This window comes from Sphingopyxis sp. H115, assembly GCF_001468465.1.
Classification (GTDB): domain Bacteria; phylum Pseudomonadota; class Alphaproteobacteria; order Sphingomonadales; family Sphingomonadaceae; genus Sphingopyxis.
In genome coordinates, this window is record NZ_LNSA01000008.1 from 115,343 (window position 1) to 157,023 (window position 41,681).

50 protein-coding genes are annotated in these 41,681 nt (G+C 64.4%); 25 read left to right on the top strand and 25 right to left on the bottom strand.

Features of this window, described 5'->3' with window-relative positions; all coding sequences use genetic code 11:
* Positions 1–57: 57 nt before the first annotated feature.
* The 8 genes from secE (at position 58) to ATE71_RS08010 (ending at position 5,736) form a co-directional block, all read left to right on the top strand.
* A complete protein-coding gene (secE, locus tag ATE71_RS07980) occupies positions 58–255 on the top strand; it encodes a preprotein translocase subunit SecE (protein ID WP_058802934.1) in 198 nt (65 codons plus the stop codon).
* A gap of 34 nt (positions 256–289) precedes the next feature.
* Positions 290–826 carry a transcription termination/antitermination protein NusG gene (nusG, locus tag ATE71_RS07985; protein ID WP_058802935.1) on the top strand — a complete coding sequence of 179 codons (537 nt, stop codon included), beginning with the start codon at positions 290–292 and terminating at the stop codon, positions 824–826.
* 48 nt (positions 827–874) lie between these two features.
* Positions 875–1,813 carry an acyl-CoA thioesterase gene (locus ATE71_RS07990; RefSeq protein ID WP_082665140.1) on the top strand — a complete coding sequence of 313 codons (939 nt, stop codon included), beginning with the start codon at positions 875–877 and terminating at the stop codon, positions 1,811–1,813.
* 153 nt (positions 1,814–1,966) lie between these two features.
* A complete protein-coding gene (gene rplK, locus ATE71_RS07995; RefSeq protein ID WP_058802936.1) occupies positions 1,967–2,398 on the top strand; it encodes a 50S ribosomal protein L11 in 432 nt (143 codons plus the stop codon).
* A 4-nt stretch (positions 2,399–2,402) separates the two neighbouring features.
* Positions 2,403–3,101: a 50S ribosomal protein L1 gene (gene rplA, locus ATE71_RS08000; RefSeq protein WP_058802937.1), complete on the top strand. Its 699-nt coding sequence runs from the start codon at positions 2,403–2,405 to the stop codon at positions 3,099–3,101.
* A 137-nt stretch (positions 3,102–3,238) separates the two neighbouring features.
* The gene (locus tag ATE71_RS23035; RefSeq protein WP_268801415.1) at positions 3,239–3,361 is read left to right on the top strand and encodes a hypothetical protein; all 123 of its coding nucleotides are present in this window, start codon (positions 3,239–3,241) and stop codon (positions 3,359–3,361) included.
* A gap of 147 nt (positions 3,362–3,508) precedes the next feature.
* Entirely contained in the window at positions 3,509–4,432 is a 924-nt protein-coding gene (locus ATE71_RS08005; RefSeq protein ID WP_152998689.1) for a hypothetical protein, read from the top strand.
* A gap of 383 nt (positions 4,433–4,815) precedes the next feature.
* A complete protein-coding gene (locus tag ATE71_RS08010) occupies positions 4,816–5,736 on the top strand; it encodes a DMT family transporter (protein ID WP_058802939.1) in 921 nt (306 codons plus the stop codon).
* Here the strand turns inward: ATE71_RS08010 and ATE71_RS08015 are convergent.
* Together ATE71_RS08015 and ATE71_RS08020 are read right to left on the bottom strand one after the other, a co-directional pair.
* Positions 5,733–6,335, bottom strand: a complete 603-nt coding sequence (locus ATE71_RS08015; RefSeq protein WP_058802940.1) for a 2-hydroxychromene-2-carboxylate isomerase — start codon at positions 6,333–6,335, stop codon at positions 5,733–5,735. The genes ATE71_RS08010 and ATE71_RS08015 overlap by 4 nt on opposite strands.
* The gene (locus ATE71_RS08020; RefSeq protein ID WP_058802941.1) at positions 6,329–7,060 is read right to left on the bottom strand and encodes an SDR family oxidoreductase; all 732 of its coding nucleotides are present in this window, start codon (positions 7,058–7,060) and stop codon (positions 6,329–6,331) included. Before ATE71_RS08020 ends, ATE71_RS08015 begins: the two co-directional genes overlap by 7 nt.
* An 87-nt stretch (positions 7,061–7,147) precedes the next feature.
* On the opposite strand from ATE71_RS08020, the gene ATE71_RS08025 reads away from it, so the two are divergent.
* Entirely contained in the window at positions 7,148–7,639 is a 492-nt protein-coding gene (locus ATE71_RS08025; RefSeq protein WP_058802942.1) for a winged helix-turn-helix transcriptional regulator, read from the top strand.
* Position 7,640: 1 nt separating this feature from the next.
* Here the strand turns inward: ATE71_RS08025 and clpS are convergent, their stop codons facing one another.
* From clpS to ATE71_RS08040, 3 genes are all read right to left on the bottom strand, one after another.
* Positions 7,641–7,967, bottom strand: a complete 327-nt coding sequence (gene clpS, locus ATE71_RS08030) for an ATP-dependent Clp protease adapter ClpS (RefSeq protein WP_152998696.1) — start codon at positions 7,965–7,967, stop codon at positions 7,641–7,643.
* Positions 7,968–8,233: 266 nt separating this feature from the next.
* Positions 8,234–8,974: a phasin family protein gene (locus tag ATE71_RS08035; RefSeq protein WP_058802944.1), complete on the bottom strand. Its 741-nt coding sequence runs from the start codon at positions 8,972–8,974 to the stop codon at positions 8,234–8,236.
* A 122-nt stretch (positions 8,975–9,096) separates the two neighbouring features.
* Positions 9,097–10,872 carry a PHA/PHB synthase family protein gene (locus ATE71_RS08040; protein WP_058802945.1) on the bottom strand — a complete coding sequence of 592 codons (1,776 nt, stop codon included), beginning with the start codon at positions 10,870–10,872 and terminating at the stop codon, positions 9,097–9,099.
* Positions 10,873–11,002: 130 nt separating this feature from the next.
* On the opposite strand from ATE71_RS08040, the gene ATE71_RS08045 reads away from it, so the two are divergent.
* The 3 genes from ATE71_RS08045 to ATE71_RS08055 all read left to right on the top strand — a co-directional run bounded on the left by ATE71_RS08045 (position 11,003) and on the right by ATE71_RS08055 (position 14,152).
* Complete coding sequence (locus ATE71_RS08045; RefSeq protein WP_058802946.1) at positions 11,003–12,223, top strand: LL-diaminopimelate aminotransferase; 1,221 nt, start codon at positions 11,003–11,005, stop codon at positions 12,221–12,223.
* Complete coding sequence (locus ATE71_RS08050; RefSeq protein WP_058802947.1) at positions 12,224–12,700, top strand: DUF2721 domain-containing protein; 477 nt, start codon at positions 12,224–12,226, stop codon at positions 12,698–12,700.
* 138 nt (positions 12,701–12,838) lie between these two features.
* Positions 12,839–14,152: a spinster family MFS transporter gene (locus ATE71_RS08055; protein WP_082665141.1), complete on the top strand. Its 1,314-nt coding sequence runs from the start codon at positions 12,839–12,841 to the stop codon at positions 14,150–14,152.
* Here ATE71_RS08055 and ATE71_RS08060 read toward each other — a convergent pair.
* Positions 14,149–14,739, bottom strand: coding sequence for an NADPH-dependent FMN reductase (locus ATE71_RS08060; RefSeq protein ID WP_058802948.1), 591 nt, complete (start codon positions 14,737–14,739; stop codon positions 14,149–14,151). The genes ATE71_RS08055 and ATE71_RS08060 overlap by 4 nt on opposite strands.
* A gap of 70 nt (positions 14,740–14,809) precedes the next feature.
* Between ATE71_RS08060 and ATE71_RS08065 the strand changes: the two genes are divergently transcribed.
* Positions 14,810–15,706 carry a haloalkane dehalogenase gene (locus tag ATE71_RS08065; RefSeq protein WP_058802949.1) on the top strand — a complete coding sequence of 299 codons (897 nt, stop codon included), beginning with the start codon at positions 14,810–14,812 and terminating at the stop codon, positions 15,704–15,706.
* On the opposite strand, the gene ATE71_RS08070 is transcribed toward ATE71_RS08065, so the two are convergent.
* Positions 15,696–16,985, bottom strand: coding sequence for an adenylosuccinate synthase (locus tag ATE71_RS08070; RefSeq protein WP_058802950.1), 1,290 nt, complete (start codon positions 16,983–16,985; stop codon positions 15,696–15,698). The genes ATE71_RS08065 and ATE71_RS08070 overlap by 11 nt on opposite strands.
* Before the next feature lie 135 nt (positions 16,986–17,120).
* Between ATE71_RS08070 and ATE71_RS08075 the strand changes: the two genes are divergently transcribed.
* Together ATE71_RS08075 and ATE71_RS08080 are read left to right on the top strand one after the other, a co-directional pair.
* Entirely contained in the window at positions 17,121–18,065 is a 945-nt protein-coding gene (locus ATE71_RS08075) for an alpha/beta hydrolase (RefSeq protein ID WP_058802951.1), read from the top strand.
* A 21-nt stretch (positions 18,066–18,086) separates the two neighbouring features.
* Entirely contained in the window at positions 18,087–18,464 is a 378-nt protein-coding gene (locus ATE71_RS08080) for a DOPA 4,5-dioxygenase family protein (protein WP_058802952.1), read from the top strand.
* On the opposite strand, the gene ATE71_RS08085 is transcribed toward ATE71_RS08080, so the two are convergent.
* From ATE71_RS08085 to ATE71_RS08095, 3 genes are all read right to left on the bottom strand, one after another.
* Entirely contained in the window at positions 18,461–19,573 is a 1,113-nt protein-coding gene (locus ATE71_RS08085) for an ATP phosphoribosyltransferase regulatory subunit (RefSeq protein ID WP_058802953.1), read from the bottom strand. The genes ATE71_RS08080 and ATE71_RS08085 overlap by 4 nt on opposite strands.
* Before the next feature lie 70 nt (positions 19,574–19,643).
* A complete protein-coding gene (serA, locus tag ATE71_RS08090; protein ID WP_058802954.1) occupies positions 19,644–21,230 on the bottom strand; it encodes a phosphoglycerate dehydrogenase in 1,587 nt (528 codons plus the stop codon).
* Positions 21,231–21,334: 104 nt separating this feature from the next.
* On the bottom strand, positions 21,335–22,465 hold the full coding sequence (locus ATE71_RS08095; protein ID WP_414892653.1) for a phosphoserine transaminase: 1,131 nt from the start codon (positions 22,463–22,465) through the stop codon (positions 21,335–21,337).
* A 181-nt stretch (positions 22,466–22,646) separates the two neighbouring features.
* Here ATE71_RS08095 and ATE71_RS08100 point away from each other — a divergent pair, with 181 nt between their 5' ends.
* Entirely contained in the window at positions 22,647–23,336 is a 690-nt protein-coding gene (locus ATE71_RS08100) for an extensin family protein (RefSeq protein WP_235587959.1), read from the top strand.
* A 38-nt stretch (positions 23,337–23,374) separates the two neighbouring features.
* Complete coding sequence (locus ATE71_RS08105; RefSeq protein WP_058802956.1) at positions 23,375–24,247, top strand: LOG family protein; 873 nt, start codon at positions 23,375–23,377, stop codon at positions 24,245–24,247.
* A gap of 198 nt (positions 24,248–24,445) precedes the next feature.
* On the opposite strand, the gene ATE71_RS08110 is transcribed toward ATE71_RS08105, so the two are convergent.
* Both ATE71_RS08110 and ATE71_RS08115 read right to left on the bottom strand, forming a co-directional pair.
* Positions 24,446–24,877 (bottom strand): c-type cytochrome, encoded by a 432-nt coding sequence (locus ATE71_RS08110; RefSeq protein ID WP_058802957.1) that lies wholly within the window; start codon positions 24,875–24,877, stop codon positions 24,446–24,448.
* Positions 24,877–25,530: a c-type cytochrome gene (locus ATE71_RS08115; RefSeq protein ID WP_058802958.1), complete on the bottom strand. Its 654-nt coding sequence runs from the start codon at positions 25,528–25,530 to the stop codon at positions 24,877–24,879. Before ATE71_RS08115 ends, ATE71_RS08110 begins: the two co-directional genes overlap by 1 nt.
* 185 nt (positions 25,531–25,715) lie before the next feature.
* On the opposite strand from ATE71_RS08115, the gene ATE71_RS08120 reads away from it, so the two are divergent.
* Entirely contained in the window at positions 25,716–26,609 is an 894-nt protein-coding gene (locus ATE71_RS08120; protein WP_058802959.1) for a prephenate dehydratase, read from the top strand.
* A 40-nt stretch (positions 26,610–26,649) separates the two neighbouring features.
* On the opposite strand, the gene ATE71_RS08125 is transcribed toward ATE71_RS08120, so the two are convergent.
* The 4 genes from ATE71_RS08125 to ATE71_RS08140 all read right to left on the bottom strand — a co-directional run bounded on the left by ATE71_RS08125 (position 26,650) and on the right by ATE71_RS08140 (position 31,471).
* Positions 26,650–27,324: a CDP-alcohol phosphatidyltransferase family protein gene (locus tag ATE71_RS08125; RefSeq protein ID WP_058802960.1), complete on the bottom strand. Its 675-nt coding sequence runs from the start codon at positions 27,322–27,324 to the stop codon at positions 26,650–26,652.
* A gap of 119 nt (positions 27,325–27,443) precedes the next feature.
* The gene (locus ATE71_RS08130) at positions 27,444–27,950 is read right to left on the bottom strand and encodes a hypothetical protein (protein WP_058802961.1); all 507 of its coding nucleotides are present in this window, start codon (positions 27,948–27,950) and stop codon (positions 27,444–27,446) included.
* The gene (gene polA, locus ATE71_RS08135) at positions 27,947–30,757 is read right to left on the bottom strand and encodes a DNA polymerase I (RefSeq protein WP_058802962.1); all 2,811 of its coding nucleotides are present in this window, start codon (positions 30,755–30,757) and stop codon (positions 27,947–27,949) included. Before polA ends, ATE71_RS08130 begins: the two co-directional genes overlap by 4 nt.
* 33 nt (positions 30,758–30,790) lie before the next feature.
* The gene (locus ATE71_RS08140) at positions 30,791–31,471 is read right to left on the bottom strand and encodes a TVP38/TMEM64 family protein (RefSeq protein WP_058802963.1); all 681 of its coding nucleotides are present in this window, start codon (positions 31,469–31,471) and stop codon (positions 30,791–30,793) included.
* A 140-nt stretch (positions 31,472–31,611) separates the two neighbouring features.
* Here ATE71_RS08140 and ATE71_RS22080 point away from each other — a divergent pair, with 140 nt between their 5' ends.
* A complete protein-coding gene (locus tag ATE71_RS22080) occupies positions 31,612–31,983 on the top strand; it encodes a hypothetical protein (RefSeq protein ID WP_152998690.1) in 372 nt (123 codons plus the stop codon).
* Between the two features lie 231 nt (positions 31,984–32,214).
* Here the strand turns inward: ATE71_RS22080 and ATE71_RS08145 are convergent, their stop codons facing one another.
* From ATE71_RS08145 to ATE71_RS08160, 4 genes are read right to left on the bottom strand one after another with little or no spacing between them, the layout of a single operon-like run.
* Positions 32,215–32,616, bottom strand: a complete 402-nt coding sequence (locus tag ATE71_RS08145; protein ID WP_058802964.1) for a VOC family protein — start codon at positions 32,614–32,616, stop codon at positions 32,215–32,217.
* A complete protein-coding gene (locus ATE71_RS08150) occupies positions 32,613–33,260 on the bottom strand; it encodes a heme exporter protein CcmB (RefSeq protein ID WP_058802965.1) in 648 nt (215 codons plus the stop codon). The genes ATE71_RS08145 and ATE71_RS08150 overlap by 4 nt, the downstream gene beginning before the upstream one ends.
* Positions 33,257–33,841 (bottom strand): heme ABC exporter ATP-binding protein CcmA, encoded by a 585-nt coding sequence (gene ccmA, locus ATE71_RS08155; RefSeq protein WP_058802966.1) that lies wholly within the window; start codon positions 33,839–33,841, stop codon positions 33,257–33,259. The genes ATE71_RS08150 and ccmA overlap by 4 nt, the downstream gene beginning before the upstream one ends.
* Complete coding sequence (locus ATE71_RS08160) at positions 33,838–34,257, bottom strand: metallopeptidase family protein (protein WP_058802988.1); 420 nt, start codon at positions 34,255–34,257, stop codon at positions 33,838–33,840. The genes ccmA and ATE71_RS08160 overlap by 4 nt, the downstream gene beginning before the upstream one ends.
* A gap of 51 nt (positions 34,258–34,308) precedes the next feature.
* On the opposite strand from ATE71_RS08160, the gene ATE71_RS08165 reads away from it, so the two are divergent.
* The 3 genes from ATE71_RS08165 (at position 34,309) to ATE71_RS08175 (ending at position 36,711) form a co-directional block, all read left to right on the top strand.
* Entirely contained in the window at positions 34,309–34,596 is a 288-nt protein-coding gene (locus tag ATE71_RS08165; protein WP_058802967.1) for a 4a-hydroxytetrahydrobiopterin dehydratase, read from the top strand.
* A gap of 4 nt (positions 34,597–34,600) precedes the next feature.
* The gene (locus ATE71_RS08170) at positions 34,601–35,242 is read left to right on the top strand and encodes a YoaK family protein (protein WP_058802968.1); all 642 of its coding nucleotides are present in this window, start codon (positions 34,601–34,603) and stop codon (positions 35,240–35,242) included.
* A gap of 68 nt (positions 35,243–35,310) precedes the next feature.
* On the top strand, positions 35,311–36,711 hold the full coding sequence (locus tag ATE71_RS08175) for an amino acid permease (RefSeq protein WP_058802969.1): 1,401 nt from the start codon (positions 35,311–35,313) through the stop codon (positions 36,709–36,711).
* A 44-nt stretch (positions 36,712–36,755) separates the two neighbouring features.
* On the opposite strand, the gene ATE71_RS08180 is transcribed toward ATE71_RS08175, so the two are convergent.
* The 4 genes from ATE71_RS08180 to ATE71_RS08195 form a co-directional block, all read right to left on the bottom strand.
* Positions 36,756–37,001 (bottom strand): zf-TFIIB domain-containing protein, encoded by a 246-nt coding sequence (locus tag ATE71_RS08180; protein WP_058802970.1) that lies wholly within the window; start codon positions 36,999–37,001, stop codon positions 36,756–36,758.
* A gap of 114 nt (positions 37,002–37,115) precedes the next feature.
* Positions 37,116–37,442 carry a DUF2218 domain-containing protein gene (locus tag ATE71_RS08185; protein ID WP_058802971.1) on the bottom strand — a complete coding sequence of 109 codons (327 nt, stop codon included), beginning with the start codon at positions 37,440–37,442 and terminating at the stop codon, positions 37,116–37,118.
* Positions 37,443–37,453: 11 nt separating this feature from the next.
* A complete protein-coding gene (locus tag ATE71_RS08190) occupies positions 37,454–38,041 on the bottom strand; it encodes a PadR family transcriptional regulator (RefSeq protein WP_235587960.1) in 588 nt (195 codons plus the stop codon).
* 135 nt (positions 38,042–38,176) lie between these two features.
* A complete protein-coding gene (locus ATE71_RS08195) occupies positions 38,177–38,602 on the bottom strand; it encodes a helix-turn-helix domain-containing protein (RefSeq protein ID WP_058802972.1) in 426 nt (141 codons plus the stop codon).
* 69 nt (positions 38,603–38,671) lie between these two features.
* Between ATE71_RS08195 and ATE71_RS08200 the strand changes: the two genes are divergently transcribed.
* The 3 genes from ATE71_RS08200 (at position 38,672) to rplL (ending at position 40,780) form a co-directional block, all read left to right on the top strand.
* Positions 38,672–39,514, top strand: a complete 843-nt coding sequence (locus ATE71_RS08200; RefSeq protein ID WP_058802990.1) for a class I SAM-dependent methyltransferase — start codon at positions 38,672–38,674, stop codon at positions 39,512–39,514.
* Positions 39,515–39,833: 319 nt separating this feature from the next.
* Positions 39,834–40,349: a 50S ribosomal protein L10 gene (rplJ, locus tag ATE71_RS08205; protein WP_058802973.1), complete on the top strand. Its 516-nt coding sequence runs from the start codon at positions 39,834–39,836 to the stop codon at positions 40,347–40,349.
* Between the two features lie 56 nt (positions 40,350–40,405).
* On the top strand, positions 40,406–40,780 hold the full coding sequence (rplL, locus tag ATE71_RS08210) for a 50S ribosomal protein L7/L12 (RefSeq protein ID WP_058802991.1): 375 nt from the start codon (positions 40,406–40,408) through the stop codon (positions 40,778–40,780).
* A 105-nt stretch (positions 40,781–40,885) separates the two neighbouring features.
* On the opposite strand, the gene ATE71_RS22470 is transcribed toward rplL, so the two are convergent.
* Positions 40,886–41,681: hypothetical protein (locus ATE71_RS22470; protein WP_160328025.1), on the bottom strand; the 796-nt coding region annotated here is incomplete at its 5' end.

Consider the following 41,681-nt stretch of genomic DNA (forward strand, 5'->3'; position numbering starts at 1 on the left):
GGGGACGGCAACCCATCTGGCCTGGATTATAGACGCTATAAGGACAGGACGATCGATATGGCGAAGACCAGCCCCGGGCAGTTCATCAATCAGGTGAAGGACGAAGCCCGCAAGATCGTGTGGCCCACCAGCCGCGAAACGGTGCAGACGACGATCATGGTGCTGATCATGACGACGATCCTTTCGCTGTTCTTCTTTGGCGTCGACACGGTTTTCAACGCGATCGTCAGCTGGCTGACGTCGCTCGCGCGCTAACGCCCGCGGCTCTACGAACAGGATACGGACACATATGGCGCGCTGGTACATCATTCACGCCTATTCGGGTTTCGAGAACAAGGTCCGCGATTCGGTACTTGCCGAAGCCGAACGCATGGGCTTGACCGACTTTGTCGAAGCCGTCGAAGTGCCGGTCGAGACCGTCACCGAGGTGAAGCGCGGCAAGAAGGTCCAGGCCGAACGCAAATTTTTCCCCGGCTATGTCCTCGCCAAGCTGACGATGACCGACGACGTCTATCACCTTGTCAAGAACACGCCGAAGGTAACGGGTTTCCTCGGCTCGATGGGCAAGCCGCAGGCGATCAGCGAAGCCGAAGCCGCGCGCATCCTGAACAGCAAGGAAGAGGCTGCGGCGCGTCCGAAGACCGAAATCCGCGTCGATTACGAAATCGGCGACCAGGTCAAGGTGCTCGACGGTCCCTTCGCCAGCTTCAACGGGCTGGTCGAGGAACTCGATTTCGAAAAGGCGCGCGTCAAGGTGTCGGTGTCGATCTTCGGTCGCGCTACCCCGGTCGAACTCGACTTCGAACAGGTCGAACGCTTCAAATAACATCGCGACGCGCCTTTGCGGGCGCGTCCCAGCCGGCGGATCGAACCTATGAGCCTCACTCCCGAAGAGATGCAGGCCCGTCTCGACCGTGTGCGCGAAATCCAGGCGAGCTTTTCACCCGAAAAGGTCGTGCGTGGGGTGACCCGGCTGTTCGAACTCGACCCGGTGCCGGGGCTCGAAGACGAATTCACTTTCCCGGCGTTCGACAAGCCCACCCGCCAGCGTATCTTCGGTGGACAGGTGATCGCGCAGGCGCTTGCCGCCGCCGCGCGTACCGTCGATGCGGGCAAGCCGGCGCACTCGCTCCACGCCTATTTCCTGCGCGGCGGAGACGAAGCGAAGCCGCTCCATTTCCGCGTTCATCGCGACTTTGACGGGCGCAGCTTCGCCAACCGCCGCGTCGTCGTGCGCCAGGACGGCAAGGTGATCTTCAACCTCACTGCATCCTTCCACGCGCCTGAGCCCGGCGCCGCGCATCAGGCGCCGATGCCCGACGTGCTGCCGCCCGAGGAATGCGCCGAACTCGTCGAAAATCTGGCGGCCGACCCGAATGTCAGCGATGCGCAGCTTGAACGGATGGCGCGGCTGCGGCCGTTCGAGACGCGCAATTTTCGTCCGTCGTCGACCGAACGCGGCACGACCCATTATCAATGGTACCGGCTTGCGGCGCCGATCGGCGACGATCCGCTGCTCCACCGCGCCTTCCTTGCCTATGTGTCGGACATGGGACTCCTGTCCTCGTCGCTGCTGCCGCATGGCTTTACCTGGTCGACGCCGGGGCTGTTTTCGACCAGTCTCGACCATGCGATGTGGTTTCACGGCGACATCCGCGTCGACGACTGGTTCGTCTATGTGATGGACAGCGACTGGACGGGCGGCAGCCGCGGGATCAACCGCGGGCTGATCTATCGCCGCGACGGGACGCTGATCGCCTCGGCGATGCAGGAAGGGCTGCTGCGCATCACGCCGCCCGCGCCCGGCGCATAAAGCTTGTTTTTGGCGGCGTTTGCGCTTATGCGCGCCGCTTCGCGTCAGACAAGGGCGTGATTCCGCGCGGGAGGAAGGGGTGATGCCCTTCTGTTGGACCGCTTATTTTGAGCCCCGGATACGTCCGGGGCGACAGAAAGAAAGGAGGCCATCATGGCCAAGAAGATCAGCGGCTACATCAAGCTGCAGGTGCCCGCTGGCACCGCCAACCCGTCGCCGCCGCTCGGGCCGGCGCTCGGTCAGCGCGGCGTCAACATCATGGAATTCTGCAAGGCGTTCAACGCCGCCACCGACGGCCTAGAAAAAGGCACGCCGACCCCGACCATCATCACGGTGTTCGCCGACAAGAGCTTTTCGTTCGTCACGAAAACGCCGCCGGCGACCTACCTGATCAAGAAGGCCGCGAACCTGAAGTCGGGTTCGAAGGAGCCGGGCAAGATCAGCGGCGGCAAGATCGCACGTTCGAAGCTGACCGAAATCGCCGAGATCAAGATGAAGGATCTCAACGCGAACGACCTCGAACAGGCAACCAAGATCATCGAAGGCAGCGCCCGCTCGATGGGCCTCGAAGTGACGGAGGGCTGACGCCATGGCAAAGCTGACCAAGAAGCAGAAGGCCCTCGAGGGCAAGGTTGATGCGCTGAAGCTGCACACCGTCGACGAAGCGCTGAAGACCGTTCGCGAACTGGCCTCGGCCAAGTTCGACGAAACGCTCGAAATCGCGATGAACCTGGGCGTCGATCCGCGCCACGCCGACCAGATGGTCCGCGGCGTCGTGACGCTCCCCGCCGGCACCGGCAAGGACGTCAAGGTTGCTGTGTTCGCGCGCGGCGACAATGCCGAAAAGGCGCTGGCCGCCGGCGCCGACAAGGTCGGTGCCGAAGACCTGATGGAAGACATGCTCGCGGGCAACCTCGACTATGGCCGCGTCATCGCGACGCCGGACATGATGGGCATCGTCGGCCGCCTCGGCAAGACGCTGGGCCCCAAGGGCCTGATGCCGAACCCGAAGCTGGGCACCGTGACCCCGAACGTCGCCGAAGCCGTGAAGGCCGCCAAGGGCGGTCAGATCGAGTTCCGCGTCGAAAAGGTCGGCATTATCCATGCCGGCCTCGGCAAGCTGTCGTTCGGCGAGGAAAAGCTCCGCCAGAACTTCGACGCCTTCGTCGATGCGATCGTCAAGGCCAAGCCGGCCGGTGCGAAGGGCAAATATGTCCGCAAGATCGCGCTGTCGTCGTCGATGGGTCCGGGCGTGAAGGTCGACACCGCCGACGTCGCCGGCGCCTGATCCAAACGCTGATGATTCAGGGAAGGGCCGGAGGAAACTCCGGCCCTTTTCTTATGCGTCGTTCGGAGCGGCGAACCGCATGGCTTTCTTCCATCGTCCCGAGGTCGAACCTGAATTCGAGGCGGCGAGATGGTCGTGTGATTGTCCCAAAGTTCAGCAAGGTCAGCGCCGCGCACCAGTCGGGAAGACGCGACCATGGCCGGTTGATCTGGCAATTCTTCATGCTCGAAAAATCGCTGGCAAAACTGTTCGGCATTTGAACTTCCGCGGCTGCTTAGGGGTGGTTTCCCGACGGTCAGCTCTGCCGCGTACCGTTTGGAAAACGGCCGTTTTTGATCATCCTTCCTTGAGCCTTTCGTAACCGTCATGAGATACTGACTTCCTTCAATCTCAGCGAAGGTGGCGGTGTGGTCTGGAGCAAATCTCAAGGGCGTATTATTCGCAAGATTGTCGTAGATCAGGCCCGCTGGGAATCGGATGAACTCTGGGAGGCTGTAGACTCTTTGTCGCAGTTCACTACGCTTGCTCATCAACAAGGCGGCTTGCGTCCTGATGAAATTCCGCCTGAAGTCCTTTGGAACAGCCAAGTTACATACTATTATGGGCAAGTCCGTCAGAACGGGCATTATCTCTATGTGAGCAACTCTGGATGGAAGGCCCCCAACATAGAGGCCTGTCGTGCTGGATTGGAGGCGTGCGGCGCATCAGAAATATTGCAAATCTACGATGAGCTTGAAGCACTCATTCCCCAAGTTGGATATGATATTTCGCAGTGGCGGTCACAATATGACGCTTTTCGCAAATCATCGCCGCTTCGCAAGGATTTCGACGCGCTCAACAATCGGCTGTATGCGATAGATCATGAGGATTTCCTCCGTCGTCGAATTGCATGGATCAGGTCGCTCCCTCATTTAGAGATTGTCCCGACCAGCGCCATGCAAGGTCGCCTAGATCAGTTGTTTTCGGCCAACCCGATGCGCGAAGCAAGGCGCGCGATCCTGCTGGAGGAGGAGCGGCAGCAAGCGGAGATTGTCAAACGCCAACAAAGCCAGCGTCTGGCAACCGTCGAGGCGAGGCTACGCGCAAACAAAGTCCTCACCAGCCTGCGCAGATTGTTTAAAAATGATCCTCACGAAGTGGGACACATTTACGAGATCATGGGCGACAATCAGATTGCATGGCCGATCGACGGCGATGCTTATGCTGGCTGGTATCTGGCTCTCGATACCGAAAAGGGCTGCGCTCTCATTTACGGGAATGATAAAGTTATAAGCGGGCCGAAGCCCTTGAGCGAGCCCATGCGAGCGTATTTTGCTGACTTAGCATCGTAAACCATCGCTTCCATCGAACATATGGCGCGTCCAAAAAACGCTGGTTTCCTCGACACATGCTACGAACAGGCCGTAAAACGGAGCGCTGCCCCACTCCAAGTCTCAAAACTCACCCCAAAATCTTGTCTGAAAATGGGGTATCCGTCCTGCAGATCCAATGGCGTCAATCGGTCGCTAGCCGACGAACCTCTTTCCGAGCGGAGTCGAGGCACCTGTCGACGGGACGCTTGGCCCGATGGGCATCTCGACTTCGCTCGATGCGAACGGGTTAGAATGGGCCCGAATGGCCGCCTTCGGCCGCCAGCCGTTACCCGCCCCGATTGCATCTTTCGTTCGAACCGTGGAAGACGCGAGCGCGTTTGGGTAAGGGGGATCGGCACAGCATGGCGAACAAAGGAGGCCTTGCAGCGGCGATCTGGTCGCGCGCCTATCCGCTGCTCACGGTGACGGCGCTGTTCTGGGCGGGCAATTCGATCGTTGGCCGTGCGGCGCGCGACTTCGTGCCGCCGGCGGCGCTGTCCTTCTGGCGCTGGACGTTTGCCCTCATGCTGCTTTTGCCGCTCGCATGGCCGCATCTGAAGCGCGACTGGCCCGCGATCCGCGCAAACTGGAGGATCGTCGCACTGCTCGGCGCGCTGGCGATCGGGTCGTTCAACATCCTGCTCTATACGGGCTTGCAGAACACGACCGCGCTAAATTCGATGCTGATCCAGTCGGCGCTGCCCGCGCTCGTGCTGATTGTCGGCGCAGTCGTGATGGGTGATCGCACCAGCCCGCGCCAGATCGCGGGCGTGGCCGTCTCGCTCACCGGCGTGGTCGCGATCATCGCGCGCGGTGATCCGGCGACATTGCTGGGGCTCCGGCTCAACATCGGCGATGCGACCATCGGCTGCGCGGTGCTGATCTGGGCGCTCTATTCGGTGCTGCTCCGCCGCCGCCCGGCGGTGCATCCGTTGAGCTTTCTCGCGGCGTCGATGGTGGTCGGTATCGCGTTGATCGCACCATTTTACCTGCACGAGCTCTGGTCGGGGCGGCTGATCGTTCCGGCGGCGGGGAGCGCGCTTGCCATCGCCTATGTGTCGGTCTTCCCGTCCTTCCTTGCCTATCTCTTCTTCAATCGCGGGGTCGAACTGATCGGATCGGCGGCGACGGGCCAATATATGAACGTGATGCCGCTGATGGGGGCGGGACTCGCCATGCTGTTTCTCGGCGAGACGCTGCACCTGTTCCATGTCGCCGGGCTGGCGCTGATCGTCGCCGGCATCCTGGTTGCGGGTCGTCCGCCGGCTGCGGGGCAAGCCTAGGCGAGCGCTTCCTCGACCTGCGCAAGCCGATCCTTACCGAAGAACATCTCGCCGCCGACGAAGAAGGTCGGGATGCCGAACACGCCGCGCGCCACTGCGGCCTCGGTGTTGGCGACCAGCTTCGCCTTGATCTCGGGCTCCTGCGTGCGGGCGAGGAGCGTGGCGCCGTCGAAGCCGTTGGCCGACAGGAAGGCCGCGATCACCTCCGGGTCGTCCATCTTGAGCCCTTCTTCCCACATCGCCCGGTTCACTGCGCCTACATAGTGGTCGAGATTGCCTTCGGCATCGGCGACGATCGCGCCGCGCATGATCGTCAGCGTGTTGACGGGGAAATGCGGGTTGAGCCGAAATTTGGACAGGTCATGCCGTTCGATGAAACGGCGCATCTCAAGATTTTCATAGGCGAGTTTGGCGGGCGCGTCGGCATATTGGATCATCGGCGCCTTGTTGCCCGTCGCCTTGAAGATGCCGCCCAGAAGGCACGGCGTGATGACGAGGTCGGCGCCCGTCCGGTCGAGCAGTTCGGGCAGTATTTTCATGCACAAGTAGGCGTTGGGACTGCCGAAGTCGAAGATCAGCTCGAGCGTTTTGCTCACCATTTTTCTCCCCAGGGGCGAAGGTCGAGTTCGTGCGTCCAAGCGCTTTTGGGCTGCTTGTGGAGCATGACATAATTGGCGGCGATGGCATCGGGGTTGAGGATGAGGTCGCGCGCCTTTGCATTGTCGAAATCGGGATGGCGGCCCTTGATGAATTCGGTGTCGATCGCGCCGTCGATGATCGTGTGCGCGACATGGATGCCCTGCGGCCCAAGCTCGCGCGCCATCGATTGCGCGAGCATGCGCAGCGCCCCCTTGGCGCCCGAAAAGGCGGCAAAGCCCGACCCGCCGCGCAGCGACGCGGTGGCGCCCGTGAAGATGATCGTGCCGCGGCCGCGCGGTGCCATATGCTTCGCCGCCTCGCGGCCCATCAGGAATCCGCCGAGGCATGCCATTTCCCAGACCTTGGTGTAGACCCGCACGGTCGTTTCGGTGATCGGGAAATTGACGTTGGCGCCGATGTTGAACACCGCGACCTCGACCGGGCCGACCTCGGCCTCGACCTGGTCGAACAGCGCGACCATGTCGGTTTCGTCGCGCGCGTCGCCGGGGAAGGCGCGGGCCTGGTCGCCGGCATCGCGGATCGACTGCGCGAGCGCCTCCAGCTGGTCGAGGTTGCGCGGGCGGCGGTTGACGCAGGCGGTGAGGCCCTCGGCGGCGAAGGCGCGGGCGATCGCGCCGCCGGTGGCGTCGCCGGCTCCGATAATGACGGCGGCGGGATTGGGCATCGCGACTCTCCTCTTGCGCCCGATAGTAACTATGATAATCATAGTGACAAGAGCTAAATGTGACCAAGAAGGGGAAGTTCTGGAAAAATGCCCAAGCGCGCGGATCTTTCGGACACTTTCTGCCCCGTCGGGCGCTCGGCCGAACTGCTCGGCGACCGCGCGGTGCTGCTGATCCTGCGCGATCTGTTTTTCGGGCGCCGGCGTTTCGAGGCGATTGCGGCGAATACGGGGCTGGGACCGCAGCTCGTGTCGGCGCGGCTCAAATTGCTCGAGAAGGAGGGCGTGGTCGAGCGCCACGCCTATCAGGCGAAGCCGCTACGCCACGAATATCGGCTGACCGACAAGGGCAAGGATCTGTTCGACGTACTCTATGCGATGCGCGGCTGGGCCGAACGCTGGGCGTATCGGGATGGCGAGACCGGGGGTGGGCCGGCGATGCGCTATCTCCATCGCGCGTGCGGGACCGACGTCGGGACGGCGACGATCTGCCCGGGATGCGGCGCGCTGCTTGGCTATGGCGATTTGAAGGGCGAGCCGTCGCCGGCACTGAAGGCTGAGCAGGCGGCGCGAGCGGGCTAGCTCAGGCCTTTTCCAGTGTGCACTGCAGCGGATGCTGGTTCTGGCGCGCGGCGTCCATCACCTGGTTCACCTTGGTCTCGGCGACTTCATAGCTGAACACGCCGCACACGCCGACGCCCTGCTGGTGGACGTGCAGCATCACCTGCGTCGCCTGTTCGATGTCCATGTTGAAGAAACGCTGGAGCACCATCACGACGAATTCCATCGGCGTATAATCGTCGTTGAGCAGCAGCACCTTGTACATCGACGGCTTCTTCGCCTTGGCGCGGGTGCGTGTCGCAATGCCGACGCCGGGGGTGCCCGGCGAGCCTTCGTCCTTGTCCGCCATGGCGCAGACATTCTTTGACTCCGCCATGGAGCGGGCCGGCTGGATGGTCGAAACTGGAAACATCATGCGTAGGAATATCGCAAGCGGCGGGCGAAGCGCAAGGGGCGCGCGCGCCGATTTTAACCTCTTGTTCGCCAGCCGGGCAGGCGTGCGCCCCAAAAAAAGAAGAACCGCCCGCTTCCGAAGAAGCGAGCGGCCTTGGGGGTGTCGGCGCAGGCGGGGAGGGAGGGGGAAGTGCCGCGCCAACTTTGGAAGGTGAAAGCGCCTTAGGCGGCCTTCATCTTCGAAGTGATGACCGAAACGCGGTTCGAGATCGGCGCGAAGCTGTCGTTCGTCAGCTTGACGACGAGTTCGCTGGTCTTCGAGGTCTGCGCCACGGCGGCGTCGAACGCCTTCTTACTGTTTTCGGCATAGAGCTTGAAGAAGTCGGCCGGCGTCTTGACGGCGGTGTAGCCCTTCAGCGCGGCGGTCGTGTCTTCGAAGCTCTTGCGAGCGAAGGTCACGCCTTCCTGGCCGAGCGTTTCGATGCCCTTGGCAGCGATCTTGCCCGATTCAACGAGCGCTTCGATGTTCGCCTTGTTGAATTCGACGGCTTCTTCGGCGAGCTTGCTGGTCTTCGCCATGGCTTCTTTCGCCTTTTCGTTGAAGTCGGCGGTCAGGGTTTCGGCGCGGGTCTTCGCTTCGTCGGCGAACTTCTTGACGGTGTCGTTCATGGTCTTGAATCCTTTGGTGGCGAGGGCGGCCGGCTTCGGCGCGACCTTGGTCTTGGGGGCAATGGTCTTTGCAGCCGCCTTCTTGGGGGCGACCTTCTTTGCTGCCGGCTTTGCGGCTTTCTTTTGGACCGGCTTGGCCTTCGCCGCGACGGTCTTGGTCTTTGCGGGCACCGGGGCTTTTACTGCGGGAGCAGCTTCGACAACCGGAGCGGCAGGAGCAGCCACCGGCTTGGCGGCGGTTTCCAGCGTCGCGGCTTCGAAAGCCTTTTCGGCACTATCCATCTTGGTAGCCATCGGGACAACTCCTTTATGTTGCAGTGCACAATATAGGAGTGGTGCGGCGATTTCAAGAGATTTTTGTGCAGTGCACAAAAAATTCCCGATCGCGACCTCGCGGGCCTTATAATTTCCCGATATTACCGCTGTTTGACATAGCGGCCGGGGGCATCCTCGATCGCCCTTTTAGCACCTTTTCCGGGAATGCGCGCGCCTTTTGTGGCGGTCTTTGCGCCATCCTGTGCCGAAATCCATTCGATCCAGTGCGGCCACCAGCTGCCCTTGGTCTCGGTCGCACCCGCGATGAATTCGTCGAGCGAGACGGCGGCGCTGTCGCCGGTCCAATATTGATATTTACCCGCGGCCGGCGGATTGACGACCCCGGCGATATGCCCCGACCCGGCCAGCAGGAAGGTCTTGGGGCCCGACAGATGATCCATCAGCCGCCACACGCTGGCGAGCGGCGCGATATGATCCTCGCGCCCGGCCTGGATATAGGCCGGCGTCTCGATCTTTCTGAGGTCGATCGGCGTGCCCATCACCGACAGGCTGTTCGGGATCACCATCCGGTTGTCGCGATAGAGGTCGACCAGATATTGCCGGTGCCACTTCGCGGGCAGGTTGGTGACGTCGCCATTCCAATAGAGCAGGTCGAAGGGCGGATAGTCGTTGCCGAGCAGATAATTGCTCACGACATAATTCCAGATGAGATCGCGACCGCGCAGCGAGTTGAAGGTCGCGGCCATATAGCGCCCGTCGAGGAAGCCGGGCGCCGACAGTTGCTGGAGCAAGGCCAGGTAACTGTCGTCGACGAACAGTTTGAGGTCGCCGGCCTGTTCGAAATCGACCTGTGCGGTAAAGAAGGTCACCGACTTGATCTTGTCCGCCTCCTCGCGTGCCGCGAGCATCGCCAGCGTCGCGGCGAGCGTGGTGCCGGCGACGCAATAACCGATCGTATGGACGTGCGGCACGTCGAGCAATTCGCGCACCGTATCGATCGCGTCGACCTGCGCTGCGACATAATCGTCCCAGACGATCTCGGTCATCGACGCGTCGGCCGATTTCCACGACACCATGAAGACGCTGAGGCCCTGTTCGACCGCCCAGGCGACGAAGCTTTTCGCAGGGTTGAGGTCAAGGATATAGAAGCGGTTGATCCATGGCGGGAAGATGACGAGCGGGACGGTGAAGACCTCCTTCGTCGTCGGCGCATAGTGGATGAGCTGGTAGAGGTCGGTCTCGTGGATCACCTTGCCCGGGGTGGTCGCGATATTGACCCCGACCTCGAACGCGTCGGGATCGACATGACTCAGCTGCCCGCGCGACAGGTCGGTCAGCATATGCTTCAGACCCTTGAGCAGGCTTTCGCCGCGGGTTTCGACCGCGCGTCGGATGACTTCGGGATTGGTCATCGCGAGGTTGGTCGGCGCCATCGCGTCGGCCATCGCCTTGGCGGCAAATTCCATCTTGGCACGCGCCGAGGGGTCCGGGCCGTCGAGCTGGCGCGTCGTCGCGAGCATCTGTTCGGCGAGCAGGCCATAGGTCTGGCGGATCATCGCGAACACCGGATTGGCGTTCCAGTCGGGATCCGCGAAACGACGGTCCTTCGCTGCAGCATCGGGCGCCGGCGGCGCCATCGGGTTCAGCGTCGCCAGCGAGGTCCAGAAGGCGACACCCTGATCCCACATTCTCGACGATTGTTCGGACCAGAGCTTTGCCGCCGGATTATCGGCCCATTTGGCGGGATCGAACAGCGCGGCGGCGCTGGCGTTGCCTTCGTTCGCCTGGCCCAGCGCATATTCGAGCATCATCTGCTGCGCGCGGCCGATCACGCTGGCCCAATGCTGCATGTCTTCGGGCGACGGGATGAAGGCATTCGGTGTTTCGATCGTGTCGTCCTTGCCCGTATCGCTCATGCTCGTTCCTGCTGGTCAGTGCGGATATAATGCCTATAACAAGCCGCGATGCGGCTGGCGAGATTGCCGCTCGCGTCAATTCAAAAGCATAGGTCAAAACGCATACGCAAAGGAGTTGTTCTAGTTTCCCATGTCCGACGATGAATTCTATCGCATCAAGCGCCTGCCGCCCTACGTCATCGCTGAAGTGAATGCGATGCGTGCGGCCGCCCGCGCCGCGGGAGAGGACATCATCGACCTGGGGATGGGCAACCCCGACCTGCCGCCGCCCGCGCACGTGATCGAAAAATTGTGCGAAGTCGCGATGAAGCCCGACGCGCACGGCTATTCGCAGTCGAAGGGTATTCCGGGGCTTCGCCGCGCGCAGGCCAATTATTACGGCCGCCGCTTCAACGTCGACCTCGATCCCGAAAGCGAAGTTGTCGTGACGATGGGGTCGAAGGAGGGGCTGGCGAGCCTTGCGACCGCGATCACGGGTCCCGGCGATGTCGTACTCGCGCCGAACCCCAGCTATCCGATCCACACCTTCGGCTTCATCATCGCCGGCGCGACGATCCGCAGCGTGCCGACGACGCCCGACGAGAATTACTGGCGCGCGCTCGACCGCGCGATGGCGTTCACCGTGCCGCGCCCGTCGATCCTCGTCGTCAACTATCCGTCGAACCCGACCGCCGAAGCCGTCGACCTTGCCTTCTACGAGCGCCTCGTCGCATGGGCGAAGGAGAATAAGGTCTGGGTCCTCAGCGACCTCGCTTACTCGGAGCTTTATTACGACGGCAATCCGACGCCTTCGATCCTGCAGGTGCCGGGCGCCAAGGACGTCGCGATCGAATTTACCTCGATGTCGAAAACCTATTCGATGGCGGGCTGGCGCATGGGCTTTGCGGTCGGCAACAAGCGTCTGATCGCCGCGATGACCCGGGTGAAGTCGTACCTCGACTATGGTGCCTTCACCCCAATCCAGGCCGCGGCGTGCGCGGCGCTCAACGGGCCGCAGGACATTGTCGCGAAGAACCGCGAGCTGTATCAGAAGCGCCGCGACGTGATGGTCGAAAGCTTCGCGCGCGCCGGCTGGGATATCCCGAGCCCGCCCGCGTCGATGTTCGCCTGGGCGCCATTGCCGCCCGCGCTCAAGGAAATGGGCAGCCTCGAATTTTCCAAACAATTGCTGACCCATGCCAAGGTCGCAGTCGCACCCGGCGTCGGCTATGGCGAGGACGGCGAAGGCTATGTCCGCATCGCGATGGTCGAGAACGAGCAGCGCATCCGGCAGGCAGCGCGCAACGTTCGCAAGTTCCTCGCCATGCACGGCGTAAACACCCCGTCGGTCGCGGCAGGCGGCGGCGCGTAAGTGACACCCGACGCGAGCGCCATCGCGCAGACGATCCAGCTGTCGGTCACGCCGGTATTCCTCCTGGTCGCGACCGGCAGCCTGCTCAATGTCATCGCGGGCCGCCTCGCGCGCGTTGTCGACCGTTCGCGTAACCTGATGGAACGCTGGGCCGAGACCGAAGGCCTCGAACATGAGCGCATCGTGGCCGAACTGCGCATCGCTGACCGGCGTATGGGGATCATCAACAATTCGATCCTCTCTGCCGTGGCGTGCGGGATCGTTGTTTGTCTGCTCGTCGCGCTCCTGTTCACGCAGGCGTTCACGGGCATCAACCTCGGCGTTGCGGCGTCATGGGCTTTTGCGGCGGCGATGCTGTTGCTGCTCGTCTCGCTGATCCTGTTCCTCGTCGAGGTCCGGCTGGCGGTGCGGGCGATCCATGTCCCGATGGAATTGCTCGAACTGGAGGACCGGGATCGGAAGTCGCGGCGCGACTGACCCTGACCGGTCGAAAAATTTTTCCACGCGCTGCGTGGCGGTGGCCGTAACGGCAATTGTAAGCCAATGTTTCCGGCGTGCCGCAAGGACGTTGACACCGGTCCCTCCGGTCTGCTCCCATGGCGGCGGGAGATATAAATGACTGACAAGGCCGCACCGGCTCCGGGTATCGCTTCGCCGTCGGCCGATGGCGTTTCCGCGCAAACGCGGACGATGCTGTGGGTGCTGCTGATCGTCTATATCTTCAATTTCCTCGACCGGCAGATCGTCAATATCCTCGCCGAACCCATCAAGACCGATCTCGGGCTTTCGGACACCCAACTTGGCCTGCTTGCCGGTCCGGCCTTTGCGGTTTTCTATGCGCTGCTCGGCATTCCGATCGCGCGCTATGCCGACAAGGAGGGCACCAATCGCATCCGGCTGATCTCGCTCGCACTCGCGATCTGGTCGGCGATGACCGCCGTGTGCGGCCTTGCGCAGAATTTCGTGCAGCTGCTTTTCGCGCGCATCGGCGTGGGCATCGGGGAGGCGGGGTGTACGCCAGCGGCCCATTCGCTGATCACCGACAGCGTGCCGCCCGCGAAACGCTCGTCGGCCATTGCCTTCTATGGGATGGGCGTGCCGATCGGGTCGCTGCTGGGGCTGATCATCGGCGGAATCGTCAACGATCTTTATGGCTGGCGCGTCGCATTGATGCTTGTCGGACTGCCGGGGTTGATACTCGCGCTGGTGGTGCTGTTTGTGCTGCGCGAGCCGCGCCATCTGAGGCCGGAGATCGACGCAGGCGCGCCGAAACCGGCTGCGCTTTCGACGGGTGAGGCGATGCGCGAAATCTTTGCGTCGCGCGCTTTTGTTTATATCCTGATCGCAGCGTCGGTCACGGCCTTCCTCGGCTATGGCAAGGCGCTGTGGACGATCAGTTTCTTCATCCGAAGCCACGGCCTGTCGACCACCGAGGCGGGACTGTCGATGGCGGTCGTGCTGGGGGTAGCGGGCGTATTCGGAACTTGGCTCGGCGGCAAGGTCGCCGACAAGCTGGGGTCGCGCGACAAGAAGCATATCCTGACGCTGCCGGCCTATGGCATGGCGCTCGCGGCGCCGGTCCTGTTCCTCGGCTATTACATGGAAAACTGGATCATTGCGGTCGCCTTGCTGATCGTGCCGACGATCCTCAATTCCGCCTATTACGGACCCGCCTATGGCTGCGTGCAGGGGCTGGTGCGGCCGCAGGCGCGGGCGGTCGCGGCGTCGATCATGCTGTTCGGCCAGAATCTGATCGGCCTCGGCTTCGGGCCCTTCCTGTTCGGCGTGCTGTCCGACGCGCTCGCGCCGGCCTATGGCCAGGAAAGCGTGCGCTACGTCCTTTATGGCGCGGCATGGCTGGGGCTGATCCCCGCCTTCTTCTTCTGGCGCGCCAGCCTTCGGCTCAGCCGCGAGCTCAAGTCGGGTTAGTAGGGTGGATCGACCTTCGCGCGCTGCGCCTTCGCGGCGTCGATCCACCAATTGAGGTCGTCGGCGAAGCGCGGAAACAGCCGTTCGAGTTGCTTGCCCTCGTCGCCTGTGGGCTGGCCGTCGGCGTCGAAGGCCTTGCCGATGCGCGCGACGGGCAGGATCGACGAGATCACCGCCATCCCCATCTCGCCCAATATGTCGCGCCATCCCATCATCGCGCGCACCCCGGCGAACGACCCCGCCGAATAGCAGGCGATCGCGGCGGGACGCCAGAACCATTCCTCGAGATAATGATCGGTGAGGTTCTTGAGCCCCGGCTGCGGCCCCCAATTATATTCGCCGGTAACGAACAGGAAACCGTCGGCGGCGCGGATCTTCCCTGCGAGTTCCTCCATCGCGGCGGGCGCCTCGCCCTTCGGATATTCCTTGTACATGCGGTCGAGCATCGGCAGGTCGATTGCCTTGGCGTCGATCAGTTCCGCTGTGTCGCCACGCGCAACGATGGCATCGACCAGCCAGCGCGCGAGCCTGATGCCCTGCCGGTCGCGGCGGTAGCTGCCATAAAAGACAAGGATATGTCGGGTCATGCCGCAATCTGGCATGGCTTGCGCCCAAACGGAAGCCGCCTAAGCTGCAATCGACCATGGGGGAGAGAATATGACGCGCGTCTATCGCACACCGGAGGAGCGTTTTGCGGGACTGCCCGACTGGCCTTATGCACCGAAATATGTCGAGATCGCCGACGAGCTTCGCGTCCATTATGTCGATGAAGGGGAGCAGCGCGCGCAGCCGGTGCTGATGCTGCACGGCGAGCCGACTTGGTCCTATCTCTATCGCCATATGATCGGCCCGGCGACTGCGGCGGGCTTTCGCGTCGTCGCGCCCGACCTCATCGGCTTCGGCCGGTCGGACAAGCCGCTCGACCGCAGCGCATACAGCTATGCGGCGCAGGTCGCGTGGATGCGGCAATGGGTCGAGGCGCTCGACCTCAATAACATGATCCTTGCTTGTCAGGACTGGGGTTCGCTGATCGGCTTGCGGCTCGTCGCCGAAATGCCTGAACGGTTCGCCGGCGTCGCGCTGTCCAACGGTGGCCTGCCCGAAGGCCAGCCCGCCCCGCGCGCGTTCGCGATCTGGCGCGCCTTTTCGCGCTACAGTCCGGTTTTCCCGATCGGCAAGATCGTCAAGGCGGGCGCCAAGCGCGAATTGAGCGCCGGGGAAATCGCAGCCTACGACGCGCCGTTTCCGACCCGTGCATCGAAGGTCGCGGCGCGGGTCTATCCGTCGTTCGTGCCGCTGGGCGACAATATCGCGGTGCCAGATCAGAAGCGCGCCTGGGCGGCGCTGGAGGCGTTCGACAAGCCATTCCTGTGTTGCTTTTCCGACGGCGACCCGATCACGCGCGGCGGCGATGCGCTGTTCACGGCGCGGGTGCCGGGCGCGCAGGGCATGGCGCACCGCACGCTGAGTGGCGGACATTTCATCCAGGAGGACGACCCGGCGGGCTTTGTTGCGGCAATCCGCGATGTGGCTGCGGCCAGTATCAGTCGCTGAACGGATCGCGGATCAGGATCGTGTCCTCGCGCTCGGGGCTGGTCGACACGAGCGCGATCGGGGTTTCGATCAGTTCCTGCACGCGCTGGATATATTTGATCGCCTGTGCGGGCAGGTCGGCATAGCTGCGCGCGCCCGCGGTCGATTCGTGCCAGCCGTCCATTTCCTCGTAGATCGGTTCGACCTCGGCCTGATCGGCGGCGTGCGCGGGGAAATAGTCGAGGATCTTGCCGCGTAGGCGGTATCCCGTGCAGATGCGGATCGTGTCGAAGCCGTCGAGCACGTCGAGCTTGGTGAGCGCGATGCCGGTGACACCCGACACCGCGCAGCTCTGGCGCACGAGCACCGCGTCGAACCAGCCGCAGCGGCGCTTGCGCCCGGTTACGGTGCCGAATTCATGCCCGCGTTCGCCGAGCCGCTGGCCGATCTCGTCGTCGAGCTCGGTCGGGAAGGGGCCGCTGCCGACGCGCGTCGTATAGGCCTTGGCGATGCCGAGGACGAAGCCGACCGCGCCCGGGCCGAGGCCCGAACCCGACGCCGCGGTGCCGCTGACGGTGTTGCTGCTGGTCACGAAGGGATAGGTGCCGTGATCGATATCGAGCAGCACGCCCTGCGCGCCTTCGAACAGGATGCGGGCGCCGGCCTTGCGTACCTTTTTCAGGCGCTTCCAGACGGGCTGCGCATATTCGAGCACATAATCGGCGATTTCCTTAAGGTCGGCGATCAGGCGTTCGCGGTCGATCGGCGGCTCGCCGAAACCGGCGCGGAGCGCGTCGTGATGCGCGGTGAGGCGATCGAGCTGCGGTTCGAGCTTGTCGAGATGCGCGAGGTCGCAGACGCGGATCGCGCGGCGGCCGACCTTGTCCTCATAGGCCGGGCCGATGCCGCGCCCGGTAGTGCCGATCTTGCCGGCGCCGGCCGCCGTCTCGCGCAGCGCATCAAGGTCGCGGTGAAAAGGCAGGATCAGCGCGCAATTGTCGGCGATGGCGAAATTATCGGCATTGATCTCGACGCCTTGGCCGCGCAGCTTGGTGATCTCGTCGCGCAGCGCCCACGGGTCGAGCACGACCCCGTTGCCGATGATCGACAGCGTGCCGGTGACGATGCCCGAGGGAAGCAGCGACAGCTTGTAGACCTGTTCGCCGACGACCAGCGTATGGCCGGCGTTATGACCGCCCTGGAAGCGGACCACGGCGTCGGCGCGGCTGGCGAGCCAGTCGACGATCTTGCCCTTGCCCTCGTCGCCCCATTGCGACCCGATGACGGTAACATTTGCCATGACAATGTCCTGCTGTGCGGGGCCATCCCGACCCGGCGCGGCCTTAGCGGATTTGGCCGCAGAGGCAAGGGAGGTGGGATGAAATTGCGACATTTGGGCGGCACGTTCCCGAAACCGGAGTAGCGGAGACCGACGATGATGAAGCAAAGCTGGATAGGATATGGGGCGGTTGCCGCCTTTGCGGTCGCGAGTGTCGCGGTGCCCGGCCCCTTCGCCGATGCCCGCGAACGGCTGCGCGACCGGGTCGGTGCGCGCCTTGCCGAGCGCATGGGCGCCGACGAAGGCCCCAAGGTGCCGGGCAGCGAGACGATTGCCTATGGCAGCGACGCGCTGCAAGTCCTCGATGTCTGGCGCGCAAAGGGCACCAAAGAGCCGGCGCCGCTGATTGTCTTTGTCCATGGCGGCGGGTGGAAGCGCGGCAGCAAGGACAATGCGACGGGGCGTTTCAAGGCGGAGCATTATCCGGCGCAAGGCTATGCCTTTGCCTCGATCAATTATCGGCTCGTGCCCGCGGCGACGGTCGAACAACAGGCGGCCGATGTCGCGAGCGCGGTCAAGGCACTGGTGGATCGGGCGGGTGCGCTCGGCATCGACCGGCGGCGCATCGTGCTGATGGGGCATAGCGCGGGCGCGCATCTGGTGGCGCTGGTCGGCACCGACGAACGCTATCTGAAGGGCGCGGGCCTGACCTTTGCCGACATATCGGGCGTGATCCCGATCGACGGCGCGGCCTACGACGTGGCGGCGCAAATGAAAGATGGCCCGCCGATCATGCAGAAAACCTATGCGCAGGCGTTCGGCGCCGATCCCGCGCGGCAAAAGGCGGTGTCGCCGACGCAGCAGGCGGTCGCACCCAACGCGCCGCAATTCCTGCTCCTCTATGTCCAGCGCGCCGACGGCGTGCGGCAGGCGAAAGCCTTGGGCGCGGCGCTTGAATCCGGCGGAAGTCGCGTCGAGCACGGTAGCTTTCCCGGCGAGGGGCTCAAGGGCCATGCCGAAATCAACCGCAGCCTCGGCGATCCGGCTTATGCGCCGACGGCAACGGTCGATGCGTGGTTGAAACGGGTATTCGCCCGCTGATTTAGGCGATAGGATCGGGACATGGCCAATCCCGACGCTCCCTATCACGCCCATATCTATTATGATCCAGCGGAGCGGCCCGCCGCCGTCGCGCTGCGCGACGATTTCGGTAACGACCCCGCCATTCTGTTCGTTGGCGATATGACCGACGGCGCCTTAGGGCCGCATCCGATCGCGCAATATGAGGTGCATTTTCTGGCGAAGACCGCGCCGGCCGTCATTGCGGCGATCGAGGCGACTGGGCTCCGTGCGCTCGTTCACCCGCTGACCGATGACGATCTTGCCGACCATACGACGCTGGCCCACTGGATCGGCGAAGCGGTCGAACTCGACGTGACCGTGCTCGATCCGCCCGGCGTCAACCAGGGCATCCCGCGCTTCGGATTTTCCGACTTTTAGGCTTTGACCGGCCCCTCGGGGCCGAGGCGCCAGCCACAGCCGAGCGCGGGGGCGTGGTCGCTCTCCGACAGCGCGGCGACCGTCTGCCAATCGTCCGCGCGCAGGCTCGCCGCGAGCAAGGGATCGTGGCCGAGCGGAAGGAAAATGCGGCGATCGGCGTCGCTTTCCGCGCCAAGTCCGGCGTCGATCAGCGGATCGGGGTAGAGCGAAAAGCCGACCGCCGCTTCCTCCTGTTCGCCGACGGGAATCGAATAGCCGCCACCGCGGCCGACCGCATCGCCCTGTCCCGGCACGAAGACCTGAAAGCCGAACCAGCTTTGATAGGCGAAGCCGTGGCGCTCGGTCGGATCGAGCGTCAGCGTCACACGATCGCGGATCGGCGCGGCGATGGCTTCGAGCGCATCGATGCGTGCCGCGAGGACGCCGCTGGCGTCGAACGCGCGGAGGTCGGCGATCGCCTGGTCGAACGGGCCGGTGGCGCGGAGCAAGGGCAGATAGGCTTCGGCGCCGAGCCGGGTCAGCGCGCCGGCGTCCTTGGCATCGAGCTCGTCGCGCAGCTGCTGGATGTCGGTATCCACCGGAAGGGGACCGTTCGCGAGCAGGTCGACGACGTCGGGAAGCGTGAAGTCGATCGTGACCGGCCCGATGCCCGCGGCCTCGAGCGCGTCGATCGCGACCGTCACGATCTCGCGCGCCGCTGCCACGCTGTCGCTGCCGATCAGTTCGGCGCCGACCTGCAGCATCTCACGCGCGGGGCGGAGCTGGCTCGCGCGCAGCTTGACGACTTGCCCTGCGTAGCAGAGGCGCAGCGGGCGCGGCGCGTTGGCAAGCAACGAGGTCGCGATGCGGCCGACTTGCCGCGTAATGTCGGGGCGTAGTGCGAGCGTGCGCTGCGACACCGGATCGGTGAAGCGCAGCAGGTCGCGGGTCGAGCGGTCGTCATCGCCGCCGAGCGTTTCGCGAAACTCCGCGAGCGGCGGTGCGACGCGGCCATAGCCGTGCGCGCGCATCGCATCGACGAGCGCGCGGGTAACGCGTGAGGCGGCTTCGGCCTGCGCGGGCAGGCGGTCGCGGAGGCCTTCGGGCAGCAGGGCAGGGGCCTTGGTCATGCGGTGGCCTTAGGATGGTGGAGAGGCTGATTCAATATTTCTCCCCTCCCGCTTGCGGGAGGGGGACTTATCAGAACTTCAGGCCCTTCACCGTCTTGACGCCAGGAAGCTGGCAGACCTGCCACAAGAGCGGCTCGGGCATCGGCGAATCGAGGCTCAAAAGCAGCACCGCTTCGCCACCCGCGGCCCGGCGGCCGAGGTGGAAGGTGCCGATGTTGAGGCCCGCATCGCCCAGCGCGCCGCCGATGCGGCCGATGAAGCCCGGCGCATCCTCGTTGACGATATAAAGCATATCGCCGTCGAGATCGGCCTCGACCTTGATCCCGAACATTTCGACGAGGCGCGGTTCGTTGTTGCCGAACAAGGTGCCCGCCACCGAACGATCGCCCGCTTCGGTGGCGACCGTGACGCGGACAAGCGTGTGATAGTCGCCCTCGCGATCGTGGCGGACTTCGCGTACATCGAGCCCGCGCTCGCGCGCGAGATGCGGGGCGTTGACCATGTTCACGCTGTCCGAATAGCGGCGCATCAGCCCGGTGAGCACGGCGGCGGTGATCGGCTTGAGGTTCAATTCGGCGGCTGCACCTTCGACCTCGATCGAGATGGTGGTGAGATTGTCGTGCGCGAGCTGCCCGACGAGGCTGCCCAATTTTTCGGCGAGGCTCATATAGGGGCGCAGCTTCGGCGCTTCCTCGGCCGACAGGCTGGGCACGTTGAGCGCGTTGGTGATGCCGCCAGTCAGCAGGTAATCGCTAATCTGCTCGGCGACCTGGATGGCGACATTGACCTGCGCCTCGTCGGTCGACGCGCCGAGGTGCGGCGTGCAGATGAAGTTCGGCGCGCCGAACAGCGGGTGATCGGCCGCCGGCGGCTCGGTCTGGAAAACGTCGAGCGCAGCGCCTGCGACATGGCCGCTCTCGAGCGCGTCCTTCAGCGCCGCTTCGTCGATCAAGCCGCCGCGCGCGCAATTGATGATCCGCACGCCTTTCTTCGCCTTGGCGATATTCTCGGCCGACAGGATATTGCGCGTCTGGTCGGTCAGCGGTGTGTGCAGCGTAATGAAATCGGCCTTGGCGAGCAGCGTGTCGAGGTCGGCTTTTTCGACGCCCAGTTCGATCGCGCGTTCGGGGGTCAGGAAGGGGTCGAAGGCGACGACCTTCATGCGGAGGCCGAGCGCCCGCTCGGCGACGATGCTGCCGATGTTGCCGCAGCCGATCAGGCCGAGCGTCTTCGACGTCAGCTCGACCCCCATGAAGTCGTTCTTCGGCCATTTGCCCGCTTGCGTTCCGGCATTGGCTTCGGGGATCTGGCGCGCGAGCGCGAACATCATCGCGATCGCATGTTCGGCGGTGGTGATGCTGTTGCCAAAGGGCGTGTTCATCACGATGACGCCCTTTTTCGACGCTTCGGGAATGTCGACATTGTCGACGCCGATTCCGGCACGGCCGACGACCTTCAGGTTCGTCGCCGCGGCGAGGACGTCGGCGGTGACCTTGGTGGCCGAACGGATCGCGAGGCCGTCGTAGGCACCGATCATCGCGATCAGTTCGTCCTTGGTCTTGCCGGTGATGACATCGACGTCGATGCCGCGTTCCTTGAAGATCGCTTCGGCTTTCGGGTCCATTTTGTCGCTGATGAGGACTTTGGGTGCGGTCATGTCTATGATCCTTTAACCTCGTCATTCCCGCGAAAGCGGGAACCCAGTGTGGGATCAGCCCACGCACGCTCTGGGTCCCCGTTTCGCGGGGATGACGAAAAAAATTAGGCGGAGAGAGTTTCGTAGGCCCAGTCGAGCCACGGGCCGAGCGTCTCGATATCGGCGGTGTCGACGGTCGCGCCGCACCAGATGCGCAGCCCCGGCGGTGCATCGCGGTAACCCGCGATGTCATAGGCCGCGCCTTCCTTTTCGAGCAGTCCGGCGAATTTCTTGATGAAATCCGCGTCGGCCCCGGCGACCGACAGGCAGACCGAGGTTTTCGATCGGCTGGCGGGATCGGCGGCGAGGTGGGACAGCCAATTGCGGTCCGAAACGATCGTGTCGAGCGCCGCGGCGTTGGCGTCGCTACGCGCTTTCAGGCCGTCGAGGCCGCCCAAGGACTTCGCCCATTCGAGCGCGAAGATTGCGTCCTCGACCGCGAGCATCGACGGGGTGTTGATCGTCTCGCCCTTGAACACGCCCTCGGCCAGCGCGCCCTTTGAAACGAGGCGGAACACCTTCGGCAGCGGCCAGGCGGGGGTGTAGGTTTCGAGGCGTTCGACCGCGCGCGGGCCGAGGATCAGTACGCCGTGCCCGCCTTCGCCGCCGAGCACTTTTTGCCAGCTGAAGGTCGCGACGTCGATCTTGTCCCACGGCAGGTCGTAGGCGAACACCGCGCTGGTCGCATCGGCGAAGCTCAGGCCCTCGCGGTCGTCGGCGATCCAGTCGCCGTTTGGAACGCGGACGCCGCTGGTGGTGCCGTTCCAGGTGAAGAGGACGTCGTTCGACCAGTCGACTTGGGTCAGGTCGGGAAGCTGGCCGTAATCGGCACGGATGACCGTAGGATCGAGCTTGAGCTGCTTGGCGGCATCGGTGACCCAACCCTCGCCGAAGCTTTCCCACGCCAGCGTTGTGACCGGGCGCGCGCCCAGCATCGTCCACATCGCCATTTCGAAGGCGCCGGTGTCGCTGCCCGGAACGATGCCGATACGGTGCGTGTCGGGAAGCTGCAGCATTTCGCGCATCAGGTCGATGCAGTACTGCAGGCGCGTCTTGCCGATCTTGGCACGGTGCGAGCGCCCCAGCGATTCGGTAGCTAGTTTGTCGGGGGACCAGACCGGCGGCTTGGCGCAGGGTCCGGAGGAAAAATAGGGGCGCGCCGGGCGCACCTGTGGCGTCGTCACTTCACTCATCATAGTCTCTCCTTGCAGAGAGCTCGCGCGGCGTTGGGACCGCGTGGCCCGGCGCCGCGTTTAGGGGCGGGGGCGCAACTGTCAAACAAATTGCACCGGCCGCGCGAAATTTTCGATGAACGGAGCAAAGGGTATACAGCTTGTTAACCATTTCGTCGGTATTTTGACGGCCATGCCGATCTCGATGTTCCTGAAGCCCCGGATATTGATCGCAACCTGCGCGGCGCTGGCGCTTTCCGCCTGTTTCGGCGCGCCCGAAGCGATGAAGAACAGTGGCGGCAACCGTCCGGTCGCGAGCAAGCCGAGCCGGCCGCAGGCGGTCGGAACGCCCTCCTTTACCAGCGCCGAGGCGCAGCAATGCGCGTTCAACCTGAAACAGGCGGGCGTACGCTTCACCCCGCTTGCGAATCAGGATCATGGCGGCGGCTGTACCTCGATCGATTCGGTCAAGCTGCTCGACGTCGGAGTCCCGGTATCGGGGCTGGGTCCGATGACCTGTCCGCTCGCCCGCAATTTTGCGGCGTGGGCGCAATATGCGGTGAAGCCCGCGGCGCGCAAATATTTCGGCACCGAGGTCGTGAAGATCGAGACGTTCGGCACCTATAGCTGCCGCAATATCTATGGCGGGCGTTCGGGGCGCCTGTCGCAACATGCTTATTCGAACGCGATCGACGTGTCGGGCTTTGTGCTGGCCGACGGACGCCGGATCATGCTCGACGGCGGGTGGAAGGGGGACAGGTCCTCGCAGGAATTCCTGCGCGCGCTTCACAAATCGGGCTGTCGCCGCTTCGGCACCGTGCTTGGGCCCGATTACAACGCGGCGCATTATAATCATTTCCATTTCGACATGAGTGGCAACGGCTACTGCCGCTGAGCTTGGCAAAGCGGGTCGAACCGGCTAGCCGTCCGCCAATGGCAGAAGATAAACAACCCCATCGTTCGCGTTTCCACAAGGCCAAGGACGACGCGCAGTTCGCCCAGCAGGCGACCACCACCCCCCAGACGGCACATCCCGCCTACAAGCTGGCGTTCCAGGATAATGACTTCCTGCTGCGCGAGGATCTGCGGCCCGTTCGCTTCCAGCTCGAACTGCTCAAGCCCGAATTGCTACTCGACGAGGCGGGCATCGAATCGACTTTGGTCATCTATGGCTCGGCGCGCATTCCCGAACCGTCGCAAGCGGACGCGCTCGAGGCGGCCGCGACCGACGATGCCACGCGCAATATCGCCCGGCGCCTGAAGGCCAAGGCAAGATATTATGACGAGGCGCGCGCGCTCGCGCGGCTTGCGAGCCAATATCCGTGCGACGACAAGGGATGTCGCCATTTCGTCGTCTGCTCGGGCGGCGGGCCGTCGATCATGGAGGCCGCGAACCGCGGCGCCGCCGACGAGGGGCGCGAATCGATCGGGCTGAACATCGTGCTTCCGCACGAACAGGCACCCAACCGCTTCGTCACGCCGTCATTGAGTTTCCAGTTCCACTATTTCGCGCTCAGGAAGATGCACTTCCTGCTCCGCGCGCGCGCCGTCTGCGTCTTTCCGGGCGGTTTCGGCACGTTCGACGAGATGTTCGAGCTGTTGACGCTGATCCAGACGGGCAAGATCAAGCCGATCCCGATCGTGCTGTTCGGCAAGGAATTCTGGCACCGCGTCGTCAATTTCGACGCGCTGGTCGAGGAAGGCGTGGTGAGCGCTCGCGATCTCGACCTGTTCCAATTCGTCGAGACCGCGGACGAGGCGTGGAAAATCATTCAGGATTTTTACGCGAACATCGAACAGCATTGAGATTTCCGATCCTCCCTGCCGCGTAGCGGTGGGGAGGGGGACCGCCGCCGCAGGCGGTGGTGGAGGGGCGCAACATCGCGTCATATTGCCTCTCCGTCAGCGCTGCGCCAAAGGCGCAGTTCATCCTGAGCGCCTGCAAGGCAGCCGAAGGGCACTGCTACCTCCCCATGACTTCGCCGCCGGGGAGGGCTTTTCAGGCTATTTTTGGCTTTCCAGATACAGAATCAGCGCCTTGCGATCCGTCGGGTCGATCACCCCGGCAAAGGCCATGCGGGTGCCGGGCAGGGCCTTCATCGGCGCTTCCAGATAGGTGTCGAGTGCGGCCTCGTCCCAAACGCCGCCCTTGGCCTTCATCGCGCCCGAATAGGAAAAGCCCGCGTGCGACGCGACGGGCCGCCCGACGACGCCGTGCAGATTGGGGCCGATGCCGTTCGATCCGCCCTTGTCGATTGTGTGACAGGCGACGCAGCGTTTGAAGACCTGCTCGCCCATCGCCGCTGTCGGTGCGACGGCCGGGGTTTCGGGAACGGAACCGGGCGCGGCCGGTTCCGACCGGCTGCCCTGCTCGTCGCCCTTGCCGCAACCGGCGAGCGCCAGCGCGCCCGCCAGCAGGACGGGCGCGATCCGCATTATTTCTTGGCTTCGGCCGGTGCGGGGGCTGCTGCCGCTGCGTCGGCGGCCGGGGCGGTGGCGCCTTCGGCGGCGGGTGCCGCAGCTTCGCCTTCCGCCGCTGCGGTGCCTTCGGCAGCCGCCGGCGCGGCTTCGGGGGCGGGAAGCGGCAGGTTCGAACCCTGCGTGTTCATATAGACGATCAGGTTCGCGCGATCTTCGGGATTGCTCAGGCCCGCAAAGGACATTTTCGTGCCGGGTGCATATTTACGCGGGCTGGTCAGCCAGGCGTCCATGCCTTCGAAGTCCCAGTTGCCGGGAACCGACTTCAGCGCATCCGAATAGGCGAAGCCGGGGACATGGCCGTGGGTCTTGCCGAGCGCGCCGAACAGATTGGGACCGATACCGTTCGCTCCGCCCGAGTTGATGGTGTGGCACGCGGCGCATTTCGCGAACACCGCTTCGCCCTTCGCCGGGTCGGCGGCGGCGAGCAGGTTGGCTAGCGGCACGGCCGATTCGCCGCCGCCCGCGCCGGCTTCGGCGTCTTCGATCGGGTAGCCAGGCTTTTCCGGCGCGTGGCTGGCGAACAACATGCTCGACCCGATCGTCAGGCCCAGCGCGCAAATGCCAGCGAACAGCACCCAGCCGGCAATAGTGTTGTTGCGATTGTCCATGCTCTAGCAGCCCCGTTAGCTGACGCCCGTGTGGCGGGCGCATATTTGATTTGGACGCTCCCTTACTGGCGCGGCGACGGCGGCGCAAGGGGATGAAATCGGGTGGGGAGCGAAGAGGGCGGGCGCCGGTTGCGCGGCCGCTGCGGGACGGCTATGCGCCGCGACTCCACCCTGGGAAGGCAGTCATGGGCAGTTATTCGGCTTCGGCGCAGCATCTGGTCGATAAAATGCGGACGGTGGCGCTTGCCGATCCGGCGCGCGGGCTCGCGTTTCAGGGGGCTCCGGGGGCGAACAGTGATCTTGCCGCGCGCGAATATGACCCGAACTCGCTGCCGATGCCCTGCTACGCCTTTCAGGATGCGATCGACGCCGTGCGCGACGGCCGCGTCGACCGTGCCATCATCCCGATCGAGAACAGCCTCCACGGCCGCGTCGCCGACATTCATTTCCTGCTGCCCGAATCGGGCCTGTCGATCGTCGGCGAACATTTCCTGCCGATCCGTTACGGGCTGATGAGCCGGGACCTCGGCCCCGTCACCCGCGCTATGAGTCACGAGCAGGCGCTGGGGCAATGCCGCCACTGGCTGCGCGCCAACAATATCGCCCCGGTCGCGCACAGCGACACCGCGGGCGCTGCGGCGTGGGTTGCCGACAGCGACGAAGTGGGGCTCGCCGCGCTGGCGCCGCCGCATGCCGCGGAGCTTTACGGGCTGACGCTGCACGGCACCGGCATGGAGGATGCCGACCATAATATGACGCGCTTCGTCGTGCTCGCGCGCGAGCCGCTGCCCGATTTTTCGGCGATCGAAGGGCCGGTGATGACGACCTTCATGTTCGAGGTGAAGAATATTCCGGCGGCGCTTTACAAGGCGCTTGGCGGCTTTGCGACCAACGGCGTCAACATGACCAAGCTCGAAAGCTATCAGACAGGCGGCAGCTTTGCCGCGACGCAATTCTATGCCGATATTGTCGGGGCGCCGGGCGACGAGCGGATCGACCGCGCGCTCGAGGAGTTGGATTTCCAGACCAAGTCGCTGCGCCTGCTCGGCACGTACGCCCAGGCGCGCGTACGACCCTAAGGTCGAAGGATAACGGGCCGCTGCCGCCTCTCCGATAACCCTAGCCGCCGCGGCGGCGGAGCATGCGCGCGGTCGACGAGGTCTGGACGATGAACAGCGTCACGAGGATACTCGCGACGACGAGCGCGAACAGGTCGAAAGGCGAGAAGTTGGTGCCCTGGATGTCCTCGCCGCCGACGATCGGCATCAGCACCGTCATCGTCATCAGCATCAGGCGCAGTTCGGTCGGCCCGCCGGCCATGTAGGACAGGCGGAATTCTCCAAGGATCTTTGCCGAAATGAAGGTGTGGATCGACAGCAGGAAATAGCCGATGACCCCCATAAGCGCGACGTCGAGCCGCATATAGGGGCTCATTCCGATCGCGGTGATCATCAGGAAGGTGGCGAGCGCGTCGACGCTATGGTCGACGAAATAGCCGTAATTGGGGCGTTCGATGCCGCGCCAGCGCGCGAGGCTGCCGTCGAGCGAATCGCCGAACCAGTTGACGACATAGCCGGCGAGCGAGAGGCCGAGCCATTCGCTGTCGAACCAGCTGAGCAGATAGCCCGCGGCGACAAGGCAGGCGCCGACAAAGCCGAGCGTGGTCAGCTGGTCGGGGGTGACCCAGCCGGGCAGCCGCGCGCACAGCCAGTTGAGCAGGCGGCGTTCGCTGCGCGCGAGGATATTCTGCTGAATGCGGACCGGCGCTTTCGCGACGGGTTCGAACTTGCTCATGTGGACCCTTTGTTACCGGCTGTCACAAAGGTGCCAGTCAGACGTCATCGCATCGTCATAGAACGAAAGTCACGGATGCGAAAGGGCAGGGCGGTCGGCGCGGCGCGGGCTTCGCCCGGTCAGTCCCGCCAAGGGCCGATTTCGCCGACTTCGCCGATCGTGCGGTATCGCACCGCGTCGTCGATCCACGCGACCTCCCACATCGGCGCGGGACGTGCCCATTCGCCGATGACGAAGAGCGGCAGCCTGTTCGCCGCGACAAAGGCGAGATCGTCCGCGGTCGGGCCGGGAACGATCGTTTCCGACCGCTGGTGCAGCCGCACGACGGCCAGCGTGCCTTGCGGCGGCGGCGGCAGCGACTGGCGGGCGGAAAAGCCAATGCTGGCGGCGATCGCCGGATAGCCCTTGTCGTCGCGCGCGATCAGCAGCACCTTGTCGGCGTTGACGAACGGGCCGCCGACGGGGCGGCCGACGACCTTGCGCCCCGCGATCGCGGCGAATTCGCGCAGGTCGGCGTCGGCGACGGGCGATGCGGCTGCGGAGGCAGCGGGCGCCGCCGTTTCGGGCGGCGCGGCGGCGGGGTCGGCGGCAAGCGACGCCGCGACGAGCAGCAGGGTCTCGATCAATGCGCCTGGCCCCAGCTCTTGCCCGTGCCGACCTCGATCTCGAGCGGGACCGAAAGTTCGAGTACGGGTTCGGCAGCGCCCGACATGACCGCCCGGATTACCGCCCCCGCGGCTTCGGCCTTGTCCTCTGGCGCCTCGAACACGAGCTCGTCGTGGACCTGCAGCAGCATCTTGACGTCGGACAGGCCAGCGTCGGCCAGCGCCTTGGGCATCCGCGCCATCGCCCGCTTTATGAGGTCGGCGCTCGTGCCCTGGATCGGTGCGTTGATCGCGGCGCGCTCGCTGCCTGCGCGCTCATTCTGGTTCGCCGCCTTGATCCGCGGGAACCAGGTTTTCCGGCCGAACAAGGTTTCGGTATAGCCCTTGGCGCGCGCGCTTTCGAGCGTGTCGGTGATATAATCCGAGATGCCGGGGAAGCGTTCGAAATAGCGGGCGATCAGCGCCTGCGCCTCGTCGGGCGTGATCTCCAGCCGGCCCGCGAGGCCCCAGCGCGAAATGCCGTAGAGGATCGAGAAATTGACCGTCTTCGCCTTGCCGCGCGTGTCGCGATTGACCTCGCCGAACAATTCGATCGCGGTCGCGGCGTGAATATCGTCGCCGCGCGCGAAGGCTTCCTTGAGTTCGGGCACGTCGGCCATATGCGCTGCAAGCCGGAGCTCGATCTGGCTATAGTCGGCGGCGATCAGCACATGGCCGGGCGCTGCGATGAAGGCGTCGCGGATCTGGCGGCCGGTTTCGGTACGGATCGGGATATTCTGCAGGTTGGGATCGGTCGACGACAGCCGCCCGGTCTGCGCGCCGACGAGACTGTAGCTCGTGTGAACGCGGCCCGTCGTCGCGTTGATCTGCTGCTGCAGCGCGTCGGTATAGGTCGATTTCAGTTTAGACAGCTGGCGCCATTCCAAGATCTTGCGCGCGATCGGCACCCCGTCGCGTTCGAGCCGTTCGAGTTCGTTCTGGTCGGTCGACCAGTCGCCCGACTTTCCCTTGCGCCCGCCTTTCAGGCCAAGCTTGTCGAACAGGATTTCGCCGAGCTGCTTGGGGCTGCCGATCGCGAAGGGCTGGCCCGCTAGCTCGTGGATTTCGCCCTCGATGCGCAGCATTTCGCCCGCAAACTCGCCCGACAGGCGGGCGAGATATTCGCGGTCGACCATGATGCCCGCGCGTTCCATCCCCTCGACGACCGACGCCAGCGGGCGATCGACCATCTCATAGACGCGCGTCCCGCCCTCGATCGGCAGGCGCAGCTTCAGCAGCTTCCAGAGGCGCCACGCGACCTCGGCGTCCTCCGCCGCATATTGGGTCGCACGGTCGAGCGGCACTTCGGCGAAGCTAATCTGCGACTTGCCGGTCCCGCACACCTCCTTGAACGAAATGCAGACATGGTCGAGGTGCAGTTTCGCCAGCTCGTCGAGGCCGTGCTGGTGCTTGCCCGCGTCGAGCGCGAAGCTCATCACCAGCGTATCGTCATAGGGCGCGACGGTGATGCCGTGCTGCGCGAGCACACCGATATCATATTTGAGATTGTGGCCGACCTTGAGCACCGCTTCGTCGGCGAAGAGCGCGTGAAGCCGCCCGACGGCGTCGCCGAGCGGCACTTGCTCGGGTTTTTCGGCGAACATGTCGGTCCCGCCATGGCCGAGCGGGATATAGCAGGCGCGGCCCGGCGCCGTCGCCAGGCTGACCCCGACCAATGTCCCCGTGACGCTGTCGAGCGTCGCGGTTTCGGTATCGATCGCGACCACATGCGCAGCGCGTGCCTCCTCGATCCAGCGGTCGAGTGCTTCGATTGTCGTCACCGTTTCGTAAAGCGCGCGGTCGATCGCCGGCATGGCGGGCAGCGTTGGCGTCGACGGTCCGGAGTGCGCCGCCGCCGGGGCCGCCGCGGCGCGAGGCAGCGTCGGCGGCCCACCGGGCGTGGCGCCAAGGTCGAGCTTTGCCGAGAGCGAGCGAAAGCCATGTTCGTCGAGGAACAGCTTCAGCGGTTCGGGCGGGATCGCGCCGAGTTTCAACGCATCGAGCGGATCGGGCAGGGGGCAGTCGCGTTTCAGATCGACGAGGATGCGCGACAATTCGGCCATTGCGCGATGTTCGATCAGGTTTTCGCGCAACTTCGATGCCTTCATGCCCTCCGCCCCGTCGAGCGCCGCGGTGAGGTTACCATATTCCTGGATCAGCTTGGTCGCGGTCTTGGGCCCCACCCCGCGCACGCCCGGCACATTGTCGACGCTGTCGCCCATCAGCGCGAGGACGTCGCCGACGAGGTCGGGGGTGACGCCGAATTTCTCGTTCACCGCGTCGAGGCCCAGCCGGACGTTCTTCATCGTATCGAGCATGTCGACATGCGGCCCGTCGGCGGGTTCGCGGATCAGCTGCATCAAATCCTTGTCCGACGACACGATCGTGACGTCCCAGCCCTCGCGCACCGCCGCTTCGGCATAAGAGGCGATCAGATCGTCGGCCTCGAACCCCTCCATCTCGATGCAGGGTAGCGAGAAGGCGCGCGTCGCGTCGCGGATCAGCGGGAATTGGGGGCGCAGATCCTCCGGCGGCTCGGGACGGTTCGCCTTATACTGGTCGTAAATCTCGTTGCGGAACGACTGGCTGCTATGGTCGAGGATGACGGCAAGGTGCGTCGGCCCGTCGGCGTCGTGCAGGTCCTTCGCAAGCTTCCACAGCATCGTCGTATAGCCATAGACCGCGCCCACGGGCACGCCCTTCGGGTTCGTCAGCGGCGGCAGGCGGTGATAGGCGCGGAAGATGTAGCTGGAGCCATCGACCAGATAGAGGTGATTCTTGTCGGACATGGCGGGGGATGTAGCAGGGGGGAGCGGGGCGGCCTAGCGCGATGTTCCCGCTTTCTTCCTCTTCGCATCGCGCCACCGTTCGGCGCCCTGCCAGGCGAGCCATGCGACGAGCGGCAGTCCGACGGCGCCGAGCATTGCCAGGCCGGTCGAGCCATGCTCGATCGCCGCGGCGCCGATCGCAGCGAAGACGAGCGCGACACCAAGATTGCCGAGCGCGACGGCGAAGACAAAGGTTTTGAGGGCCATGCCAGCCAGCCCGGCGGCGATCGGGATCGCTTCGCAGAGGATGGGAACGGGACGCGATACGATCAGCGCGACCGGGCCGGCGCGCTCGGCCAGCCGGTGGGCGCGTTCGAGGTCGCCGGCGCCAAGCCAGCGCGCCGCGAGTGGCCGGGCGGCCCAGCGGCCGATCGCATATCCTGCAAGGCAGGCGCCCATCAGCCCGAGCCAGATGACAAGTGCCCCGATGACGAAGCCAAAGGCCGCCCCCGCCAGCGTCGTGGTAACGCCATTGGGCACCGGCAGGAACACGTCGACCGTCAGCGCGCTCACGATGAGCGCGGCGGCAGCGAACGGGCGGTCGTCCGACGCCGCCAACACCGCATCGCTTGCCGCCACGAACTGATCGCGAAAGGCAAGGGGGATCGCCACGACGGAGATCACGATGGCGACAAGGGCCACTGTTCGGATCAGCGGGGCGGGGCGCTCGGCCATGGCTTTGTCTAATCGGACGGGCGCGGAGAATGAAGCAATATGATGGGTGTTGCCGAAGAAGCTGGGCGCAAGGGGCGGCTGTCGGATGGAGAGCGGACGGACATGCGGTATAGCTATTGGTCGAAGATCAGGAGACCGAAATGAAGCGAATCGTCGAAATTCTAGGCTTTGTAGCTCCGCTGGCCCTCGGCTGTGTGTTTGGCCTTAGCGGCCTCGTCGCGCCGTTTGGCGATGCTGCGGATCGAGCTGAACCTGCACTCCTAATCGCTGCTGCGCTACTATTGTCATCAGCTCTTGTTGGTGCCCATCTTCTGATTCAGAGCAGGGGCTCTGCAATCTTCGGCATTATCTGTGGCCTTGCTGCCGCGGCCTTCGTAACTTTATCCTATATGGAAGCCAAACTCATTGGGACATCAGGGTATTGGCAAGTGATGAGCGGCGTGGTGTTAGCTATCGCAGCGCCAGCTTGGCATTTCCGAAAACCGTCGGCTGAAATCCTTCAGACGCCTTAGGCAGCCGAATGTCCGCAGCCGGTCCCTATCGGACACCCCAAAAAGCCCTTTCCTAAAAAGGTTCGCCATGATCTACGATATTGGATGACAGGGTGGCTTGCCTCGAACCGCGCCTCACGATCCTCCCGCACCCATCCTGCGCTTAAAGCCACAAAGGACACATTTTCGACGCATCCATGCGGGGCTTTTGTGTCTTTAAGGACAAAAGTCGTCTGTCGTCCTCCGTTCGAATCAACGGAATTCAATCAGGTCCCACTTGTTGCCATAGAGATCGAGAAATACCGCGACCGTGCCGTAGTCTGCCTCCAGCGGCTCGCGCTCGATCCGCACGCCTTTGTCGAGCAGGCGTTGATAATCGCGCGCGAAATCGTCGGTCTGCAGGAACAGGAAGACGCGCCCGCCCGACTGGTTGCCGATGAATGCGGCCTGATCCGGGTTCGCCGCCCGGGCCAACAGGATCGCCGCGCCGCCCTCGGGATTGCCCGGCGGGGCGACGAGTACCCAGCGCTTGTCCTGCGCTGGCTGATATTCGTCGGCGACGAGCGTGAAGCCGAGCGTACCGACATAGAAGTCGATCGCCTCGTCATAGTCGCGCACCACCAGCGCGACATGCGCGAGCGACTGGCGCGTCATTCGCGCAGGCCCCGGAGCGCCGCCCCCGCCGCAAACGGCCCGATCACCGTCAGCAGCAGGCTGGTCGCCGCCAGCAGCTTGACCGCGCCGCGCCCCGACGGATCGAGCATCCCCGCCCCGAAGATCAGCATGGGCACGGCGAGCGGCAGGATCAGCAGCCCGCCGACCGCGCTGCCGCCCTTGTGGTTCGCGGTCAGCGCGGCGCTCAGCACCGCGAGCGAGGCGAGCGCGGGGACGGCAATGGCGATGCCTGTGGCCAGTATCTCGACCCGCCCGCTATCCTGCGCCAGCAGCGCCGCCGCCGGGAAGAGCGCCACCATCAGCGGCAATCCGAAACCAATGGCATGCGCACCGATCTTGACGGCGGCGATCACCTCGTCGGCGAACCCGCGCACCGCGAGCTGGTCCAGCACGCCGGCATCCTTGTCAGGCTTCACCAGCCGGTCGATCGGCAACAGCGCCGCAAGCAGTGCGGCGACCCACACCATTCCACCGCCCGCGCGGCGCAGCAGAGGCGCATCGGGGCCGACGGCAAAGGGGAAAGCGGTGGCGACGAGCAGGAAGAACAGCACCGGCAGCCACAACGCCCCGCTGCCCCACGCGCGGCGGAGGTCGCGCCAGAAGAGGGCGATCAGCGCGGTCATGCGAGCGCGCCCATGTCGAGTTCGGCGAGATTGGGAACCCCGATTGCAAAATGCGACGCCAGCAGCACCGCGCCGCCGTTCGCCCGGTGCCTCGCAATCGCCGCGACCAGCCGCGCCTGCGCTGCATCGTCCATGCCATTGGCGGGCTCGTCGAGCAGCCAGATCGGCGCGCCGCTCGCGATCACGCGCACCATCGCGGCGCGCTTGCGCTGGCCGGTCGATAACATCGAGACCGGCACTTCGGCCAGATTGTTCAGCGCCATTTCGTCCATCGCGCGGTCGACGCTATGCCCATCGACCGTGTCGACCCTCGCCCAGAAATCGAGCGCGCGGCGCAGCGGCAGCTCGGCGTCGAGCGCCGCCGCTTCGTCGATCAGCGCGACACGCTCGCGGCGTTCGATCGTGCCGGCGGCTGGGCGTAGCAGCCCCGCCGCCAACCGGATCAGGCTCGACTTGCCTGTCCCATTGGGGCCGCGCAGCCACAGCGCGTCGCCGCGATTCAGCGCCAACGACAGCCCCTCGAACAGCAACCGGTCGCCGCGGATGCAGGCCACATCGTCCAGCCGCAAAAGCCTCGTCACGCCATATCCTCGAGCGAGTGCATATCGTCGTCCGAAAAGCCGAAGTGATGGCCGATCTCGTGGATCAGCACATGCCGCACCAGCCACTCGAGCTTTTCGCCCGTCTCGATCCATTCGACGAGGATGGGGATGCGATAGAGGGTGACGCGGTCGGGCATGCCGCCGCTTTCGCCGATGCTGCGCTCGGTCAGCGGCCGGCCTTCGTACAGGCCGGTGAGGTCATAGGGATGCTCTATGTCGAGCGAGGCCAGCACTTCGTCCTCGGCGAATTCCTCGACCGAAATCACGACGCCCTCGATATGCGGCTTGAACACATCGGGCATGGTTTCGAGCGCCGCTTCGGCCATTGCGAACAGCGCGTCGGCGTCGGGGGCGGTTCCGGTCCATCCGGCTGGCAGGCTAGGCTTGTCGCTCATCGCTCGCATCCTTATGGCGAGCGCACGGCCTTGACCAGCGGGAGAAAGAAAATGGTCCAGAAACTCGACGACGCACAGCGCACCGCGCTCCTCGCCCGCTTTCCCGAATGGACGTACGAACCGTCGCGCGATGCGATCACCCGGCGGTTCCAGTTCGCCGATTTCGCGCAGGCCTTCGGTTTCATGGCGAGCGTCGCGATTATCGCCGAAAAGATGGATCATCACCCTGAATGGTCGAACGTCTACAACCGCGTCGATATATTGCTGACGACGCACGACGCCGATGGCTTGTCCGAACGCGACGCGACGCTGGCCGAGGCGATCGAGGCGCTGGTTTGACGGGATGATCCGCTTCGACCGGCAGGTCCAGATGCTCGCGGTCGGGACGGCGGTGCTCGCCGGTTTCGTCGATGCAATCGGCTTTGTGGAATCGACGGGCTTTTTCGTGTCCTTCATGACCGGCAATTCGACGCGACTGGCGGTGGGGCTTGCCGAATGGCAGCACGCGGCGCTCGTCGCTGGCGCGATTATCGCGGTCTTCGTCACCGGCGTCGTTGCGGGATCGCTCGTCGGCGCGCGCGCCGGGGTGCGACGCGCGCCGGCGGTGCTGCTATGCGTCGCCCTCTTGCTTGGAATTGCCTCGCTATTACGGCTGCAATCCGATGGCTGGAGCGCGATCCTGTGCCTTGCCTTTGCAATGGGGGTTGTCAACGCGGCGATCGAGGGGCGCGACGGATCGGTCGTCGGCGTTACCTATATGACGGGTACGCTCGTCCAGATGGGCCAGAAAATCGCCAATGCGCTGCGCGGCGAGGGCGATCGCCGGTGGCTGCACCATCTGGGCCTGTGGGCGGGGCTGGCGGGCGGTGCCGTGCTCGGCGCACGGGCCGTCCTGTGGTCGCCGCCGCTCGCCTATATGGCTGCGGTGGCGTTCGCGGCGATGCTCGCCTTGCGGGCCGGCTGGATCGTCCGCCAGCCGCGATAAGCCCGCGCTTGCCTTCGCGCATCATTCGTTCCAGATGTCGGCAATAAAGTAACAAGGGGAGCCCGCCGATGTCCGACAGCCTGTTTCGCCGCAAACCGATCGTGCCGGAACGGCAGGAGGGCGCGCAAGCGCTTGCGCGGACGCTCGGCTGGCCGCACCTGATCGCATTGGGGGTCGGCGCGATCGTCGGCACCGGCATCCTGACCTTGATCGGTGTCGGCGCCGACAAGGCGGGCCCTGCGGTGATCCTGTCTTTTGCCATTGCCGGCCTGATCTGCGCCTGCGCGGCGCTCGCCTATGCCGAAATGGCGACGATGATCCCCGCGTCGGGCAGTGCCTATACCTATAGCTATGTCGTGATCGGCGAACTGCTCGCGTGGATCGTCGGGTGGAGCCTGATCCTCGAGTATTCGCTCGTGGTCAGCGCCGTCGCGGTCGGCTGGTCGGGTTATGCGGCTCCTTTGCTGGAGGCTTGGGCGGGCATCCCGATGGCGCTGATGCAGGGGCCCGAATTGGGCGGGATCGTCAATCTGCCTGCGATCGCGATCATCGCGGTGGTCGCGGGGCTTTTGCTCATCGGCACGCGCGAAAGCGCGACACTCAACGCCGTCCTCGTGCTGGTAAAAATCGTCGCGCTCGTCGTGTTCGTCGCGGTGGCGCTGCCCGCGTTCGATGCCTCCAATCTCGAACCCTTCAGCCCCTATGGCTTTGCGAAGCATATTGGCCCTGACGGGGTCGAGCGCGGGGTGATGGCCGCGGCGGCGATCATCTTTTTCGCTTTCTACGGCTTCGACGCGATCGCTACGGCGGCCGAAGAAGCGAAGGATCCCGACCGCGACCTCAAGATCGGGATCGTCGGATCGATGGTCGCCTGCGTCCTCATCTACATCGCCGTCGCGGTCGCCGCGGTCGGGGCGATCGCCTATACGCGCTTCGCCAACAGCCCGGAGCCGCTGGCGCTGATTTTGCGCGAACTCGGTAGCCCGCTCGCCGCGCAATATCTCGCCGTCTCGGCGGTCATCGCGCTGCCGACGGTGATCCTCGCCTTCTTTTACGGACAGAGCCGTATCTTCTTCACCATGGCGCGCGACGGGCTGTTACCGGCGAGCCTTGCGAAGCTGTCGTCGCGCGGGACGCCAGTGCGGATCACCATCTTCACCGCCGTGGTCGTAGCGGTTTTGGCGGGCTTCATTCCGCTCGGCGAACTAGCTGCGCTCGCCAATGCCGGGACGCTCGCTGCCTTCACCGCGGTGTCGGTCTGCATGCTGATCATGCGTCGGCGCGCACCCGACGCACCGCGCACTTTCCGAGCGCCGTTGCCGTGGGTGGTCGGCGGCATTGCGGTTCTGGGTTGCATTTATCTGTTTGTCAGCCTGCCGGTGCAGACCCAGCTCTGGTTCTTCGTGTGGAATATCGGCGGGCTTTGCGTCTATTTCCTCTACGCCCGCCGACACGCCATCGTCGGCTGATCGCGTTCCTCCCTGTGGCGCGGCCATGGGGAGGACCGTTCGGCTCAGTCGAACAATTCGCTCAAGAAGCTCTTCTTGTAATTCTTCTTGTACGGCTTGCCGTAACGCCGGTCGTCGTCATAGCCGCGCTCGCGATATTGGGGTTGCGGCGGTGGCGGCGCTGACGCGCGCGGTGGCGGGGCACTCGCGGCTTCGCTGCGCTCGATGATCTTGTCGAGTTCGCCGCGGTCGAGCCAGACGCCCCGGCACTGGGGGCAATAATCGATCTCGATCCCCTGACGCTCCGACATCGTCAAATTCACGCGGCAAGTCGGGCAAAGAAGGCCTTGGGGCACGGTCACGGATTATCCTTTCCTTAGGGTCGGTTTCGGTACGCTAACGCCGGCGCGGCGCGCCGCGTTCCGTCAGGACGATACCGGCTGCCAGTCGAAGGGCAAAGGGGCCTCGCGAAAGGCAAAGCGGTCGAGGTGCCGAGCGACGGCACCTTCCAGCGCTTCGCGCTGTCCGGCGATGCTGGCATCGATGCGCACCGAAAGCGCACCTGCACCCGCATCGAAGGTTACCAGCGCATCGCCGGGCCAGTCGCCCCCGCGGGCATCGCGGGGGAAGGTCACCGTGCCGTGGTCGGCGGTAAAATCTACCACCAGATTATGCTGCCAATGCTTGCACAGCTGTTGCAGATATTCGCTCGCATGTGCCGTCGGCACGTGCGCGGTCGATGATGTTGTCATACCTTGTTCCTTCACAGCCGTTCGATCTTTTGCGCCGCCTCGTCGATCAGCCCGACGATTTCTTGCATCGTCGCATCGTTGAGGTCCTGATCGCCGAGCCGGTTCATCAATACGGCTTTCAGATTGCCCATCGCGCGGCGGATCGAAAGGCTATCGCTTCGCCGGCTCTCTTCGCCGACGTCCGCCAGGCGGGCGATCAGTGCATCGACGGCCGCCTGGTTTGCGTCCAGCTCGGCCCGTCCCGCGGCGGTGATCGCGAACAGCTTTTTGGCGCCCTCGCTGTCGGCCGCCTCGATCAGCCCCATGTCGTCCAGCAGGGTGAGCGTGGGGTAGATGACGCCCGGGCTGGGGGCATAGGCGCCGCCGGTCAATTCCTCGATCCGGCGGATTAGATCATAGCCGTGGCGCGGCTCGTCGGCGATCAGTTGCAGCAGCACAAGCCGCAATTCGCCGCTGTCGAACATCCGCCGCCGGCGGCCGCGGCCATCGTCGTCGTCGCGAAAGCGTCCGCCGGCTCCGCGGCCGCCGAACCCATGACCGAATGCCTGCCTGCCGCCGCGCATGCCATGGCGCATCGCTTCACGCATCATGCTGTGCATGGCGTGGCGCTCCTTGCGTCCATGCCAGTGTATTCCATGTCGCATCTTAAACTCCTTCATGCGATTAGATATGTCTAAGATATATCTTTTATCAGTTTTAGCAAGAGGCGGATCGTCCGGGATATCAACAATTGGTCAGTGCTTGATGTGGCGCACGGGCGGCGCGAAGGCTCTATCGGCAGCAGCCCTCAATATTCTGCGGAATGTCGGACACTCCATGTGGCTCGGTGCGCGGCATGCCGCCGCATGGCGAAGCCCGTCGCGCATCGCTGTGAGGCGGCGGATCGAGCGATCGATGTCGTCGGCCTTAGCGGAAAGCGCGGCGCGGTCGACCCTGGGTGCCCCCTCGGGCGTAAACATACCCCCGATCTCGTCGAGCGAAAAGCCGGCGGCGCGGCCGAGCGCGATGAGCGCGAGCCGATCGAGAATCGCGGGGTCGAACAGGCGCCGCAGCCCGCGCCTGCCGATCGAGGCAATCAAGCCCTTTTCTTCGTAATAGCGTAGCGTCGAGGCCGGGACCCCGGAGCGGCGGGCAACTTCGGCAATGTCCAGCGCAACCATGCTTGACCTCAAGTTGACTTGAAGTGGCAGACTGCCCTGATCGATTCGCCAGCACAAGGAAAGATCATCATGACCGACGTAAAAACCGCCCCCATCGACCAATCCGCGCTCTGGAACGGACGCGCGGGAGAAACCTGGGTCGCGAAACAGGAAATGCTCGATGCATTGTTCGCGCCGGTCGCCGATTATCTGGCCAATGCAGTGGGAGAGGCGAGCCCCCACCGCCTCCTCGACATCGGTTGCGGAACCGGGGCGACGGCGCTGGCGGCGGCGGCGCGGCTGGGCGTTGGAGGGGATGTCCTGGGTGTCGACATTTCCGCCCCGATGATTACCCGGGCGCGGACGCGCGCGGCTGCCGAAGGACTGCCGGTGCGTTTCGAGGAAGGGGATGCCGAGAAATATGATTTTCCGGCAGAAACGTTCGACATGGCGATTTCCCGTTTCGGGGTGATGTTCTTTTCGGACGGCGTTGCTGCTTTCGCAAACATCCGCGCGGCTATGGCGTCCAAGGGGGTGCTTCATGTGGTCGCTTGGCGCAGCCCCCGCGAAAATGACTTCATGACCGCCGCCTGGCGTGCGGCGGCGCCGCTTCTGCCGGCGATGCCGGCACCCGACCCGAATGCGCCGGGCCAGTTTGCCTTTGCCAGTGAAGAGCGTGTCCTCGGATTGCTGTCGGATGCGGGGTGGTCGGACATCGCGATCGAACCCGTCGATTTCGCGTGCTCTCTCCAAGCGTCGATGCTCGCCGACTATGTTGCCAATATGGGGCCGCTAGGCTTGTATCTGGCGCATGCCGATCAGGCGGAACGGGCTGCGATAATCGCGAAGGTGTTGCCGGCGTTCGATCGCTATGTCGATGGTGACACCGTCCACGTGCCCGCCGCCTGCTGGTCGATCCGCGCTCGCGCCTGAGTTGCAAAGAGGCCAGGAGCGCTTGACTTTGCCCGCCCCGCCGCTATGAGCGCCCCCGTGTTGTTGCGGGTCCGCCCGTGGCAATTCCGTCCGAGACAGTTGGTGAAGGGAATATGCCCTTCTTAATTTCCAGCCGAGACGGGGAACAGTCTTTATTCGGTCGCCCGCCTGCCTGCGCAGGCGTCAGCGGCTTGACCGACCCCATCGGACATCGTTGCGTGAAGGACAGGCGAGCTCTGGCTCGCATGGCTTTTGCGTGTGTTAGCCGCCCGGCGGCGTGCGTTCGCGCATATTTCCGGGCATGAGTGGAGAAACAGGCATGGATCGTGCTGAAAAGGCCGAAGCCGTATCCTCGCTGAACGCTACGCTGTCGAATGCAGCCTCGGTTGTGATTGTTCGCAACCTGGGTCTTACCGTCGCCCAGTCGACGGTGCTTCGCGAGCAGATGCGGACCGCGGGCGCGAGCTTCAAGGTCGCAAAGAACCGCCTGGCCAAGATCGCGCTCGATGGCACGCCCTATACCGGTATCGGCGAGCTGCTGACCGGCCCCACGGCAATCGCTTCGTCCACCGACCCGGTGGCGGCTGCGAAGATCGCGGTGGAATTTGCCAAGACCAACGACAAGCTTGAAATCGTTGGCGGCGGCATGGGGGATGTGGTCCTCGACGTGGATGGCGTGAAGGCGCTTGCATCGCTGCCGTCGCTTGACGAACTGCGTGGCAAGCTTGTTGGCCTGCTCCAGGCTCCGGCCACCAAGGTTGCCCAGATTGCGGCAGCCCCGGCTGGTCAGCTGGCGCGGGTCTTTGGTGCCTATGGCGCCAAGGAAGCGGCATAAACTCTTACCTACCGTAACAATTCACCGGGCTTTCCCGGTTCTGATGGAGAATGAAAATGGCTGATCTCGCAAAGATCGTTGAAGACCTGTCGGCGCTGACCGTTCTGGAAGCTGCTGAACTTTCGAAGCTGCTCGAAGAAAAGTGGGGCGTTTCGGCCGCCGCTGCAGTGGCCGTCGCCGCTGGCCCGGCCGCCGCCGCTGGCCCGGCTGCTGAAGAGCAGACCGAATTCGACGTCATCCTGACGGGCGACGGCGGCAACAAGATCAACGTGATCAAGGAAGTCCGCGCGATCACCGGCCTGGGCCTCGGCGAAGCCAAGGCGCTGGTCGAAAGCGCGCCGAAGGCCGTCAAGGAAGGCGCCAGCAAGGCTGAAGCTGAAGAGCTCAAGGCCAAGCTGGTTGCTGCCGGCGCGACCGTCGAACTGAAGTAATTCGGTTCGGGGAGCCGGCCGGTTTGCCCGGCCGGGTTCCAGCGACAAGAAAAGGGCGGTGCCGCGAGGCACCGCCCTTTTTCATTTTTGGCGAAGGGTCGCCTGTCAGTTCCGGGCGAAACCGGGACGTAAATCGGGCCGACCGCGTGCGGGCTCGGGACGGCGGACTTCCTGTTCCGGAACCACAGGGGCGGCCGACCTCTGAGAGATTTCCCAAGCACTCACCGGCTTGCGGGTCATGTCCTTCTTCTGCCCCAGCGTCGCTTCATAAGCGAGGCGCTCCTTGCGATCCAGAAAACGCGCGCGTTTGAGGCGCTTGTTCAGCGTCACGAACGGATTTTCGGGTGTCGGGCCCGCCATGGCCATCGCCTCGTGGCGACCCATGCTGCCGCTCGGCGCGGCGGCGAAGGCCGGAACCGTTCGCGACGCGATATCTTCGCGCGGAGCGTAGGCCGGTGTCACCCAAGGCGCGGCGTCGCTGGTCGCCGGCGCGGCCTCAGGAGCATAAACGGGCTCGTCTTCCGCGATCGTGCGGTCGATACGGCGACGACGTGCAAAAGCAAGCCCTGCGCCTGCGGCAACGAGCAAGGCTGCGGCTCCGCCGAATAACTCCCACGGCATTTCACTACCTGTCGAAGCCGATTTTTCAGCCGGCAGCGGCGCTGCTTCGGCAACCGGTTCGACGGGGACCGGGGCCGGTGCTACGACCGGCTCGGGGCCATCGATGGGCAGTGCCTTGGCCATTTCGGCAGGTGCTGCAGCCGCTGGTCGTGCAGCAGTAGGCGCTGCCGAAACGGGCGCAACTTTGGCGCGCGGTGCGGCAGGCGCGGCGCGTTCGGGGGCGGGGGTGGCGGGCTCGGCGGCTTCTGTTACCGGCGTGGTTTCGGGGGGCGCGATATCC

What these genes read in the sequence shown, in the direction of transcription:
- secE (WP_058802934.1), top strand. Translation starts at nt 58, where the DNA reads ATGGCGAAGACCAGCCCCGGGCAGTTCATCAATCAGGTGAAGGACGAA.
- nusG (WP_058802935.1), top strand. Translation starts at nt 290, where the DNA reads ATGGCGCGCTGGTACATCATTCACGCCTATTCGGGTTTCGAGAACAAG.
- ATE71_RS07990 (WP_082665140.1), top strand. Translation starts at nt 875, where the DNA reads ATGAGCCTCACTCCCGAAGAGATGCAGGCCCGTCTCGACCGTGTGCGC.
- rplK (WP_058802936.1), top strand. Translation starts at nt 1,967, where the DNA reads ATGGCCAAGAAGATCAGCGGCTACATCAAGCTGCAGGTGCCCGCTGGC.
- rplA (WP_058802937.1), top strand. Translation starts at nt 2,403, where the DNA reads ATGGCAAAGCTGACCAAGAAGCAGAAGGCCCTCGAGGGCAAGGTTGAT.
- ATE71_RS08010 (WP_058802939.1), top strand. Translation starts at nt 4,816, where the DNA reads ATGGCGAACAAAGGAGGCCTTGCAGCGGCGATCTGGTCGCGCGCCTAT.
- ATE71_RS08015 (WP_058802940.1), bottom strand. Translation starts at nt 6,335, where the DNA reads ATGGTGAGCAAAACGCTCGAGCTGATCTTCGACTTCGGCAGTCCCAAC.
- ATE71_RS08020 (WP_058802941.1), bottom strand. Translation starts at nt 7,060, where the DNA reads ATGCCCAATCCCGCCGCCGTCATTATCGGAGCCGGCGACGCCACCGGC.
- ATE71_RS08025 (WP_058802942.1), top strand. Translation starts at nt 7,148, where the DNA reads ATGCCCAAGCGCGCGGATCTTTCGGACACTTTCTGCCCCGTCGGGCGC.
- clpS (WP_152998696.1), bottom strand. Translation starts at nt 7,967, where the DNA reads ATGGCGGACAAGGACGAAGGCTCGCCGGGCACCCCCGGCGTCGGCATT.
- ATE71_RS08035 (WP_058802944.1), bottom strand. Translation starts at nt 8,974, where the DNA reads ATGGCTACCAAGATGGATAGTGCCGAAAAGGCTTTCGAAGCCGCGACG.
- ATE71_RS08040 (WP_058802945.1), bottom strand. Translation starts at nt 10,872, where the DNA reads ATGAGCGATACGGGCAAGGACGACACGATCGAAACACCGAATGCCTTC.
- ATE71_RS08045 (WP_058802946.1), top strand. Translation starts at nt 11,003, where the DNA reads ATGTCCGACGATGAATTCTATCGCATCAAGCGCCTGCCGCCCTACGTC.
- ATE71_RS08055 (WP_082665141.1), top strand. Translation starts at nt 12,839, where the DNA reads ATGACTGACAAGGCCGCACCGGCTCCGGGTATCGCTTCGCCGTCGGCC.
- ATE71_RS08060 (WP_058802948.1), bottom strand. Translation starts at nt 14,739, where the DNA reads ATGACCCGACATATCCTTGTCTTTTATGGCAGCTACCGCCGCGACCGG.
- ATE71_RS08065 (WP_058802949.1), top strand. Translation starts at nt 14,810, where the DNA reads ATGACGCGCGTCTATCGCACACCGGAGGAGCGTTTTGCGGGACTGCCC.
- ATE71_RS08070 (WP_058802950.1), bottom strand. Translation starts at nt 16,985, where the DNA reads ATGGCAAATGTTACCGTCATCGGGTCGCAATGGGGCGACGAGGGCAAG.
- ATE71_RS08075 (WP_058802951.1), top strand. Translation starts at nt 17,121, where the DNA reads ATGATGAAGCAAAGCTGGATAGGATATGGGGCGGTTGCCGCCTTTGCG.
- ATE71_RS08080 (WP_058802952.1), top strand. Translation starts at nt 18,087, where the DNA reads ATGGCCAATCCCGACGCTCCCTATCACGCCCATATCTATTATGATCCA.
- ATE71_RS08085 (WP_058802953.1), bottom strand. Translation starts at nt 19,573, where the DNA reads ATGACCAAGGCCCCTGCCCTGCTGCCCGAAGGCCTCCGCGACCGCCTG.
- serA (WP_058802954.1), bottom strand. Translation starts at nt 21,230, where the DNA reads ATGACCGCACCCAAAGTCCTCATCAGCGACAAAATGGACCCGAAAGCC.
- ATE71_RS08095 (WP_414892653.1), bottom strand. Translation starts at nt 22,465, where the DNA reads ATGATGAGTGAAGTGACGACGCCACAGGTGCGCCCGGCGCGCCCCTAT.
- ATE71_RS08100 (WP_235587959.1), top strand. Translation starts at nt 22,647, where the DNA reads ATGTTCCTGAAGCCCCGGATATTGATCGCAACCTGCGCGGCGCTGGCG.
- ATE71_RS08105 (WP_058802956.1), top strand. Translation starts at nt 23,375, where the DNA reads ATGGCAGAAGATAAACAACCCCATCGTTCGCGTTTCCACAAGGCCAAG.
- ATE71_RS08110 (WP_058802957.1), bottom strand. Translation starts at nt 24,877, where the DNA reads ATGCGGATCGCGCCCGTCCTGCTGGCGGGCGCGCTGGCGCTCGCCGGT.
- ATE71_RS08115 (WP_058802958.1), bottom strand. Translation starts at nt 25,530, where the DNA reads ATGGACAATCGCAACAACACTATTGCCGGCTGGGTGCTGTTCGCTGGC.
- ATE71_RS08120 (WP_058802959.1), top strand. Translation starts at nt 25,716, where the DNA reads ATGGGCAGTTATTCGGCTTCGGCGCAGCATCTGGTCGATAAAATGCGG.
- ATE71_RS08125 (WP_058802960.1), bottom strand. Translation starts at nt 27,324, where the DNA reads ATGAGCAAGTTCGAACCCGTCGCGAAAGCGCCGGTCCGCATTCAGCAG.
- polA (WP_058802962.1), bottom strand. Translation starts at nt 30,757, where the DNA reads ATGTCCGACAAGAATCACCTCTATCTGGTCGATGGCTCCAGCTACATC.
- ATE71_RS08140 (WP_058802963.1), bottom strand. Translation starts at nt 31,471, where the DNA reads ATGGCCGAGCGCCCCGCCCCGCTGATCCGAACAGTGGCCCTTGTCGCC.
- ATE71_RS22080 (WP_152998690.1), top strand. Translation starts at nt 31,612, where the DNA reads ATGAAGCGAATCGTCGAAATTCTAGGCTTTGTAGCTCCGCTGGCCCTC.
- ATE71_RS08145 (WP_058802964.1), bottom strand. Translation starts at nt 32,616, where the DNA reads ATGACGCGCCAGTCGCTCGCGCATGTCGCGCTGGTGGTGCGCGACTAT.
- ATE71_RS08150 (WP_058802965.1), bottom strand. Translation starts at nt 33,260, where the DNA reads ATGACCGCGCTGATCGCCCTCTTCTGGCGCGACCTCCGCCGCGCGTGG.
- ATE71_RS08160 (WP_058802988.1), bottom strand. Translation starts at nt 34,257, where the DNA reads ATGAGCGACAAGCCTAGCCTGCCAGCCGGATGGACCGGAACCGCCCCC.
- ATE71_RS08165 (WP_058802967.1), top strand. Translation starts at nt 34,309, where the DNA reads ATGGTCCAGAAACTCGACGACGCACAGCGCACCGCGCTCCTCGCCCGC.
- ATE71_RS08170 (WP_058802968.1), top strand. Translation starts at nt 34,601, where the DNA reads ATGATCCGCTTCGACCGGCAGGTCCAGATGCTCGCGGTCGGGACGGCG.
- ATE71_RS08175 (WP_058802969.1), top strand. Translation starts at nt 35,311, where the DNA reads ATGTCCGACAGCCTGTTTCGCCGCAAACCGATCGTGCCGGAACGGCAG.
- ATE71_RS08180 (WP_058802970.1), bottom strand. Translation starts at nt 37,001, where the DNA reads ATGTCGGAGCGTCAGGGGATCGAGATCGATTATTGCCCCCAGTGCCGG.
- ATE71_RS08185 (WP_058802971.1), bottom strand. Translation starts at nt 37,442, where the DNA reads ATGACAACATCATCGACCGCGCACGTGCCGACGGCACATGCGAGCGAA.
- ATE71_RS08190 (WP_235587960.1), bottom strand. Translation starts at nt 38,041, where the DNA reads ATGCACAGCATGATGCGTGAAGCGATGCGCCATGGCATGCGCGGCGGC.
- ATE71_RS08195 (WP_058802972.1), bottom strand. Translation starts at nt 38,602, where the DNA reads ATGGTTGCGCTGGACATTGCCGAAGTTGCCCGCCGCTCCGGGGTCCCG.
- ATE71_RS08200 (WP_058802990.1), top strand. Translation starts at nt 38,672, where the DNA reads ATGACCGACGTAAAAACCGCCCCCATCGACCAATCCGCGCTCTGGAAC.
- rplJ (WP_058802973.1), top strand. Translation starts at nt 39,834, where the DNA reads ATGGATCGTGCTGAAAAGGCCGAAGCCGTATCCTCGCTGAACGCTACG.
- rplL (WP_058802991.1), top strand. Translation starts at nt 40,406, where the DNA reads ATGGCTGATCTCGCAAAGATCGTTGAAGACCTGTCGGCGCTGACCGTT.